The sequence below is a fragment of the Roseburia sp. AF25-13LB genome (genome assembly GCF_003478915.1).
GTDB lineage: Bacteria > Bacillota > Clostridia > Lachnospirales > Lachnospiraceae > Roseburia_C > Roseburia_C amylophila.
Genome location: NZ_QUFO01000004.1, coordinates 262993 through 320663, shown reverse-complemented (window position 1 = coordinate 320663; position 57671 = coordinate 262993). Strand labels below are relative to the sequence as shown.

Annotated in this window: 46 protein-coding genes and 1 pseudogene (2 of these 47 only partly in view); 36 read left to right on the top strand and 11 right to left on the bottom strand. The window is 41.9% G+C overall.

Going from position 1 to position 57671, the window contains the following annotated elements:
• From DWY37_RS08420 to DWY37_RS08385, 8 genes are all read left to right on the top strand, one after another.
• Nucleotides 1–1218: the 3' portion of an MFS transporter gene (locus tag DWY37_RS08420; RefSeq protein WP_117698360.1), read on the top strand. 18 nt of this gene lie to the left of the window's left edge; only the last 1218 of its 1236 coding nucleotides appear in the window; its start codon lies beyond the left edge, outside the window; it ends in the stop codon at nucleotides 1216–1218.
• Nucleotides 1219–1300: 82 nt separating this feature from the next.
• A complete protein-coding gene (locus tag DWY37_RS08415) occupies nucleotides 1301–2542 on the top strand; it encodes an MFS transporter (RefSeq protein ID WP_117698361.1) in 1242 nt (413 codons plus the stop codon).
• Between the two features lie 11 nt (nucleotides 2543–2553).
• A complete protein-coding gene (locus DWY37_RS08410; protein ID WP_117698362.1) occupies nucleotides 2554–3507 on the top strand; it encodes a phosphoglycerate dehydrogenase in 954 nt (317 codons plus the stop codon).
• Between the two features lie 15 nt (nucleotides 3508–3522).
• Nucleotides 3523–4698: a pyridoxal phosphate-dependent aminotransferase gene (locus DWY37_RS08405; RefSeq protein ID WP_117698363.1), complete on the top strand. Its 1176-nt coding sequence runs from the start codon at nucleotides 3523–3525 to the stop codon at nucleotides 4696–4698.
• 152 nt (nucleotides 4699–4850) lie between these two features.
• Entirely contained in the window at nucleotides 4851–6125 is a 1275-nt protein-coding gene (locus DWY37_RS08400) for a S1C family serine protease (protein WP_117698364.1), read from the top strand.
• A gap of 13 nt (nucleotides 6126–6138) precedes the next feature.
• The gene (locus tag DWY37_RS08395) at nucleotides 6139–7086 is read left to right on the top strand and encodes a 3'-5' exoribonuclease YhaM family protein (protein WP_022242746.1); all 948 of its coding nucleotides are present in this window, start codon (nucleotides 6139–6141) and stop codon (nucleotides 7084–7086) included.
• Between the two features lie 5 nt (nucleotides 7087–7091).
• Nucleotides 7092–8453, top strand: coding sequence for a 23S rRNA (uracil(1939)-C(5))-methyltransferase RlmD (rlmD, locus tag DWY37_RS08390; protein ID WP_118542248.1), 1362 nt, complete (start codon nucleotides 7092–7094; stop codon nucleotides 8451–8453).
• A 281-nt stretch (nucleotides 8454–8734) separates the two neighbouring features.
• Nucleotides 8735–10363 (top strand): hypothetical protein, encoded by a 1629-nt coding sequence (locus DWY37_RS08385; protein WP_118544462.1) that lies wholly within the window; start codon nucleotides 8735–8737, stop codon nucleotides 10361–10363.
• A gap of 65 nt (nucleotides 10364–10428) precedes the next feature.
• Here the strand turns inward: DWY37_RS08385 and DWY37_RS08380 are convergent, their stop codons facing one another.
• The 9 genes and pseudogenes from DWY37_RS08380 to DWY37_RS08345 all read right to left on the bottom strand — a co-directional run bounded on the left by DWY37_RS08380 (nucleotide 10429) and on the right by DWY37_RS08345 (nucleotide 17126).
• A complete protein-coding gene (locus DWY37_RS08380) occupies nucleotides 10429–11982 on the bottom strand; it encodes a recombinase family protein (protein WP_199650037.1) in 1554 nt (517 codons plus the stop codon).
• Nucleotides 11983–11993: 11 nt separating this feature from the next.
• Nucleotides 11994–12410 carry an integrase gene (locus DWY37_RS08375; RefSeq protein ID WP_118541827.1) on the bottom strand — a complete coding sequence of 139 codons (417 nt, stop codon included), beginning with the start codon at nucleotides 12408–12410 and terminating at the stop codon, nucleotides 11994–11996.
• Nucleotides 12410–13969 (bottom strand): recombinase family protein, encoded by a 1560-nt coding sequence (locus DWY37_RS08370; protein WP_118544463.1) that lies wholly within the window; start codon nucleotides 13967–13969, stop codon nucleotides 12410–12412. The genes DWY37_RS08375 and DWY37_RS08370 overlap by 1 nt, the downstream gene beginning before the upstream one ends.
• A gap of 105 nt (nucleotides 13970–14074) precedes the next feature.
• The gene (locus tag DWY37_RS08365; protein WP_243006655.1) at nucleotides 14075–14266 is read right to left on the bottom strand and encodes a hypothetical protein; all 192 of its coding nucleotides are present in this window, start codon (nucleotides 14264–14266) and stop codon (nucleotides 14075–14077) included.
• Between the two features lie 14 nt (nucleotides 14267–14280).
• Nucleotides 14281–14853, bottom strand: a complete 573-nt coding sequence (locus DWY37_RS08360; protein ID WP_118541825.1) for a DUF2815 family protein — start codon at nucleotides 14851–14853, stop codon at nucleotides 14281–14283.
• Nucleotides 14854–15984, bottom strand: a pseudogene (locus DWY37_RS08355) (DUF2800 domain-containing protein).
• Nucleotides 15974–16303, bottom strand: coding sequence for a DNA ligase (locus tag DWY37_RS08350; RefSeq protein WP_118541823.1), 330 nt, complete (start codon nucleotides 16301–16303; stop codon nucleotides 15974–15976). The pseudogene DWY37_RS08355 and the gene DWY37_RS08350 overlap by 11 nt, the downstream one beginning before the upstream one ends.
• Nucleotides 16239–16448 carry a hypothetical protein gene (locus tag DWY37_RS15710; protein ID WP_147403587.1) on the bottom strand — a complete coding sequence of 70 codons (210 nt, stop codon included), beginning with the start codon at nucleotides 16446–16448 and terminating at the stop codon, nucleotides 16239–16241. Before DWY37_RS15710 ends, DWY37_RS08350 begins: the two co-directional genes overlap by 65 nt.
• Nucleotides 16449–16619: 171 nt before the next feature.
• On the bottom strand, nucleotides 16620–17126 hold the full coding sequence (locus DWY37_RS08345) for a sigma-70 family RNA polymerase sigma factor (protein WP_118544464.1): 507 nt from the start codon (nucleotides 17124–17126) through the stop codon (nucleotides 16620–16622).
• 297 nt (nucleotides 17127–17423) lie between these two features.
• On the opposite strand from DWY37_RS08345, the gene DWY37_RS08340 reads away from it, so the two are divergent.
• The 11 genes from DWY37_RS08340 to DWY37_RS08290 all read left to right on the top strand — a co-directional run bounded on the left by DWY37_RS08340 (nucleotide 17424) and on the right by DWY37_RS08290 (nucleotide 32666).
• Nucleotides 17424–18332 (top strand): hypothetical protein, encoded by a 909-nt coding sequence (locus DWY37_RS08340; protein ID WP_118541818.1) that lies wholly within the window; start codon nucleotides 17424–17426, stop codon nucleotides 18330–18332.
• Nucleotides 18322–18966 carry a hypothetical protein gene (locus tag DWY37_RS08335; protein ID WP_118541816.1) on the top strand — a complete coding sequence of 215 codons (645 nt, stop codon included), beginning with the start codon at nucleotides 18322–18324 and terminating at the stop codon, nucleotides 18964–18966. The genes DWY37_RS08340 and DWY37_RS08335 overlap by 11 nt, the downstream gene beginning before the upstream one ends.
• Before the next feature lie 35 nt (nucleotides 18967–19001).
• A complete protein-coding gene (locus DWY37_RS08330) occupies nucleotides 19002–19202 on the top strand; it encodes a helix-turn-helix domain-containing protein (RefSeq protein WP_118541814.1) in 201 nt (66 codons plus the stop codon).
• 24 nt (nucleotides 19203–19226) lie between these two features.
• On the top strand, nucleotides 19227–21497 hold the full coding sequence (locus DWY37_RS08325) for an AAA family ATPase (protein WP_118544465.1): 2271 nt from the start codon (nucleotides 19227–19229) through the stop codon (nucleotides 21495–21497).
• Nucleotides 21498–21569: 72 nt separating this feature from the next.
• Nucleotides 21570–23660 (top strand): type I restriction-modification system subunit M, encoded by a 2091-nt coding sequence (locus DWY37_RS08320; RefSeq protein WP_118541808.1) that lies wholly within the window; start codon nucleotides 21570–21572, stop codon nucleotides 23658–23660.
• A 12-nt stretch (nucleotides 23661–23672) separates the two neighbouring features.
• Nucleotides 23673–24944 carry a restriction endonuclease subunit S gene (locus DWY37_RS08315; protein ID WP_118541806.1) on the top strand — a complete coding sequence of 424 codons (1272 nt, stop codon included), beginning with the start codon at nucleotides 23673–23675 and terminating at the stop codon, nucleotides 24942–24944.
• Nucleotides 24941–25384, top strand: coding sequence for a hypothetical protein (locus tag DWY37_RS08310; protein WP_118541804.1), 444 nt, complete (start codon nucleotides 24941–24943; stop codon nucleotides 25382–25384). The genes DWY37_RS08315 and DWY37_RS08310 overlap by 4 nt, the downstream gene beginning before the upstream one ends.
• On the top strand, nucleotides 25374–28439 hold the full coding sequence (locus tag DWY37_RS08305) for a type I restriction endonuclease subunit R (protein WP_118541802.1): 3066 nt from the start codon (nucleotides 25374–25376) through the stop codon (nucleotides 28437–28439). The genes DWY37_RS08310 and DWY37_RS08305 overlap by 11 nt, the downstream gene beginning before the upstream one ends.
• A gap of 17 nt (nucleotides 28440–28456) precedes the next feature.
• Nucleotides 28457–31291: an AAA family ATPase gene (locus DWY37_RS08300; RefSeq protein ID WP_118541800.1), complete on the top strand. Its 2835-nt coding sequence runs from the start codon at nucleotides 28457–28459 to the stop codon at nucleotides 31289–31291.
• Nucleotides 31288–32361: a 5-methylcytosine-specific restriction endonuclease system specificity protein McrC gene (mcrC, locus tag DWY37_RS08295; protein WP_117698247.1), complete on the top strand. Its 1074-nt coding sequence runs from the start codon at nucleotides 31288–31290 to the stop codon at nucleotides 32359–32361. The genes DWY37_RS08300 and mcrC overlap by 4 nt, the downstream gene beginning before the upstream one ends.
• Nucleotides 32358–32666: a DUF6508 domain-containing protein gene (locus DWY37_RS08290; RefSeq protein WP_117698246.1), complete on the top strand. Its 309-nt coding sequence runs from the start codon at nucleotides 32358–32360 to the stop codon at nucleotides 32664–32666. Before mcrC ends, DWY37_RS08290 begins: the two co-directional genes overlap by 4 nt.
• A 651-nt stretch (nucleotides 32667–33317) precedes the next feature.
• Here the strand turns inward: DWY37_RS08290 and DWY37_RS08285 are convergent.
• Complete coding sequence (locus tag DWY37_RS08285) at nucleotides 33318–34160, bottom strand: AraC family transcriptional regulator (RefSeq protein ID WP_118541798.1); 843 nt, start codon at nucleotides 34158–34160, stop codon at nucleotides 33318–33320.
• Between the two features lie 169 nt (nucleotides 34161–34329).
• Here DWY37_RS08285 and DWY37_RS08280 point away from each other — a divergent pair, with 169 nt between their 5' ends.
• The 5 genes from DWY37_RS08280 to gtfA are packed head-to-tail and all read left to right on the top strand — an operon-like array spanning nucleotide 34330 to nucleotide 41639.
• Nucleotides 34330–35631 carry an ABC transporter substrate-binding protein gene (locus DWY37_RS08280; RefSeq protein WP_117698244.1) on the top strand — a complete coding sequence of 434 codons (1302 nt, stop codon included), beginning with the start codon at nucleotides 34330–34332 and terminating at the stop codon, nucleotides 35629–35631.
• Entirely contained in the window at nucleotides 35628–36503 is an 876-nt protein-coding gene (locus DWY37_RS08275) for a carbohydrate ABC transporter permease (protein WP_118541796.1), read from the top strand. Before DWY37_RS08280 ends, DWY37_RS08275 begins: the two co-directional genes overlap by 4 nt.
• Complete coding sequence (locus DWY37_RS08270) at nucleotides 36500–37342, top strand: carbohydrate ABC transporter permease (RefSeq protein WP_330417584.1); 843 nt, start codon at nucleotides 36500–36502, stop codon at nucleotides 37340–37342. The genes DWY37_RS08275 and DWY37_RS08270 overlap by 4 nt, the downstream gene beginning before the upstream one ends.
• Nucleotides 37343–37363: 21 nt before the next feature.
• Complete coding sequence (locus DWY37_RS08265; protein ID WP_118541794.1) at nucleotides 37364–40171, top strand: alpha-galactosidase; 2808 nt, start codon at nucleotides 37364–37366, stop codon at nucleotides 40169–40171.
• Nucleotides 40161–41639: a sucrose phosphorylase gene (gtfA, locus tag DWY37_RS08260; RefSeq protein ID WP_118541792.1), complete on the top strand. Its 1479-nt coding sequence runs from the start codon at nucleotides 40161–40163 to the stop codon at nucleotides 41637–41639. Before DWY37_RS08265 ends, gtfA begins: the two co-directional genes overlap by 11 nt.
• Nucleotides 41640–41669: 30 nt before the next feature.
• On the opposite strand, the gene DWY37_RS08255 is transcribed toward gtfA, so the two are convergent.
• On the bottom strand, nucleotides 41670–42023 hold the full coding sequence (locus DWY37_RS08255; RefSeq protein ID WP_147403791.1) for a helix-turn-helix domain-containing protein: 354 nt from the start codon (nucleotides 42021–42023) through the stop codon (nucleotides 41670–41672).
• Between the two features lie 158 nt (nucleotides 42024–42181).
• Here DWY37_RS08255 and DWY37_RS08250 point away from each other — a divergent pair, with 158 nt between their 5' ends.
• The 12 genes from DWY37_RS08250 to DWY37_RS08200 all read left to right on the top strand — a co-directional run.
• The gene (locus tag DWY37_RS08250) at nucleotides 42182–42649 is read left to right on the top strand and encodes a hypothetical protein (RefSeq protein WP_118057006.1); all 468 of its coding nucleotides are present in this window, start codon (nucleotides 42182–42184) and stop codon (nucleotides 42647–42649) included.
• Between the two features lie 167 nt (nucleotides 42650–42816).
• Nucleotides 42817–44094, top strand: coding sequence for a substrate-binding domain-containing protein (locus DWY37_RS08245; RefSeq protein WP_117841545.1), 1278 nt, complete (start codon nucleotides 42817–42819; stop codon nucleotides 44092–44094).
• An 88-nt stretch (nucleotides 44095–44182) separates the two neighbouring features.
• On the top strand, nucleotides 44183–45691 hold the full coding sequence (locus DWY37_RS08240) for a sugar ABC transporter ATP-binding protein (RefSeq protein WP_117698237.1): 1509 nt from the start codon (nucleotides 44183–44185) through the stop codon (nucleotides 45689–45691).
• 19 nt (nucleotides 45692–45710) lie between these two features.
• Nucleotides 45711–47363: a galactose/methyl galactoside ABC transporter permease MglC gene (locus tag DWY37_RS08235; protein ID WP_118173430.1), complete on the top strand. Its 1653-nt coding sequence runs from the start codon at nucleotides 45711–45713 to the stop codon at nucleotides 47361–47363.
• 167 nt (nucleotides 47364–47530) lie between these two features.
• A complete protein-coding gene (locus tag DWY37_RS08230; RefSeq protein WP_117841665.1) occupies nucleotides 47531–49129 on the top strand; it encodes a response regulator in 1599 nt (532 codons plus the stop codon).
• A 14-nt stretch (nucleotides 49130–49143) separates the two neighbouring features.
• Nucleotides 49144–51024, top strand: coding sequence for a cache domain-containing sensor histidine kinase (locus DWY37_RS08225; RefSeq protein WP_330417583.1), 1881 nt, complete (start codon nucleotides 49144–49146; stop codon nucleotides 51022–51024).
• Entirely contained in the window at nucleotides 51011–51976 is a 966-nt protein-coding gene (locus tag DWY37_RS08220; RefSeq protein WP_117698236.1) for a substrate-binding domain-containing protein, read from the top strand. The genes DWY37_RS08225 and DWY37_RS08220 overlap by 14 nt, the downstream gene beginning before the upstream one ends.
• 16 nt (nucleotides 51977–51992) lie before the next feature.
• The gene (locus tag DWY37_RS08215; protein ID WP_304466322.1) at nucleotides 51993–53006 is read left to right on the top strand and encodes a galactose ABC transporter substrate-binding protein; all 1014 of its coding nucleotides are present in this window, start codon (nucleotides 51993–51995) and stop codon (nucleotides 53004–53006) included.
• Nucleotides 53007–53024: 18 nt separating this feature from the next.
• Nucleotides 53025–53600 (top strand): DUF6553 family protein, encoded by a 576-nt coding sequence (locus DWY37_RS08210; protein WP_117698234.1) that lies wholly within the window; start codon nucleotides 53025–53027, stop codon nucleotides 53598–53600.
• Nucleotides 53601–53816: 216 nt separating this feature from the next.
• On the top strand, nucleotides 53817–55748 hold the full coding sequence (locus tag DWY37_RS08205; protein WP_117698233.1) for a [Fe-Fe] hydrogenase large subunit C-terminal domain-containing protein: 1932 nt from the start codon (nucleotides 53817–53819) through the stop codon (nucleotides 55746–55748).
• Nucleotides 55749–55750: 2 nt separating this feature from the next.
• Nucleotides 55751–55894 (top strand): hypothetical protein, encoded by a 144-nt coding sequence (locus DWY37_RS15805; RefSeq protein WP_158575680.1) that lies wholly within the window; start codon nucleotides 55751–55753, stop codon nucleotides 55892–55894.
• 309 nt (nucleotides 55895–56203) lie between these two features.
• Nucleotides 56204–57671: the 5' portion of an NPXTG-anchored protein gene (locus DWY37_RS08200; protein ID WP_118541790.1), read on the top strand. The gene runs 434 nt beyond the window's last position; only the first 1468 of its 1902 coding nucleotides appear in the window; it begins with the start codon at nucleotides 56204–56206; the stop codon falls past the right edge of the window.

The window sequence follows — 57671 nt, the reverse complement described above, 5'->3', positions numbered from 1 at the left end:
CGTCAGACATCCGTATTTATATTATTAATATTAGCTGCAGGAACCGTTTATAAAGTTCCATATCTGAAGGCTGTTTTCTATGACCAGCTGGTAGCAAGCCTTGATATTACCAATACACAGCTTGGAATTCTTTCTTCCTTCTATGCAGGCGTAAAGATGTTAATTTATATTCCGTGCGGAATCATAGCAGACCGGCTGGATACCAAGAAATGCCTTGTCTTTTCCTTATTGGGAGAGGGAATTTTAACCGGTGTCTATGCACTGCTTCCTTCCTTTGGAATCTTGGAACTGATACAGGCACTGTTAGCACTGGTAAATGTATTTTTCTGGACCTCATTTATTAAGAGTATCCGAATCCTGGGTAAAAATATGGCACAGGGTAAAATCTTCGGATTAAGTGAAGGCTTTCGCGGAATTACCGGTTCCATAGCAACATTCATTGCATTAAAATGCGTGTCCATGATGGCAGAGACCGCACACTCTATCAGAGGAGCACTGCTTTTCTATGGAGCGTTGTATCTGGTGACAGGAATTCTCATTTTGTTTCTATATCCAGATGATATGGAAGAAGATGCAGACCATCATCAGACCTGGGCAGATTATGTAGCAGTCTTTAAGAAACCGGCAATCTGGATGGTATCACTTTTGATATTTACCACATACAGCATGCAGGTAGCTTTTGAATATACCACAACTTATATGACACAGGTACTGGGAATCGCCGCAGTTACCGTTGGAACCATAGCAACCATCCGGGATAATATCTGTGGAGTAATCGGAGCACCGTTAGCAGGCGCTTATGCAGACCGGGTGAAATCTTCCACAAAAGTGATTTCCTGGTTAATCGTAGTAGAAATTGTTTTATCCATTGTACTTTTCTTAAGTCCTGAGACACCAAAGATTGCATATGCTGCAATGGGATTTGTACTGGTGTTCAGCGTGGTACTCCATGGAGTCCGCGGAGTATATTATTCAACAATGTCAGAAACCGGAATACCGGTTTCCATGACAGCAACTGCAACGGCAGTAGTGGCAGTGCTTGGTTATACACCGGATATGTTTATGTCACTCTGGTGCGGACATATTTTAGATGCTTACGGCTATGAAGCAGGATTCAAAAAAATATTTGCAATTATAGTTATTTTTGGAATCATTGCATGGGGCATCAGTCTTGTGATGCGCAGTTATCAGAAACGGCTTTTAGCAAAGCAGAAATAAAATAGCTTTTACGAGATTTCCTGCTTCCCGGGATTTGCAGGAGTCTCTGTAAATAGAAATAAAAAGTAAAGGAGATTTTCTTATGAGTGATGCAAAATCAAATAAGATGACAAAGTGGATTGGTTTTATTATCCTGACACTTGCAGCAGGTTTAATTTACCGTGTCCCATATTTAAAAACAGTATTTTATGACAACATGGTATCTGACTTCGGACTTACAAATACACAGATTGGTTTATTGATGACGGTGTATTCTTTGACAAAAACAATTCTTTATATTCCGGGGGGCATTCTGGCAGATAAATTTGACAACCGGAAAATGTTACTTGGTTCCACCGGCTTGCTGGCAATTTTAACATTCTGGTATGCAACTTCACCGGGGTTTGCCGTATTGAGAGTAATTTATTTCTTCCTGGCAATTTCTAACGTATTATTCTGGGTATCCTTTGTAAAGGCGGTCCGTTTGTTTGGCTCAGAGGATGAACAGGGTTCCGTATTCGGTTACAGCGAAGGAATCCGTGCAGTAGCAGGCTTAATTATTAACTTTGCGGCACTTGGTATTTTAGGTGTATACATTTCTTCCACCTGCCCGTTACGTTATGTCTTAATTTTCTATGGCATCGTATATGTGATTATGGGAGTGTTCATGTTCTTCCTGCTTCCACATGATGATAAGAAAGAAAATGTTGCAACTTCCTTTAAGGATTACATTAACGTATTGAAAGTACCAAGCGTATGGCTGGTAGCAATCCTGGTATTATGTGCATACAGCGTACAGGTTGCAGCAGAATATACCACAACATATCTTACAACCGTATTTGGCATGGGTGCGGTAGTAGCCGGAATCGTAGCAACCATTCGTTCTTATGGAATTGGAATTTTTTCCGCACCAATTATTGGAAAGGTTTCTGATAAAGTTGGTTCTTATACCAAGACATTAATCGGTTTATTTGTGATTGAAATTATCTTTGGTATTGCATTAATCGCAATTCCTGGAAAACCAAACTTCTTAATCCTTGCAATCGTAGTAGTGCTGGCTTTAGCAACTGTTTATTATGCAGTTCGCGGTGTATACTATGCAACCATGGGGGAAGCAGGCGTTCCGGTAGCAATGACAGGAACCGCAACCGGTATTATTTCCGTTATCGGATATCTGCCGGATTCCTATGAAAATACTATTTTAGGTAACTTCCTGGACAAGTATGCAGCAGTCGGTTTTAACTATGTATTCGGAACTATCGTAGTATTTGCATTACTTGGAATCTGCGTATGCTGCATCATCCGTTTCGTTGGAAAAAGAAAAAAAGCTCAGACTGAGAAATAGAGGAAATTGATATGAAAATAGCAATTACCTGCCACTATGCATCGCTTCCGGAGGATCATCCTACCTGGAAGCGGGCAATAGAAGCAGCAGAAGTAGTATTAAGTGAAAAAGTAAATTTAAGCAAAGAAGAACTTTTAGATTTTGTTTCCGATGCAGATGCATTGATTTCCGGAACAGATTTCATCAAAGAAGATGTGATTGCAGAACTTCCGGACTGCTTAAAGGTAATATCAAGACCTGCAGTTGGTTATGACAGAGTAGATATTAAGGCAGCAAGAGCCCGTGGCATTGATGTATGCAATGCACCGGGAACCAACAGCAACGCAGTAGCAGAATTGGCAATGGGGTTAATGCTGTGCTGCGCAAGGTCACTTCCATATCATTTCGCCAATACAAAACAGAAATTATGGAAGAATGACAGAAATGGAATGGAGCTTACCGGAAAGACACTGGGAATCTTAGGATTAGGTGCAATCGGAAAAGAACTGGCAAAGAAAGCTGCCGCATTTGGCATGAAAGTATTAGGCTATAGCCGCCATATTGATGAGTCATTCTGCAAAGAATATGGAATCATACCTGCTGACCGGGAGACGATTTTGCAGGAAAGTGATGTTATTTCCCTGCATATGCCACAGACTCCGCTGACGAAAGAAAGTATCAATAAAGAAGCATTTGTACAGATGAAAAAAGGAGTCATTTTAATTAACACATCACGAGGTTATCTTGTAAACCGTGCAGATTTAATAGATGCAATAAAGACAGAAATCGTAGCATCTTATGGAACAGATGTTATGCAGGAGGAACCGCCGGAGGCAGATGATCCGCTGTTTTCACTGGATGAGGTTGTGATAACACCGCATATGGGTGCATCCACAGAGGAAGCGCATATTAAAATGATGGATGTGGCAATGACGAATGCACTGGATATTCTGGAAGGAAAGCCTTGTAAGAACATTGTAAACTAAGGGAGGAAGAGAAACATGGAGCAGACATTAAGAGATGGTCTGAATGACCAGATTTTATCAATAGAGGTATCACTGATTCGTAAATTTGATGAGCAGACCAGTGATGTGCCGGATATTTTGAAATTAACATTAGGAGAGCCGGATTTTAATACACCGGAACATATCAAACAAGCAGCTATGAAAGGTATTGAAGAAAACTTTACCCATTATACCGCCAATGCCGGAATGCCGGATTTGCTAAAAGGCGTGGCAGCGTTTATGAAGACAAAATATCATTTAAATTATGACCCTGCCAGTGAAATTTTAACAACGGTTGGAGCAGAGGAAGGCGTAGCAGCATCTATTTTAACAGCACTGAATCCGGGAGACAAAGTAATTGTGCCATCCCCAATTTATACGGCGTATGTTCCACTGATTCGTCTGGCGCGGGCAGTACCGGTTACGGTAGATACCAGTGACACCGGAATGGTGCTGACACCGGAGCGGTTGGAAGAAGCCATTGAAGAAAATGGTGGAGATATCAAAGCAATTGTATTGAATTATCCGAGTAATCCTACAGGAGTTACTTATTTAAAAGAAGAGCTTGCAGCATTGGCTGAAGTTATCAAAAAGCATCATATGCTGGCTATCTGTGATGAGATTTACAGCGAATTAACCTATGGCGATGAACCGCATCATTCCATGGCAGAATTCGCAAAGGAGAATACCATTGTAATCAATGGATTGTCCAAGTCCCATGCCATGACCGGATGGCGTGTCGGTTTTATCTTGGCAAGTGCCGACATCATTAAAGAGATTCGTAAGACACATATGTATCTGGTATCCAGCACCAGCTCCATTTCCCAGAAAGCAGCATTAGAGGCTGTAACAGCGGGTATAGATGATGCACTGGAAATGAGAAAAGAATATCAGAAACGGAGAGATTTCCTATATGAAAAATTAAGCGCATTGGGATTTGAAATTGCAAGACCAAACGGAGCTTTTTATATCTTTGCAAAGATTCCGGCAGGACAGATTCAGGATAGTATGCAGTTCTGCGTGGACCTGGCAAAAAAAGCACATCTTTCCGTGATACCGGGCATTGCCTTTGGCAAAGAGGGCGAGGGCTATATCCGTATCAGTTATGCGGCAGCCATGGAAAAATTAGAGGAAGCCATGCGCCGGATGGAAAGCTATATTCTTGGAAAATAATCTTTTATATAGAAAACATATTTATATCATTACTCTTAAAAGAGGGCAGGTACTGATTGTATCTGCTCTCTTTTTTAAAAAATGTTGCAACATAGGCAGATAGAAAGTATAATTAAAATTGGTTGTATTTACAGTAGAAAAGAGGATTCCCTATGTCAGAAAATGAAAAAGAGGAATTTGCATTTATCAAAGAGAAAATCAAGAACAAGCCGTTAAATAAGAGACGTATTATTTTAAAAACGGCATTTACGGTTGTGCTTGCGGTTGTCTTTGGACTTGTATCCTGTTTTGTATTTACATGGATGCGCCCGGTGATGGAAGAGTGGCTGAATAAGCCGGAGGATACCAGGGTGAGCATCCCGAAAGATGAAGAGGTACAGCCGGATACGGAAGAAGAGACAAATTCCACGGAGACAGGTGTAGACGAGCCGGATGTAGAAGAAGGCTTAAAAGAGCTTACACCGGAGGAATATCAGAAATTACAGAGTAAGCTTTATGCGATTGGAAGCGAAGCAAATAAGTCCATTGTTACGGTGACAGGTGTGACCAGTGATGTGGACTGGTTTAACACGCCTTATGAGAGACAGGGACAGGCAAGTGGAGTCATTATTGCGGATACCGGTCAGGAGCTTCTGATTATGACAGAGCGCAAGGTCATAAGCGGAGCAAAATCCATTCATGTGACCTTCCTTGATGACAGCACCGTAGAAGCGGAGCTTAAAAACTATGACGGAAATACCGGAATTGCGATTTTAAATGTAAAACGTTCCGACATCGAAGAAAGCACTCTGGGCAGAATTAAAGTGGCAGTGCTTGGAAATTCACTTCAGACCACACAGGGCAGCGTTGTGCTGGCACTGGGCAGTCCGCTGGGAACGAATTTCTCCATATTGACAGGAAATATTACATCGACTTCTAACAGCATTTCCACCTTTGATGCAAACTACAATGTACTGACAACAGATATTGTGGGCAGTAGTCAGGGAAGTGGTGTACTGGTCAATCTCTCTGGTGAAGTGGTTGGAATTGTTATGCAGGATTACAGCAGCGGCGATGAGAATACGCTGACCGCAATTTCCGTTTCCCAGTTGAAAGACATTATCGAGAAGCTTTCCAATGGACAGGATATTCCGTATCTTGGACTGAAACTGACTTCTGTAACATCTGACATTGAAAAGGAATATGACATACCAAAGGGCGTATATATTAAATCAGTGGGAATTGATTCCCCGGCGATGGCGGCAGGCTTGCAAAGCGGTGATGTCATCGTAAAGATTGCCGGAGAAAATGTAGAGACAGCGCAGGCATATAAGAATGTGTTATCCGGGCAGACTCCGGGAGATGTTGTAAAGATTACCATAAAACGCCAGGGGGCAGCAGGCTATGTAGAAATCGAATGTTCTGCAACCGTTGGTGTACTAAAATAGAAAGAGGAAAATTATGCATTATATTGAAACATTACGCGAAGGCGAAAGAGTAAATGAAATCTATCTTTGTAAAAATAAGCAGTCAGCGCTGACGAAGGCAGGTAAGCCTTATGAAGCATTGATTTTACAGGATAAAACAGGCACACTGGATGCAAAAATCTGGGAGCCGGGCTCTGTGGGAATTGATGATTTTGACCGCTTTGATTATATCAATGTAGTGGGAGATATCACAAGTTTTCAGGGCGCATTACAGTTAAATGTAAAGAGGGTCCGGAAAGCAACCGAGGGAGAGTATGAACCAAAGGAATATCTTCCGGTCAGTGAATATAATGTAGATGAAATGTATGAGCAGTTACTTGGATATATTAAGCAGATGGAGAATCCATATCTTAAGAAACTGGCAGGCAGTTTCTTTATCGAGGATGCAGATTTTGCAAAACGTTTTAAATTCCATTCTGCAGCAAAAAGCGTACATCACGGTTTTGTGGGCGGACTTTTAGAGCATACTTTAAGCGTAACGAAGCTTTCTGCTTATTTTGCTGACAACTATAAGATTCTCAATAAAGATTTACTGGTTTGTGCCGCCATGTTTCACGATATCGGAAAGTTAGAAGAGCTTTCTACTTTCCCGGAAAATGATTACACCGATGAGGGACAGCTTTTAGGACATATCATGATTGGAGCCATGGAAATTGCAGAGCGCATCAAGACCATCGATGGTTTCCCGGTGAAACTGGCACATGAGATGGAACACTGTATTCTGGCACATCATGGAGAGTTAGAGTATGGTTCTCCGAAGAAGCCGGCATTACCGGAAGCTGTAGCATTAAGCTATGCAGATAATATTGATGCAAAAATGGAGACCATGCGTGAGCTTTTGGCAAACGTACCGGAAGGAGATACTCAGTGGCAGGGATTCAACCGTCTGTTTGAATCGAACATCCGCAGATCGAGTATATAAGAAATATGAAAAAAGATGACATTGTTACACTGACCATTGACGATATCGGAACTAACGGCGAAGGTATCGGAAGAACGGAAGGCATCACACTTTTTATCAAGGATGCTCTGCCGGGAGACATGGTTCGTGCCAAAATCATGAAGATGAAAAAAACTTATGGCTATGCCCGCCTGATGGAAATTCTTAAGGAATCCACCATGCGGACAACCCCGCCATGCCCGGAGCATAAGCGGTGTGGTGGCTGCCAGATTCAGGCACTTTCTTATGGGAGCCAGCTTAAGTTTAAGGAAAATAAAGTACGCAACAACTTAAAACATATCGGCGGATTTGAAAATCCAAAGGTCTTACCAACACTTGGCATGCAGGAGCCTTACCGCTACCGGAACAAAGCACAGTTTCCGGTGGGTTATGATAAAGAAGGCAACCTGGTGGCAGGCTTTTTTGCGTCCAGAACCCACAACATTATTCCGGTGCAGGACTGCCTTTTGGGAAAGGAAGGCAACGGAAGAATCCTGTCCCTTATTTTAGACACCATGAAATCCTATGGCGTCAGTGCCTATGATGAGAAAACCGGAAAAGGCTGCGTCCGCCACATCTTAATCCGTTATGGCGAGAAAACCGGAGAGTGGATGGTTTGCTTTGTCATCAACGGAAAGAAGCTGCCGCATGCAGAAAGTTTTATCGAAGTATTAAAGGATTTGCCGGGGATGACAAGTATTACTGTAAATATCAATGAAACCCGGGGCAACGTGATTTTAGGGGAAGAGACTTATACCCTCTATGGACAGGGTTATATTACAGATTATATCGGAACAATTTCATTTCAGATTTCCCCACAGTCTTTTTATCAGGTAAATCCGGTGCAGACAGAGGTGCTTTATAATAAAGCTTTGGAATATGCCAAGCTCACCGGCGAAGAAACGGTCTGGGATTTATATTGCGGTATCGGAACCATTTCCTTATTTCTGGCACAGAAAGCGAAGAAGGTTTATGGTGTGGAAATTGTACCGCAGGCAATCGCAGATGCCAAAGAGAATGCCCTTCGAAATCACATTTCCAATGCAGAATTTTTCGTTGGAAAAGCAGAGGAAGTCTATCCGGCATACTGTGCCGCCCATAGCGAGGAAGCCCGTGCAGAAGTTATCGTAGTGGACCCGCCACGCAAAGGCTGCGAGGAATCCCTCCTTGCCATGATGTGTGAGATGGCACCACAGCGTATCGTCTATGTAAGCTGTGATTCCGCAACCCTGGCCCGGGATTTGAAATATCTTTGCAGCCATGGATATGACCTTGTGGAGGTGCAGCCGGTAGACCAGTTCGGCCATACGGTACATGTGGAGACGGTTGTATTGATGTCAAAAAAATAAAATCAAGTGCCAGAAAGTAGCGTATTTCCGGGCTTTTTCGGAGGCTTGGATTAGAAGCCAGACTTCTGAAAAAGCTCGGTTTTCTTATATGGAAACATATCTACTGCAAAATGTGTGTCAGGTTGTAACCTCGGATTAGATGTCACGATTTGAGACAGTGGATTAGATGTCAGGCATTTTGGGATGATTTTTGGAAAATGAAAAAGGGTGACAACCAATCCGGCAACTCGACCATTTTAGGTGTTTGTAGGCAGTGGGATAGATGTGAGGAGGATTGAAAAGTGAGTAATTCGCAAATTACAATTTTTTATTCATGGCAGTCGGATTTACCTGGAAGCGAAACAAGAAACATCATACAAGACGCAATAAAGGATGCTGTAAAACTACTAAGGGATACAGTTGATATTGAAGCAGACCGAGATACCAAGGGTGAATATGGTTCACCGGATATAGCTCAGACAATTTTTTCTAAGATAGATGATTGTGATATTTTTATTGCAGATGTTAGTGCGGTATGTCAATACGAAACAACTGATAAAGATGGAAATAAAAAGGTAAAATATATGCCCAATCCTAACGTGATGCTTGAATTAGGATATGCTACTCATGTTGTTGGTTGGGAAAATGTGATTTGTGTATTAAATGCTGATTATGGTGCGCCGGAAGAGATGCCATTTGATATTGCAAGCCGAAGACTAACGCCTTTTTCAACAAAAGATGGTAAAAGTAAGGGAGAGATAAAACGGTATATAAAGGGAGTAATTCAGGATACAGTTGAAAACTTGTTAGAAAATGGGAAGCGTGTCAAAATAGGATTCTCTGACTTGCGCATGGGTTGCTTTGTTGAGGGTACTATCTCAAAATTTCTTTATCCGATTGAGATATCTAAATCGGTAGCTTTTGTTAAGCATAGAGAGCAAATAATAGAAGAATGTTTGCAACTGATAGAGCAAATCAAGAGTATAAAAATCACAGATCCATCTGAATTATTGAGTGAAGCTGAGGAAAAAAATACAAATGCGGAAAAGAATATTGAAGAAACTTCTATTATTAGAAAAGATGGTTCAGTATTAACACCAATTAAAAATCCTTTAACACTAAACATTTTCAAATTACAGAGAGTGGTTATCAAAGACGATGACAAGAAATCAATAATAAATTTATGCAAAGATTATTTAGGTATAGATATATCCGTTGAAATAGAATTCTTCAATATCGGTAATTTGGAAAGAAAAAATGATTTATTGTCATCATACACCTACGAGGGAACAGAAGAGGAAGAACTTAAATATGATAAGATAATGGAATTAGAATATAAATTGTATCGCATACAAATGATGGATTGGTATGTAACAACTTTTGATGGGATGTTTTTTATACCACTTGCAATTGAAAATGCATCTGCAGTGTATGATGAAGATATAGATATACATATTAAGATACAAGAAAATGATGCTGAAATAATTTATCCGTCAAAGAAACTGATAAATCCGAATATGCAAGGCTTGGAAGGTTTAATTTTTGAAGAAGGCATTATAAAAGAACTTTTGTTAATGTTTGAATCATCAGACATTTCATATGATAGTGATATATCATATAGTATTGCTGATAGCTTAGCTGAGAATCAGGCATCAATAAGGGCATATTTTAATGCAAGTGGAATAAACGGAAATCCAAAGTATGGTGAAGAGGATTACGAAAGAGAAATATCAAAATATATTGCAATACCAAATTCCGGGAGTAAGAGTGAGTTTGAATTCACTATTAGTTCTCTTAGACCAAAAGAAAAAAAGTGGTTAGGTCCTGCGTTACTGATAAAGCCTTTGAAAGATAATTTTGATATTGAATATTCAATAAAATCAAAGCACTCAGACGGCAATTTATCAGGAGTAGTAAAATTCAATCAATAAAGAAAGCTCCCCATCACCGGATTGATTTGCTTCCAGTGGTGAGGAGTCTTTTTGCTTCTATGGGATTATCCTTCAATATCAATTTTCAGTCCGGACTTAAGCTCCACAGTGAAGTGGTCCTCCCAGACGATGATTCGTTCAAGCCAGCGCTTTACCAGGGCCTCGTCGAAGGCTTCCAGGTGTGCGGGCTGCTGCTTGATAAAATCCTGCAGTTCATTGATGCGGGCAATCTGTGCGTCTCTGGCGGCGGTATCAACCGTGCACTTTTCGCGCTGTTCCCGGAGCTTGAAGATCTCGTCGGCAATCTCATCATAGGCCTCTTTGCTATTAGCTTTTTTGAGAAGCTCTTTCTGAAGCTCCTGTAGTCTTTCGTTGATACCATCAGCGGTATTTTGCTGAGCGCTTCGGATCACCTTTGCAATGTTCTGCTGGAGCTGCGCCTGGTAGGTGGACTTATCGCCAAGGAGCATGTTGATAGCCTGAACTACCACATTCTCCAATACCGTCTCATTGACGGTTCTTGCGTGGCATTCCTGCCCGGTCGGCTCCAGTCTACTGATGCAGCGCCAGACGATGGATTTGCAGCCGCGATTGTTCCAGTGGATTCTGCGGAACATTTCACCGCATTCGCCGCAAATGACAATCTGTGCAAAGCAGTGGTTGCAGCTGTAGGAGCGCTTTTTGCCATTGGCACTGGTTTTGACCACTCGTCTGCGTACCAGCTCTTCCTGCACCCGTAAGAAAATATCCTTCGGAATAATTGCTTCGTGGTTGCCTTCCACATAGTATTGCGGAACAATGCCGTTGTTCTTGACTCTGGTTTTATTCAGGAAGTCTGTGGTGTAGGTTTTCTGAAGAAGAGCATCACCGATGTATTTTTCATTTCGAAGAATCTTGTTGATGGTGCTGGTCCACCATTTTGTTTTGCCTGCACCGGTGAGAATGCCGGCTGATTCCAGTCCTTTCGCAATCCGATCCATAGAATAGCCTTCCAGGTATTCCCGGTAGATGCGCTTTACCACCTCTGCCTGTTCTGGATCGATGATAAGATTTCCATCGGCATCCTTGGTGTAGCCGAGGAAGTGATTGTGATTTACCTGTACCTGGCCATTTTGGTAGCGAAACTGGAGTCCCAGCTTTACATTCTGGCTGAGGGATTGTGATTCCTGCTGAGCCAGGGAAGCCATAATCGTAATCAGGACCTCACCCTTGGCGTCCATTGTGTTGATAGCCTCCTTTTCAAAGAAGACGGGAATGTTCTTATCCTTCAGCTGGCGGATGTATTTCAGGCAGTCCAGCGTGTTTCTGGCAAATCGGCTGATGGACTTGGTGATAATCATGTCGATATTTCCGGCCTCGCAGTCGTCAATCATACGGTTAAAGTCCTCACGCTTTTTTGTGTTGGTGCCGGAAATACCATCATCGGCGTAGATACCGGCAAATTCCCATTCGGGGTTTTTCTGTATAAATTCTGTATAATGCTCGACCTGAGCATCGTAGCTTGTAGCCTGCTCATCGCTGTCAGTACTGACTCTACAATACGCTGCGACTCTAAGCTTTGGCTTTGCATTCTGCTGCCTGGCAGTGTTTCCGACCTGCCGTTTTGCAGGGATGACCATAACATTTCCTATTATTTGACCTCACTTTCTATCAGGCTGTATAGGTATTCTGCTTGCCTGACCGGATTTTCATAATTCTCTGTAATATCACCAAGTCGAAAGGCGGTAGGTGGCCTTTTTATGATTGGTGCAATATAGCGGTCGTTCCGTCCGAGCTGCGTAGAGCGCTTGCTAAGCTCCGCATTGACGGCATCGAAGGATGCCGGATCAATGATGGCCGGGTAGAAGTCATCTCCGAGGTAATGCCTGTTTAGCATCATGCGCTTGGCACCAGAATGGAGTAGGTTGAGCCAGGCTTCCTTTGCAGCATTGGTAAGGGATAGACCGCTTAAATAATTCTTGTAAAGGTCTCGAACCTGAGCGGCAGCAGCTTCATCTATCACTGCCTTGCCATTCTCGATCCGGTAACCGAAGGGTGTGTGTCCCATTAAATCATCTCCTTCAAAATAAGACCACAATGAAGTGCAAAGCCGATTTTCTGGCGGCTGTAAACCTCAATGTGATCCACGAATAATTCAAATAATTCTTCACTGTATTCCAGCTGCATTTCGCCACGTTCGCAGAAGTGTAGCAGGCGCTCCGTCTCGTATACCTTTGTGGCATCCAGTGATTGGGAGCGATTTAAGAGCTCAATTTGGTTCCTATATTCGCCAGCCTGGGAGAGAAGGATATTGTTTTCTTGGGTAAAAAGAATCTGGTCAATGTAGCCCTGTCCCATCAGCCTATGCAGGGTTTCTCGCTGTTCGGTGTTTTGCTCCAGCAGCATTTCTAATTGTTGGATATTTAGAAGCGATACATCGCCGGTGTTTTCCTGTAGTACTTTCAAATAAGGCTTCAAGACCAGCTTGTGACAGTAGACCAGCTTATTGATCATCGTGGTAAATGCCAGCTTCAAATCATCATCACGGATATAAAGCATAGAGCACCTGCTGGTGTCTTCCAGGTGAGTGTTGCACACCCAGGCTGCGTATTTCACGTAGGTGCTGGAATGGATTCTCCTACGGAAGGTATTCCTGCATTCGCTGCAGATAATCTTGCTGGAAAAGGCATAGCGCTGTTGATACTTAGCATTTCCCTTCTTGATGCCTTTCTCACTTGCCCGTTGTTCAATCAAGGCTGCTGCGGCTTCACAATCTTCGTGGCTTATAATTGCTTCGTGGTGATCTGGCACATAGTACTGATCGAGGTGGCCGTCGTTCTTGTGGCGATTAAAATTGCTGTCGGTATAGGTCTTCTGGAAAATGCAGTCACCGGTGTATTTTTCATTCCTGATGATGTCGCGAATGCTGGTAGAGGTCCAGCGGCCGCCTTTCTTGGTTGGAACCTGTTCCTGGTTTAGCTCCTTAGCGATAGCCTCCGTGCCTTTCCCGGAAAGAAGCTCTCGAAAGATGCGTTTTACGATTTCAGCCTGTGCCGGATCCACCAGGATTTCTCCATCCTTCCAGCGGTAGCCGTAAGGCACATAGCCAAGCTTATAGGTTCCATCCAGGAAGCGTTTCTTAATGCTCCACTTGTTATTTTCGGAAATCGAAGCGGATTCGCCTTCGGCCATAGAGCTTAGGATGGAAAGAAATAGCTCACTTTCCATCGAGCCGGTGCTGATATTTTCCTTCTCGAAATAGATCGGAATATCCAGTGACAGAAGCGTTCTTACTATCTTCAAGCAGTCTGTAGTATTTTGGGAGAGGCGACTGATGGACTTGGTGATTACAAAGTCAATTTTTTGTGCTTTACAATCTTCGATTAGTCGCAGGAGCATTGGCCTTTTATCAGCCTTGGTGCCGGTGATACCTTCGTCAAAATAGAGCCCTGCAAAGGTCCAGTCATCACGGGAGGTGATGTAGCTTTTGTAGTGCTCCTTCTGTGCATCCAGACTTTCGAGCTGTGCATCAGAATCCATGGAAACGCGGCAGTAAGCAGCCACATGGAGCTTCTTTTTCGAAGCCAGTGAAGGTTGGATTTTATCGATTTTGGTTACCTTCTTCATGGTGATTCACCTCCTTTGTCAGTGTAAGATTTTCATAGATTGTCCTTTCTACCAAAAAGGTGGTGAGATTGCTCCCACCACCTCCTTGGATTCTTTTTCAGTAGATTAGTTTGTCTTCTCGTAAACCTTCATGCGAGCTTCGTGATATTCAAGATCACGCTTAGCACTTTCCTGTTCGCGAATCTCACGCTTGTGGTCATTGATGAGGTTCTGGATCGCAGTGATAAGGAATACCACACTGAACAACAGCCAGATTGCAAGAAGAACAACAACGAGAATAGTCTGTAACATTTCCATAGTTGCCACCTCCATTAATTAAGGAAATCGTCATCTTCATCAGATGCGAAATCAGACTCAGCACTTGCCTTACCACCAAGAGGCTCACCGTCACGAATCTTCTGCAGATTGTTAAGTCCACAGGCGATACCCTTGTTACCGGAGCTGTTGAATGCATAGAAGCTGATGCTGGCACGACCATACACACCAGAGTAAACCTCGGAGCGAGTAAGGATCGGATTGCGATCTGCATCCACGATGCCAGGAGCAGAGGTTGCATTGGCATTTACGAAATAAGCATTGGCGTAGACCGGATCGTCCGGATGCTCCATGTCGCCATCACGAAGCGGAGTCTTGATGACAGAGAGGGCAGGTACAGACTTGCCATTGCCTTTGAGCTTGGCCTCGCCTTCCTTGTAAGCGGCCTCGATGGCAGCTTCAATCTTGGCGATGGTCTTGGTATCAGACTTCGGAATAATCAGAGATACGCTGTACTTCGGTGTACCTCCATTGATGGATTTCGGCTCCCAGACGTTGGCATAAGACCAACGAGTGTCAGGACCAGTGATTACCTTCATAGGATTGTTGATTTTTACATTCTTGTTCATTTAATTTTCCTCCATAAAATCAGTTTTTGCATTGTTCATTGCCGGACGTTTATCGCTCTCCGGTACGAGCGTCGGTTTACCTTGAGGCTTTTCAATATAGGCGGTAAGCAGCTCATCGAATCTGGATTTGCCAAGACGCTTCTGCATGGCAGTGATACCAAGGAGCTTCTTTTCATATGGATCAAACCCGGCATCTGTAACTGCCTAGATGACTGCCTCCTCATTGGAATACTTGCGGTTGGATCTACCTTCGACCAGCTTCCAGCCAGCCCATTCCTTACCGCTGATGGCCTGCTGCAGAGCATATTCCTTGATATTGGATGCCCAGGCAACTAATTCATCTGCACGAGAGAGGATGTATTCAATCTCCGAATCCTCTAAAAGAGGTGGAAGCTTGAAATCGTACTGAGCCAGTGTGAGATTGGCCTCGGCTCTGGCACGGCATTCGTGCTTGGCCTTGCAGAAACCACACCATTCGCCACAGAGAAAGTTCCCATCTCCGGCAAAGGCAAGATCTGCGGTCGGCTTCAACACTTCATTCGCCCACTTGTACAGCTCTTCCTTGGAAAGCTCGAAGGTGGAGATGTTCTGACGTCTAGGCTGATAAATGGTCATGCTGACGTTATCAATGTCGTAGATGTCATCAAAAAGCTCCAGGGCTCCAAGTGCGTAGCACTTCATTTGCGGATTATCGGTCGCATCTACGAGGACTCCAAGACCGTGCTTGTAATCGCATATTCTCAAGGTGCCATCTGCAATGATGATGCAGTCAGCGGTTCCGAAGCCCTGCTCCACCCAGCGAGAAAAATCTACACGCTGTTCAATCAGAACCTTCGGGTCAGCGCAGCTTTCCTTGGCGGCCTCTACCATTTCAAGGATGTAGGCGGCATAGCCATTGGCACAGTCCTCCATTTCCTCGTTGTACCAGGTGAGATTTTCCGTCGGATCACTGGCATCCATGCCCAGTGCCTTTTTCAGCTTGTACTCACAAAGCTCGTGAGCATTGGTGTCTTCCGCAGCATAATCGCTGCCTTTATCCTCGTAGGTCTCGCAGAGTCTTGCGGAAGGCGGACAGTGAAGCCAGCGGTCTGAAGAGGAAGCAGATAAGGTAGCGTGTCCTTTAGGTGGCATCGTCAAGCACCTCCGCATCCTTTAACAAGGCTTCATAGTGCTTCGGATCAACAGCAGATAGCTTGGAAGCACCATACTTCTGAAGTAATGTACGGATAGCAGCGGTATGCCCGGCACGGGACTTCTCTGCTAAGACAGCTCGTACATCCTCAAGTTTGAGTTCCGGTTTCTTTTCTTCCTTGGCAGCAGGCTCTTTGGCAGATGATTCATCAACAGTGCCACCAAACTGTTCTGCTAACCAGTTGGCTGCTTCGTTAATAGCAGCGGCTGCACTGCGCAGCTCTTCGATGGTCATAGCCATATCGCTCATTTTGCTCATAGCGACGTTCTCCTTTCTCTGATTGTCTTTGCTGTGCGAGGATTGTCATGTTTCTCGCCATTCTTGCGGATACGTGGGAGATTGCATTCAGTACTGCAATCAGCTCCGTGTCGTTACCGCCTGAATCGAAGTAGGACTTCTTCATGTGCTTCACCTCCGTTTCTGTGATGGTTAAGGCTTGTTGTTTCGTGCCTTACACCTTCCACTGGAGATGAGTGGCGGATTTGAGCGGAGAAATTTAAAAAAATATAAAATCCCTCCGGACATCGGTTGATGGATGCCAAGAGGGATGAATTGCTACATATGATATGTAGGATTAATAGCCACGGATTTTACGGAGCTCCGTGCGGATCTTCTTCATCTGATCAGCGAAGGTACGCTGAGGACGACCGAGCTTCTCGGCGATTGCACGATCTGAGATCTTGTAATCATCAAGCCAGCACTGAATGATGGTATCAGCCTCTGGGTCGAGCTCGCGAAGTCTGGCAAAGAGCTGCTCCAGGAGCATACGGTCGGTGATGACTTCTTCCATAGCCTTGCTACGGTCAGGTACATAGTCACCGATGGTACCATTGCCATCAGGTAGTGGCTGATCCAGAGAGGAGATGTCTCCGGCAGCGTGGTACTCACAGTCAAGACAGTCGCCATCACATCTCCATATGAAGCGATATGGGCACATGCACCTGCCGTGGTCCTGCTCCTTGTGGCGAATGCGGTCGGCTTCCTTATAAAATGAATTGTGCTGTTCCTTTGTGACAGAGATTTTCTCTCCTGTAGAGCGAAGATAGATGAATGGTGCGTTATGATTTTCATGATTTGCCATAAATTTTCCTCCTGTGATTGGCTTTGTTGAGCAATCGCAGGGGCATTTGGCTATCACGAAATTCTCATCTTCCTATCATCACAAAACGTTGCGTGCAATTGAAAAAAAGTGTGGATTGTGATATACTTTATTAAGGTTTATTAGGGTTTAATCTGATTTGCGTACCAGAGAAAATCTTGCACCAAAATAAAAAAGTCCCTGTGATTTGCTCACAAGGACATCCAATAGTTGCTTGAGTTAACGTGTCATAGTTGGCAGAGTTAGTAGAGTTGGTGTTTTGAAAAAGAGGGACAATCAATGACGAATAGAGAGAATATAAGACTCTGTGGCGGCACGTTCTTCACCTTATTGCTTGAGGATAGAAAGCCACGGGCCGGAGTAAGAGAACATTACGCGGGAGAGAAGGATGGGCTGTCTGAACCAGAAGTATTAATAGGATTATCTAAGGTTTTGGTGCCTGATTTTCGGGAGCCGCTAGAAAGTATGATGACAACCATTAAAGGGAATACGTCGGAATACAAGAGCTGTAAGAATAAAGGCGGCACTTATTTCCCGTTTAGCAATAGAGTTGCTTTGACAGAGTTTGACAAATGTGTGAAAGAAAATTATCAAGTTGCACTGAATCGAATGATTGAATTTTGCGATGAATTTCTTCACGTAAAAGACAGTACAAAAAAAGACGAGAGGCTGGTCAAGGCCCTCATCGATACGATAGATAAAGATGATTCAATAGAATCAAACCAGATATTCTACGCTTTACAGGATGGCACAGGCATGTCGAAAGCAGATATTGTCAAAAGCCAGAGCTTTTGCTTTCAGACATTTTTGCTGGGAATTCTGCACTTTTGTGTTATGCGTACTGATCCTGCAACGATTGGAAAAGAAACCTTTGATTTCTGGTGTCCGCCAAGAAACAGAGCACCCAGAACATACGAGGGAACTATGGGTGAGGATTGGAAAAAAGATGTGAAACTGACCTATGCAGAAGAAATTGGAGCAGAACTCAAAGATTCGGAAATTGTTGAAATAGTAGAGCCGGATCAGGAACAGACATATGAAGAACAGCAGTCGGATGTAGAGAGACAAGGTACAAAAGAAGCTCCGCAAATGAATTTCACTTTTAACGTTACCGGCAATAACAATAGCTTCTACAACCATGTTGACACGGTAAATAATTACTATGGAGGAAAAAAGGATGGAAAATAAGCCTCAGTTAAATAAACCTACCGTGCTTCAACAAAATAACACTCCGACGGAAATTAACCTTCCGGGCGATCATAATACGCTTATAGCTCATGCGGACAATGTGAAAAACGAATATAGGCCTACAATTCTGATCACGAATCCAATGCCGGGGATGCAGCAAGGTTACGCGATATCAGTAACACTAAACCTCGATTTCTATAATTTGATAGTAGTTGCAGGGGATGTACTCGACGGAACGTATCATGTGATGGTTGATAAAGAGAGAGCTATCACAGAGAGTACGTCAGACGAATTGAAAAAGCAGTATGCTGCACTGACACCGGAGGCTATAGCTGAAATAAAAACGTTTCCAACAATCATAGCCACTGAAAACCATAGTTATGGGAAGACCGATGAAGCGCATTATGCTCACTATGGAATTATCACCGATATAAAAGTTCAAGATAATGGAATAAAGATATACTATCAGTTTTTGAATTCGATTCCACAGCAGAAACTAAATGAGCTTTTATTTGAATTAGGTCTGCAGGGAAGTTCAAATTTTAATGAGCTTAATCGAATGCATTGGGCAATCAAAAGAATCAATATGGTAGAAGTTTTAAGAGAAAATGGAATTCAAGTTTTCTCTATGTAATACAGCTCGCAGACAGCAATGAATGGAGGTAGAAAATGAGCAAGGAATACGAAGAAATGAACATAGAAAAATGGGTAAACCTTGAGGATGTAGCAGTACATCTGAGTCTCAGCCAGGATACCGTCAGAACATGGATAAAAGAAGGAAAGCTACCTTTTTACAAAGCAGGTAAGAGATATAAGTTTAAAATTTCCGAAGTTGATGAGTGGGTTAGAACAGGGAAAATCAAGGAGTAAAAGAAAAGAGGTGCGGAATATTCTATGAAGCCAAAGATGCAATCAGCAATTGAAAGAATAACCTTAAACGATGCGACTTTTACTGGAGAAGTAATTGAGCCGACTTTCGTAAACTTTTTCTACGGAAAGAATGGTGCGGGAAAATCCACAATAGCCAGATCTCTTCGTGATAATACAGGAATAGAATGGAAAAATGGCAAGTCAGCATCAGACTATGATGTGCTTACATACAATACAGAATTTATTGATGCCAATTTCGCCAACTATGGCAATCTTGCCGGTGTATTTACCGTTTGCGAAACAAATATAGAAGTGCAAAAAAAGATAGAGGCCCTTCAAGCTGATAAGAGTGCGGTTGTGGAAGAGTATAAAAAGAAGTCCGAAGCAGCTGAATCAAAAAGAAAGGAAAAAGAAGGTGCCTTAGGAGTATTTCAGGAAGCCTGCTGGAATCAAAGCAAAACACTTAGACCAACATTCGATGCAGCTATAAAGGGTAAGAAGACGAAAGCTCTGTTTGCCGGTGAAATTCTAAAGATTACTCCGGTTCATCATGATGCAAGCGCACTTGAAGAAAGAGTAAAGACTCTCTGGGGCGGTGACGACAAGCAGTATGACAAATTCACTAAGGCTGGAAAAGTTTCTTATGCTTCGCTGCATGGATTTGATTTAATGGGGAAAGTTGTTGCTAGCAGCAGTGAAACGCCTTTTGCAAACTTTATCAAGAAATTAAATGCAACTGACTGGGTAAGACAAGGTCATACGCATTTTGCCGGACAAACGGATGGCAAGTGCCCGTACTGCCAGCAAAAATTACCGGTATCATTTGAGGATGATCTGCTTAAATGTTTCGATGCTCAGTATCAGGAGGATATTGCAGCAATCAGTAATTTTCAGTCAGTTTATGTATCTGAAATGAGCAGTTTAGTGCGCACCTTTGAAAGTAATCTTGATGATGTTCTGCCAGGACTGAACACAGATGAATATCAGGCAAAGGTAAAGAACTTCAAGGATGCGATTACCATCAATACACAGAGAATTGAAGCCAAGGTTAAAGAGCCGACTACGGTAGCATCGCTTGAGGATACAGATTCTTTACTGCTGGAAATCGGCAGCATCATTGATCAGATGAATGATCAGATAGAGGCTCACAATACTCTGGTAGGTGATAAGAAGAATCAGCAATCAAAATGCAGCAAAGAAGTGTGGGAGTATTTGGCTTTTGTACTTCAAGATGCTGTAAAAGAATACAACGATACGCTTGCTAATGCGGATAAGGAATTAAATGTACTTAAAACAGAGCTGAATAATCTGAGAACAAAGGATGGAAATATCACAACTGATATTAGCAACTTGAATAAGCAGGTTGTTAATACCGAAGCTACGATTGAGGGCATCAACAGAATATTAAAGACTTCTGGATTCCAGGGGTTTAATCTTCGTGCAAAGAAAGATGTGCAGAATACATACGAGGTTATTCGCCCAGACGGAACGATTGCTGAGAAATTATCTGAGGGCGAGCGTAATTTCATAGCTTTCTTATATTTTTATCACCTTGTAAGAGGTAGTTTCAGTGATGAGGAAGTGAAGGATAAGATTGTAGTGATTGATGATCCGGTTTCCAGCATGGATAGCAGTGCACTTCTCATCGTAAGTGCACTGGTGCGCGAAATGGTTGAAATCTGTCTGAATAACACGGATTATTTGAATCAGAAGATTGAAGGTAACTTTATTAAACAGATCTTTATTCTGACTCACAATGTCTATTTCCATAATGAGATAACGCCACGTCAGGTAAATAAATACAGAAGCACATCTTTCTATCTCATACGCAAAACAGATAATATTTCGCATATTAAGCTGTGTGTAAGACAGAGCCACACAATACCGACAGATAAAGAAAATTATAATCCGATTCAGAATTCCTATGCGGCACTATGGGATGAATACAAAGAACTGAAAACAGTTAATACACTTACGAATGTTGTGCACCACATTCTGGAATACTACTTCATTCAGATTTGCGGATATGCCGGAGCTGATTTACAGAAGATTGTCCTTGACGACAATAAAGACAAATTCGTAGACAACAGTGGTAGTAAGCCGGATTATACGAAACATGAACTGGCGTCAGCACTTCTCTCTTACATTGACAGCAGCCCGGCACTGATTGCGGACGGCTTCAACATTATAGAGACGGGATTTGATGCAGAGCAGATAAAAGAAGTGTTCAAGATGATTTTTGAGGCAATGCAGCAGGAACAGCATTACAAAATGATGATGAATACAGAGTCCTGATTATGGGACACGGTAAGAATTAAAATAGATTTAGACAGGGATATCTGATCCCGATGAACGGAGGATACAGCAATGGCTGAAAAGCAGACAATTGACGCAATGTGGGACGACTCCCCTGTTGACGTTTCTACAGAGGTGAATTTTATCTGGTCTATCGCAAACAAGCTGCGCGGTACTTACCAGAGTGACAAATACAAGGATGTCATCATTCCGATGGTTATCATCCGTAGATTTGAATGTGCATTGGCACCAACAAAGCAGAAAGTAGTAGATCAGTTCAAGGCGAATCCGGCATATCCGGCAAAGGCGATGTATCGTGTATCCGGATATCAGTTCTACAACACCAGTGAGTTTGATCTTGCAGAGTTGGTAAATGATGCGGATCATCTTGCAGCGAACTTCAAATCCTATATTCAGGGTTTTTCTGCAAATATTCAGGACATTATTAAGAGTCTGGATTTTGATAAGCAGATTGACAAAATGGACAAGAACAATCGTCTGCTCAGTGTGGTAAAGGCTTTCTCAGAGTTGGATCTGAATCCGGTGACAATCGATAACGTAAAGATGGGATACATCTTTGAAGATTTGATCAGAAGATTTTCAGAAAATGCGGAGGCTGGTGATCACTATACTGGAAGAGACATCATCAAGCTGATGGTCAATATTCTGCTGGCAGAAGGCTGTGATGATATCTTTGACGATGGAAAGGTCATCACTGTATTGGATCAGGCGTGTGGAACCGGCGGTATGCTTTCCACCAGCTACAACTTCATCAAGCGTTACAATCCATCTGCGGATGTGCGTCTGTTTGGCCAGGAAATCAATCCAGAATCATATGCGATCTGCTTGGCTGAGATGATGATTAAAGGCCAGAACGCAGAGAATATTTGCTATCAGGACACGATGAAAGCTGACCGATTCAAGGGAACCAAGATGCGTTTCGTCATTGAAAACCCACCATTCGGTACACCGTGGGGAGGCAAAGATGCAGCAGAAGGTGTGGAGCAGGCAGTTAATGATGAATACACAAAGGGCTTCGACGGTCGCTGGGGTGCGGGTCTTCCTGGCTCTGGCGATATGCAGATGTTGTTCTTGCAGTCTGCTATAGATAAGATGGACGACAATTTTGGCCGTGCTGCGATTATTGAAAATGGTAGTCCACTGTTCTCTGGTGGAACTGCTTCCGGTGAAAGCCAGATTCGTCGTTGGATGTTGGAAAACGATCTGATTGAAGCAATTATTGCACTGCCTACAGATCTTTTCTATAACACAGGTATCGCTACATACATCTGGTTACTTTCTAAGAATAAGAGGCGCGAGAGAAAAGGCAAGATTCAGCTGATAGATGCGTCAGGATTTTATAACAAGCTACGTAAAGCTCTCGGTGATAAGAAAAATGAAATCTCGCCGGAGAATCGATCCGAGATTACGAAGCTTTATGCAGATTTTGCTGAAAATGAGTATTGCAAGATTTATAAAAACGAGGAGTTTATCTATCGTGAGTACACTGTGATGCAGCCACTCCAGAGAAGCTATGCCATCACAGGAGAGAGAATTGAAGCAATGCTGTCAAAGGGATCGCTTTCTTCTCTTTACGATCAGGCTAAGGTGGATGAACTGGAGAATATGGAAGAACTGTCCGGTAAGGATTTAAAGAAGCTGGAAAATTACCAGAATAACCAGCCGGTTTATGAATCAATCATTACGGCGCTGCAGGCGGCAGTATCTGAGCAGGTTTATAATTCACCAAAAGTATTTATGCCGGTGCTGACAAAGGCCCTTGCTAATGCAACAGCAGATAAAAAGCTGCTTGATAAGATTGCAGATGGTTTGTCTGTCATGGATAAGGATGCCGAAATTCAGAAAGATAAAAAAGGCAATATTCTCTATGACAAGGAAACCAAAGATACAGAACTGGTGAAATGGGAAGAAAACATCGACGATTATATGGAGAGAGAAGTACTGCCGCATGTCCCGGATGCTAAGGCATTCTTTGAAGAGGATCTGGGCAAAAAGAAACCAGTCATAAAGACCGGTGCAGAGATTCCGTTTACACGCTACTTCTACAAGTATCAGCAGCCGACACAAAGCGAAGAACTGGAAGTGAAGTTCATGGATCTGGAGCTTTCCGTTTCTGAACGCGTGTCAAAGCTGTTCGAGTAAGGCGGTGATGATATGCGAGAGATGAAAGATAGTGGAATATCGTGGATAAATGAAATTCCTAGGAATTGGAATGTAGAGCCAATTAAATACAGTTATCGTCTTATTGCTGGAGCTACGCCTGAAAGTACAAATGTTGATTTTTGGGATGGAGATATAAAGTGGATAACGCCAGCAGATTTTAAGACAAAAGATGTTTTTGTAACGGGAGGAAGCAGAAATCTTACTATTGAAGGATATAAATCCTGCAGTACAAGTATGCTTCCAATTGGAAGTATTGTGTTTTCTAAGCGAGCACCAATCGGAACGGTAGCAATAACGGCGGATAAGCTCTGTACAAATCAAGGCTGTTTAGGTCTCGTAGAAAAGAGTGGCAGAGTCCTGAATAAGTTTTATTTTTATGTAATTAGTATCTACGGAGAAGTATTTAACCTTTATGGATCAGGAACAACCTTTAAGGAAATATCTGCAAATACATTTGCAAACATCAAGCTTCCAATGCCTCCAATACAAGAACAAAAGAGTATTGTGGGTTTCCTTGATGCCAAGTGTGCCGAGATTGATGCTCTCTCAGCTGATATCCAAACTCAGATTGACACCTTAGAGCAATATAAACGTTCCGTCATTACTGAAGCGGTAACCAAGGGGCTGAATCCAGATGTTGAAATGAAGGACAGCGGATTGAAGTGGATTGGTAAAATACCCTCCTCATGGAATGTGATGCCTAACAAGTATCTCATGAAAAAGAAAAAAGTTATTTGCCCAGTATATAATGGTGAAGATATTCTCTCTTTAACAATGAAAGGAGTTATAGTCCGAGATTTAGATGCAGGTGGAAAGATGCCTACGTCGTTTGATGGCTATCAGCGATTAGAACCAGGGAATTTGTTGATGTGTTTGTTTGATATTGATGTTACACCGCGCTGTATAGGCTTGATAAAACAGGAGGGGTTATCAAGTCCAGCATATAGTCAGTTTGAGCTCAATGATATGGGGAATGCAAAATATTATTGCTATTACTATACGATGCTTGATAACGATAAGACGTTGTTGCATTTAGCTAAAAATCTTAGGCATTCACTGACAGAAGATCAACTTGGAGCAATTTCAGTGATTGTTCCGCCTGTTCAAGAACAAAAGCGCATTGCGAAATTTCTCGATGCCAAGTGTGAAGAAATTGATAAAGTGATTGCTGCCAAAATCGAACAATTGGCGCTCATTGATGAATACAAAAAGTCCTTGATTTACGAATACGTCACGGGAAAGAAGGAGGTGTCAGCTATATGATAAGACAAGGCGGATGGTACTGGTATCTTTCCGGTGACGAGGCCAAGTTCGAAAAGCACAAATGCGGCAAGTGGATGTACTTTTTTGAAGATCAGTCCTTTGCACAGCAGATATGCGAGAAGGCCATTGCGGAGCACGCATGCTATGAGTGCAAGTGTACCGACATGGAAGTGCAGCTTGCTCCGACGGGAGTGATTTGCTTTTACTTGAATGGTGATGACATTGAGAATCATAAGCGTGTGATTCAGTTTATGATGGGCAATGACCTGATTCGTAAAACCAAGACAGGTAGATATTACAACATAAGCTTCAAATTTGATGACCAGACTCGTGCCGGTGAGTATGGCGCCGATTTTGAAGGGAAAATTAAACTGGATCAATTTATTGATCTGAAGACAGGAAAATGGATTAGAGGGGAGGTAGAAACGGATGGAAAATAATGATAGAGATAACATTATATTAGAACAAAGCAAATCCGAAGATACTGTCCGGAGAGCCAAGATATATCATGAAAAATTGATCCATCAGGCATCCATCCTCTCTGAGAAGGAATACCAGAAGTTCTTGTTAGAGCGACTGGAAAAGGACAATGGTTTTGTAGTCCGTAAAGCTACGAATTTTGACCGCTATTATGCCGTGGATCGTGAGATGCTCTTTATATTCTTGAACGATACACAGCCTGATACAATGAATTATCTGCGTAAAATTTACAAAGATGATCTGGAAGAGACGATTGTTAGCTTCATCAATGCGGAGACTACGAAAATACGAGGCAGTCTGATTGAGGTGCTGAAGCATGGCATTGAGCTTTCGAATCAGAAGATTGAGCTCATGTATACCAAGCCCGCGACTACCTTTAATCCGGAATTGACAAAGAAATACAGCCAGAATATTTTCTCTGTGATGGAGGAGGTCTGGGCCAGCGATAAGGAAAGAATCGATGTAGTTATTTTCCTGAATGGTCTGGCGATTATGGCTTTTGAACTGAAATGTAATGCAGCAGGTCAGTCCTATCAGGATGCCATCTATCAGTTCCGTACTGACCGAAATCCGAAGACGAGACTCTTCCGCTTCAAAGCCGGAACACTTGTAAACTTCGCTATGGATTTAGAAGAAGTGTATATGACCACTAAACTCGATGGTCAGGCCACATTCTTTTTGCCTTTTAACATGGGTAATGGTCATGGTGTTACTGCAGGAGCTGGGAATCCGGCATTTAAAGATAAATACAGTGTGTCCTATATGTGGGAGGATATCCTTACCAAGGATACGATTCTCGATCTGATCAGCAAGTTTATCTTTGTGGAAGTAAAAGAAAAGGTCGATGAAGAAACCGGAAAAGTAAAGCGTTCGGAGAATTTGATTTTCCCGCGCTACCATCAGCTTGATGTTATCCGCAAGGTACTGGCTGATGTTCGTGAGAATGGCACAGCCCAGAATTATCTGATTCAGCATAGCGCAGGATCCGGAAAGACTAACTCTATTGCATGGCTGGCACACCGGTTAACTTCACTGCATGATGCCAACAACAAGATTATCTTTGACAATGTTGTTATTGTTACAGACCGAGTTGTTGTAGATAGGCAGCTGCAGAAAGCCATCATGGGTATGGAACACAAGGCGGGACTCATCCGTGTGATGGATGATAAGTGTGTGTCCGCAGACCTGGCGATTGCGCTGAATGGCAATACAAAGATTATTGCAACAACGATTCAGAAATTCCCATATATCGTTGATAGTGTAGCTAATCTGAAGAACAAGCGGTTTGCCGTCATCATTGACGAGGCGCATTCTTCAACCGCCGGAAAGGATATGGCTGCTATCACGATGACGCTTGGATCCGGAGAAGATACGGAAGCGGATGTGGAAGATATGATTTCCAGCGAAATCAAGCGGAATGGCAAGCAGGCCAATGTGTCTATGTTTGCTTTTACAGCAACACCGAAGCCTACCACGATTCAGCTTTTTGGGCATCAGAACACAAAGGGACAGAAGGAAGCATTTCATGTATATTCCATGAAGCAGGCGATTGAAGAGGGATTTATCCTGGATGTACTGCAGAACTATACGGAGTATTCAACGTTCTATCAGATTAACAAAGAAATTGAGGATGATCCGCGCTGTAAAACCAATGATGCGAAACGCCAGATTGCACGTTTCATAGAATTGCATGATACCAATATTGCGCAGCGTGTAGAAGTGATTGTAGAACATTTCCGCACCACGGTTATGCAGGAATTAGGCGGTCAGGCCAAGGCAATGGTGATTACCGCTTCTCGTCAGAGTGCAGTAAAGTATCGTCAGGCATTTGAAGATTACATTGCGAAGAAAGGATACGAGGGCATTCATGCATTGGTGGCTTTCTCCGGAAAAGTAAAGCTTCCGGATGATGAGCAGGAGTATACGGAAAGCTCTTTGAATGGATTTCCAGAGGATCGTCTTACAAAGGAATTTGATACGGATAAATATCAGGTTCTCCTGGTAGCAAATAAATATCAGACCGGATTTGACCAGCCGAAACTCTGTGCCATGTATGTTCTGAAAAAGCTGAAAGGTGTTAATGCGGTACAGACTTTGTCCCGGTTAAATCGTATTTGTGCACCTTATGATAAAAAGACGTTCGTGCTGGATTTTGTAAATAGTTATGAAGATATCAAATCTGCTTTCGCACCATATTATACAACGACATTACTGGCTAATTCTGTAACACCGAGTGCGGTATATGATCTGGAAGCTAAGATTGATGCTTATGGCATATTAGATCCGGCTGATATCGAAGCAGCTAATGACATCCTGTATGCCGACAAAGTGAATGGTAAGCAGAAACAGCGATTAACCTTTTTCCTTCAGAAGAGCAAAAAGCTGATTGAACATTATGAATACAATACGCAGCGCCAGTGCGTAGCTGATATGAGAAGCTTTGTTCGCTTCTACGAATTTCTGCTGCAGGTGTCCAGCTTTGAAGATACTGATTTACATAAGAAATATAATTTTGTATCTTATCTGCTGGCTTATATCAATATCAAACATCCAGGCGGTGGTTTTAATCTGGATGGAAAGATTAAGGCTACTAATTTCGTACAGAAGAAGGGCGAAGAACATAAGTCGGCTGATCTCGTTGCCGATCCGGTTATGAAGCTTCCGACAGCAGAGCACTTTGGACTGACAGAAGATAAGGAAAAAAGACTATCTGAGATCATCGATGAAATTAACAGCCGCACTGGTAAGAATTATGACAACGATGTTGTGGTCAAAGCTATGCTACAGATTCGAGATATTCTGATGAAGTCAGACAAACTGAAGACCAGCGCGCGTAATAATACGCAGCAGGATTTTGAGTTCTCCTATTTTGATGATATTGACGATGCTTTGATTGAGGGATTGTCACAGAATCAGGACTTCTTCTCTATGCTTCTATCCAATGATGAGATGAAGCGGCAGGTTCTTGGTATTTTCTCAGATGAGATATACAAGAGTCTTCGTAATGCAAAATGATAAGGTGGTGATTTGCAATGTTCAATAAAATGCGATTAAAGTCAGCGCTTGTTGAATACAAGAAACGATTTATACAGACACAGTGGCTGGACGAAAAATATAAGTGGGAAGCTGTAAAATGCTTTCAGGTGAACTGGGATGTTAATGCGGATGATTTTGCGGCAATGCTTACAAAGGCGTTATCGCAGACGGGCAATCTGCTGGCTTCAGTAAATAACTTTCCAGCCAAAATGATTATCAAGTTTGCGGAGATAGCACAGGAAGAAGTCAGAGCAATGTTCATCGAGCTCTTTGATGAAGGCAAAGATGTGTATGAACGTATTGACTCTTTCAAGCAGAAATCAAATAGCCTTCTTGAAAGATATGGCAATGGTGCGGCACAGCATTATCAGTATGAGAATGCAATATGCACCTATTTGTGGTTGCGTTATCCGGATAAATATTACATTTATAAACTTACAGAGATCAAGGCAGTTTCCAATGAGCTGGAAAGCGATTATACGTTCAAAAAGGGTGCGTATGCAGATAACATTCGTAATTTTTTTGCTTTCTATAATGAAATCTGTGACGAGTTGAAGCAAGATGAAGAACTCAAAAATATGCTTGCATCACAAATAACGGGGACTTGCTATCCGGATCCGGAATTAAAAACACTGACGATTGATGTTGGATTCTTTATAAGTCGATACCTAAATAAAGATGAATCAGCACCGACATCAGATGAATGGTGGCCGACAGATTATACTCCTGCATTATCAGTCGATGATTGGGAAGTATTGCTTAATGATGCGGATATATTTACAGACAGTAGCCTTGAAATAATGAAGCGTATTCTTGATTATGGAGGGAAGGCTACCTGCACTCAGCTTGCAATAAAATACGGTGAAAGTAAGAATTTCTATAATTCAGGATCATCAGCGTTGGCCAGAAGGATTGTAAATAAAACAAACTGCCCAATCATGTCGCGGGACAACGATGAAAGTAAATGGTGGCCAGTCCTTTATGTTGGCAAGGCTGCCAAGAAGGATGAAGAAGGATCTTATGTTTGGAAGCTTAGAGATGAGCTTGCAGAAGCACTTGGACGAGTTGATTTGTCTAAGGTGAATTTGTATGCAAATTTAGAGCCTAATTTCTGGAAGATAAGCCATGGTAATGACTGTATTTCTGATGTAGAGGCAGCGGCATTTGAAAAAAGACAAGTAATTGTGGTACATAAGGATACAGTTGCAAAGGGTAAATCAAAAGTATCTCAGGGCGAAGATTTTATGGCTACAATGAAGAAAGGCGATTTCTTCTATTTGTGCCGTGGAAACAGCATACGGCTTTTGGGACGTATTGATTCGGATGAAGTAAATGAAAATCCAGAAAAGCAGGATGGCTGGTATGAGAGAAGTTATACGGTTATTACGGAGTCTCGTGATACAAGTGCCTATTCTGGAAATAAAAAGTGGTGGACGCCAAACGAGAACTCGACTTGCATTGTTGTTCCCAAAAGTGAAACACAGCTCTTTGAAGACTATATCTTAAAGCCTTATTTTGACATTACAAAAGAAGAACTTCTGAAGAATGATGCATCAGGTTTGCGCTACTGGTTTTTAAATGCAAATCCTAAAATATGGAGTATGTCCAGTATGCCAATTGGTGAGGTTCAGGACTATACCCTTTATAACGATAATGGAAATAAACGCAGGATTTTTCAGAACTTCTTAGACGCTAAGGCTGGCGATATGGTAATTGGTTATGAATCAACACCAGTAAAGCAGATCGTTGCAATTCTGCGCGTTAGTGCGGAGCAAGATGGGCAAAAAATCTATTTTGAGAAAGTAGAAGGCCTTTCCTCTCCTATTGATTTTTCGACGTTGAAAGAATGCTCAGAGCTTGAGAAGATGGAATATTTCTCTATGACACAGGGCAGCTTGTTTAAGCTTACACGCGGAGAATATGATTTTATCATAGACATGATCCGAGAGGAAAATCCGGCTCCGTCAGGGAAAGGCAATACCGAATATACGAAAACAGATTTTTTAAGAGAAGTCTATATGACAGAAGCCAAATACGATAGGCTTGCTGCGGTTCTGAAAAAGAAAAAGAACATTATTCTGCAAGGAGCACCAGGAGTTGGAAAGACATTTGCAGCTAAAAGATTAGCCTACTCTGTGATGGGTGAAAAAGATGATGACCGTATCGAATTTGTTCAGTTCCATCAGAATTATTCTTATGAAGATTTCATGATGGGCTATAAGCCTGTGGAAAATGGATTTGAACTAAAATATGGTATTTTCTATCGCTTTTGTCAGAAGGCTGCAAACCATCCAGATAAAGACTATTTCTTTATCATAGATGAAATCAACCGTGGAAACATGAGCAAGATTTTCGGAGAACTGCTGATGCTGATAGAGGCAGATTATCGAGATAAAAAAGCAACGCTTGCATATAATGGCTTGAGCTTTTCGGTTCCTAAGAGATTACATATTATCGGAATGATGAATACCGCAGATCGAAGTCTGGCAATGATTGATTATGCATTAAGACGTAGATTCAGCTTTTTCGATATGGAACCAGGCTTTGATTCGGAGGGATTTATCAATTATCAGAATAGCTTTGCAAATGAAACATTCAACACTCTCATTGAGCGTATTAAGGAACTCAACAAGGAAATAGATCAGGATAAGTCACTTGGTAAAGGCTTCTGCATAGGGCATAGCTATTTCTGTAATGCGGATGACTGCACAGAAGAATGGATGAAGGACGTTGTTGATTTTGATATTTTACCGATGCTCAGTGAATACTGGTTTGATGAAAATTCAAAATTACAGCGGTGGGAGAACATCTTGCACGGTGTGTTTCAATGACAAGAGATAAGAGCATACTAATCAAAAACATATATTATATGCTGTCATACGCTTTTCAAACATTGAATCAGGAAAACTATGATGATGTAGCAGTTGAATCGTTTGATGAGATGTATGATCTATTGGCTGCGATTCTTGCAAGAGGGATTGGAATTCAGCTGAAACAAGGTCTCTACCGGGAGTATATAAACCGTCAGGAGGAGTTCTCGGTGATGCGCGGGAAGATTAACCTGCCGGGAACAATTAAGAATCGACTGGCGCGTAAGCAGCTACTGACATGTGATTACGATGAGTTGTCTGAGAATAATCTTCTCAATCAAATAATCAAGACGGTGGTTATGCTGTTACTGCGAAATGCAAAGGTTAAGGCGGAGTACAAGGATGATTTGAAAAAGAAGATGCTATTCTTTTCCGACGTTGATACGCTTGAGCCAACCTCTATACGGTGGTCATCAATTAGATTTCAGCGAAATAATCAGACTTACAGGATGCTTATAAGTATTTGTCAGCTGATAATTGAGGGGATGCTTATCACAACAGATGCTGGAGAGTATAGGCTTGCATCATTTGTGGATGAGCAACGTATGTGTAGACTGTATGAGAAATTTATTCTTGAATATTACTATAAGCATTTTCCGGAGCTGTCAGTCAGTGCTTCTCAGATACCTTGGTCTGTGGACGACGGAATCAGAACGATGCTGCCGGTAATGCAGAGTGATATTCATCTGCAAAAAGGTAATACCGTACTGATTATTGATGCGAAATATTATAGTCATACAATTCAAACGCAGTATGACAAACATACGCTCCATTCGAATAATATGTACCAGATATTCACGTATGTGAAGAATCGCGATTATGAATTTGGAGATGAAGCTCACAAGGTTTCCGGGATGTTGCTGTATGCAAAAACGGAAGAAGAGATTCAACCGGACAACGTGTATCAAATGCATGGTAACCAGATTACCGTCAGAACATTGGACTTAAATTTGCCATTTTCGGATATTGCTAAGCAACTGAATACCATTGCAGAAACACACTTTGATTTACCGGAGAGGAGCAAGGAATGACAAACGAAGAAAAGATAATAAAGTTTAGGCAGTTGCTCTCAAATATAAATGTTACTAATAGCTATGAGGTGCTTGAAGAGACTGGTGATCTAAAAACAAACTACAGGGATTATATGACCACAGGACCTATAAATTGTAACGAAGAGTTAAAACGCCTGGAATGCGCTGATTATGATTTATGTTCAGCTTTGTTGACGATGCTATTGCGCGAAGATCATTTTTGTAATGGTGCTTTTGATCAGAGAGTGGAATCCGGACAGGTTGAACGTATTGTTCAGCGAATGATAAAATTGCTTGAAAAATAAGGAAAGGTTTATTTATAGCATTTATCTGCAACAGGATTCAGGCATTCGAAAAATTCGAATAGCTCATAATTACAAGAATGGTCAGTTATCCGATAATTTTGGATAACTGCTGGTAGCGGTTATTCACAGGGTGAAATTGGAAAAACAGTATTTACCCAATTCGCAAATCAGTTTAAATGAACTATTCGGAATTTCCGGATAGTTCAAATCTAATGGAAGCTAGGGCATATGTGATACCGATAAAATGATGATCAGATACCAGGTCGAGACGGTGAAATCCGGCAACTCAACTCCCTGCGAGTGAATGGCCAACTTGTGCTCAGAGCGGATGAATTGTGTAGAAGTTGAGTGGCTTTCACTGTCTCAACTGTCGAGACAGTGGCAGGGAGCGGCAGTGTAAAATTGCCTTGCATTATATAGGTAGAAAAGACCTTATGCTGATTTGTTCCCATAGACTTCAACGGTCAAGACCGTGATATGAATGTCAATTTTGCCACAGATTGCATCTGTTTGCATCTGTGAATGTGCGGTTTCAGAAGGTATGGACATGTTTCCGTTTTGATCGGATATGTTTCCGCGAACGGGCACAATACCTGACATCAATCAGAAGGTATCTAAAACTGATAGGAATGATATCTATCTTATCTATTGTTACTTGTTCTGATTTCTCCATTCCCGTGGGGAGACACCATAAATATTTTTAAATGCACGGGAAAAATGAAGCTGATTTTCGTATCCGACAGCAGAGCCGACATCTGCAATGGATAAGGAAGTCAGCTTTAATAATTCCGTAGCCTTTACCATGCGGTAGTTCATAAGAAATTCCTGCGGGGAGCGGCCGATCGAGTTGCGGAAGATTTTTCCGAAATAACTCCGGTTGATGCCGCATACCGCAGCGATATCTTCAATCGAAATATTATTCTGAAAATTCTGTTCCATATAATTGATCGCTTCTTTTATATAATAATCACTCATGCGTCCGCTGGAGACCAGCTTTGTCGATTTTGCCGACTGTAGCAGATAATCCAAAAACAGATACAGATGCCCAATCAGATGGAAGGAGGATTCCTGCGGATGATTGACGATATAAAGCATTTCATCGGCAAGCTTTTCCCGTAATTCTTTGGAGTGTGAATGATAAATGGGCGCGTCTTTGCACAAATCTGTGACACTTAAAGCCTCTTTTACACGTAAGCCGTCAAATTCGATCCACACATATTCCCATGGAAGCTGTTCATCGGAAATGTAAGTATTGATCTGCCCCGGGAAAATCATAAATCCCTGTCCGCTTTTTACGGAATAGGTCTGTGTATCCCCGTTTGCATTGTCTGCCATGAGAGTTCCGGTTCCGGAAAGAATGTAGTGAAACAGGTAGTGGTTGCGTGTTGCAGGCCCGAATGAATGGCCGGGATCACACTGTTCATATCCAAACTGATACATGCACAGATCGATAAAATTTTCATTTGGAAAAATATTAAAAAATGTATTACTCATAAAACACTCCGTATATACCAAAATGCGATATTTGTATCTATTATAGCACAAAATATTGCATTTGGGTATAAAATTTAAAAAAAACGGGTATTTAAGGATGCATAAAGGTATGTTATAATCAGATTATCAAAAAGGTAAGCGGATATATTTAAGAAAAGGAGAGAAGAATATGGCAAAAAGAAGTATTTTCCGCAGTGTTGCGGTGGTGCTCGCACTTGGCATGTGTATGACGGATCTTGCCGGATGCGGAAGTGAAAAAAGGGCAGACGGGAAAACCGAAATCGAAGTGGTTTCCTACAAACCGGAAGCAGTTAAGGCATTTGAAAAGATTGAAAAGCAGTTCAATGAAACACATGATGACATCCATCTGACGATTTCATCTCCAAACGAAGCAATGACCATTTTAAAGACACGTTTTATCCGGGAGGATTATCCGGATATCATCGCAATCGGAGGAGACATCAACTATTCCAACTTTTTAGATGCAGATCTGTTTGATGATATTTCCGATCTGGATGAAGTCCAGACCGTAAAACAGGCATATCTGGATATGGATAAGGAACTGGAGTTTATTCCAAAGGATGGCACGTATGCACTTCCATATGCGGCAAACGCGGCAGGAATTTTATATAACAAAGATATGTTTGAGGAAAATGGCTGGAAAGTTCCGACCACCTGGCAGGAATTTACCACACTGTGTGATGAAATAAAACAGAGCGGAACACTTCCGCTGTATCTGGGCTTTAAAGATACCTGGACCTGTCTGGCTCCGTGGAATGCGCTGGCAGTCGGACTTACCGATTCGGATACCTGCAATCAGGTAAATATGGGAAATACCACATTTTCCGATACGTATGGACCGGTAGCAGAAAAGATGCGTGCGCTTTTGGATTACGCAGAAAAAAATCCGTATGCATATGGTTATAACGATGCATGTACAGCATTTGCCCGCGGGGAAGCTGCCATGTATCCGATTGGAAGCTATGCGATCCCGCAGATCAAATCGGTCAATCCGGATATGAATATCGGCTCTTTTACATTTCCTGCAAATGATGAGGAATCAGACAATGTATTAAATTCAGGAATTGATCTGCAGTTTTCCGTAATGAAATCATGCAAAAATAAAGAGGCTGCATATGAAGTTTTAAAATATCTGTATGACGATGAGACCATTCAGATTTATCTGGATGATCAGGGCGGAATTGCCTGCAAAGACGGGGATTTTGCAATTCCGGAAACACTCGAGGATATGCGTCCTTATATTGAAAACAACCGCATGGCAGATTATCAGGATCACCATTATCCGAGTGAGATGAGTGTGGATGCCATGATCCAGACGTTCCTGCTGGATACAAGCGACAATGCACAGGAAAAGTTTTTGAAAAAATTTGATTCCGACTGGAAGCGCTACAACCGGGATCTGATTCGGAAAGTACAGGATTATCAGAAAGAACAGGGGGATGCACAATGAAAAAGAAAATGTCAAACAGGGACAAAACATTCTGGGCAGTTATCATACCGGTTGTAATCTTATTTTTTGCATTCAATACACTTCCAATGATCAAAGGTGTGATTTACAGTTTTACCAATTATAAAGGATACGGAACTTACGATTATGTCGGGTTCCGGAACTATGCAGAGCTGTTTACGGATTCCCGCGTGGGAAAAAGCTATTTGTTTACGTTTAAATATGCACTGGCCGGAACGATACTGGTAAATGTGCTAAGTCTGATCATGGCAGTTGGATTAAACAGTGCAATCCGTTTTAAAAGTGCACTGCGCGGTATTTATTTTGTACCGAATATTTTAGGAGGACTTGTCATCGGCTATATTTTCAGTTTTATTTTTACTTACATTCTTCCAACTGTGGGAAATGTGTTCCATATTGGATTTTTACAGAACAGTATTCTTGCAAGTGAAAAATACGCATGGATTGGTGTGCTGATTGTTGGTGTATGGCAGGCAGTTGCCATGAATACCATCATCTATATTTCCGGTCTGCAGACTGTACCGGAGGAAATCTACGAGGCGAGCATGCTTGACGGAGCCAGTAAATGGAAGCAGTTCTGGAAAGTAACATTTCCACTGGTGATGCCGTTTGTGACGATCAATCTGGTACTGAGCACAAAGAATTTCCTCATGGTATTCGACCAGATCATGTCATTGACCAAGGGAGGTCCGGCACAGAGCACCGAATCCATCTCTTACCTGATTTATAAAAATGGTATGGATGGCGGACAGTTTGGATTCCAGAGTGCAAATGCAGTCATTTTCTTTATTGTGATCGTGGCGATTTCACTTTTCCAGATGACAGTCATGAATAAGAAGGAGGAGCAGCTATGATGAAAGTAAAACAGAAAACAAACTGGGTACTTACGATGGTTCTGATTTTGGGGACGGTTACGGTATTTTTCCCGCTGTATATGGCAGTGATCATTGCGTTTAAGAAACCGAGTGAGATGACAAACGATGTGGCGGGTGCACTTTCTTTCCCGAAACAGTGGAGTTTTGAAAATTTCCGTCAGGCAATGGAAGTGACCGATTTCTGGCACTCTCTTGGAAACAGTTTACTGATCACACTGGTAACAATCGTACTGGCAATCCTGATCCACTCAATTGCAGGCTATGTGATCGGACGCGGCATGGCAAGAAGAAAAAGTTTCCGATTTATCTATCTGTATATTGTCAGCGGAATGTTTGTTCCGTTTTCCATCTTAATGATGCCTCTGGTAAAGCAGACGGCGCATATGGGACTTGGAAACCGCGCGGGTGTCATTCTGTTGTATCTGGTATTTTATATGCCAATGAACGTCCTTCTTTACAGTGGGTACTTAAAAAATATTCCGATAGCGCTGGAAGAGGCGGCAGATATTGACGGAGCAAGCACATGGACTACTTACTGGAAAGTGGTCTTTCCAATGATGATGCCAATGCATGCAACAGTTGCAATCCTGACAGCTCTTGGAACGTGGAATGATGTTATGACACCGCTTGTGATCATGTCTGGAACCGGACAGAATACGCTGCCGCTTGCACAGCTTAATTTCCAGACACAGTTTGGAACCAATTACAATCTGGCATTTGCTTCCTATATTATGGCACTGATTCCAATCCTTATTTTCTATGTGATTTGTCAGAAACAGATTTTAAACGGTGTGGCAAACGGTGCAGTCAAAGGATAAAAATAAAACGAGGTGACTTCTATGGCAATTATATACAATCCAAATAAAAAAATATTTAACCTGCATACGTTGCATACAACTTATCAGATGCAGGTCGATTCACTGGGATATCTGCTGCATCTGTACTATGGAGATAAAACAAACAGCCCCATGGATTATGTTTTAACCTATGCAGACCGTGGATTTTCCGGAAATCCTTATGCAGCGGGCATGGACCGCGCCTATTCGCTGGATGCGCTGCCACAGGAGTATCCTTCCATTGGAACTGGGGATTACCGCAATATTGCGCTGAATATCAAAAATGAAAAAGGGGTGGAAAGCGCAGATCTGCTTTTTAAAAGTTATGAGATCCGAAGCGGCAAATACCAGTTACAGGGACTTCCGGCTGTCTGGGCAGACAAAGAGGAAGCACAGACACTGGAAATTGTCCTTGCAGACGAAAACGCACAGGTTGAAGTTCATCTGTTGTATGGTGTTTTGGAAGAAAATGATGTCATTACAAGGAGCGTCCAGATTAAAAATATGGGAACTGGACAGATTACGATCGAAAAGGCAGCGGCAGCCTGTCTGGATTTTGTACAGGGAGATTTTGATGTCCTGCGGTTTTATGGAAAGCATGCCATGGAGCGCAATCTGGAGCGTACGCCGCTGGGGCATGGAACCATTGCGTTTGGCAGCCGCAGGGGAACGTCCAGTCATCAGTATAATCCGGCAGTGATTTTGGCAGAAAAAGGAACAACAGAGACCGCAGGCAGCTGCTATGGAATGCTGTTTGTATACAGCGGAAATTTCTCCTGTGAGGCAGAAAAAGATCAGTTCAACCAGACGCGCCTGCTTCTCGGATTAAATGAAGAACTGTTTTCCTATCCGCTTGCGGAAGGAGAAACCTTTACGGTACCGGAAGTCATTTTGTCTTATTCGGCAGACGGATTGTCTGCACTGTCGCAGCAATATCATAACTGCATCCGCAACCATGTGTGCCGCAGCAAATATGTCCATATGCAGCGCCCGGTGCTGATTAACAGCTGGGAGGCAGCATATTTCGATTTTACGGGAGATACGATCGTGGATCTGGCAAAAGAAGCTGCTTCCCTTGGAATTGATATGGTAGTGATGGATGACGGCTGGTTTGGGAAAAGAAACGATGATAATTCTTCCCTTGGGGACTGGCAGGTCAATGAAAAGAAACTGGGGGGAAGCCTGGCAGAGCTTATTACCCGTGTGCATAATCAGGGGGTGAAATTTGGCATTTGGATTGAGCCGGAGATGGTCAATGAAGACAGCGACCTTTACCGGGCACATCCAGACTGGGCAATTCAGATTCCGGGGAAAAAGCCGGTGCGCTCGAGAAACCAGTTACTGCTTGATTTTTCCAGAAAAGAAGTGCGCGACTGTGTATTTGATCAGATTTGTGCCGTGCTGGATCAGGGAAAAATTGATTATGTCAAGTGGGATATGAACCGCAGTATGGCAGATGTCTATGCCGGAAATCTTTCCTATGATTACGTGCTTGGTGTCTATGATTTTATGGAGCGCCTGTGCAGCCGGTATCCGGATCTTCTGCTTGAGGGATGCAGCGGTGGCGGTGGCAGATTTGACGCAGGAATGCTTTATTATTCCCCACAGATCTGGTGTAGTGACAATACCGATGCAATCAACCGCACAAGGATCCAGTACGGAACGTCGTTTTTCTATCCGGTTTCCGTAATGGGGGCGCACGTTTCAGCGGTGCCGAACCACCAGACCGGACGGGTAACAAATTTCCACACCCGAGGGGTGACGGCGATGGCTGGAACCTTCGGTTACGAATTAAACCCGGCGCTTTTATCCGATGAGGAAAAACAGCAGATCCGGGAGCAGATTAAAACATACAAGAAGTATGAAACACTCATTAACGAGGGAACCTACTGGCGGCTGTCCGATCCGTTTATGGATGAAATTGCGGCATGGATGACGGTGTCAGAGGAACAGGATCATGCATTAGTCAGCGCAGTGCGTCTTAGGGCAGAGGCAAATCAGGCAGCCGTTTATGTCCGCCTGCGTGGGTTAAAACCGGATGCCGTGTATCTGGAAGAACAGAGCGGCAGACAGTATTCCGGTGCAGCACTGATGCATGCGGGAATTCCGCTTCCGCCGTTTACCAGAGAATATGAGGCGTATCAGTTTGTTTTTACAGAGCTGAAAGAGGCTGGAGCATTATACGAAAAAGTACAGAAATGGTGTGAGAGGAATACCAAAAATCGCATGGTCATCAGCATTTACGGTGGCTCCGGTTCCGGAAAAACAACACTTGCCACGGCATTGCAGCAGTATTTTTTAAATGACGGCAGGGGCTGTTACCTGCTCTCGGGCGATGATTATCCACGACGGGTTCCAAAACGCAACGATGAAGAACGGCTGCGTGTGTATAAAGAAGCCGGGGAAGACGGACTGCGTGGATATCTCGGGACAAAGAAAGAGATTGACTTCGACCGGATCAATGAAGTGCTTGCGGCATTTCATGAGGGAAAAGATTCAATCACATTGCGGCATATGGGACAGGAAGATGGCGAGATTTCATCGGAAGAAACCGATTTTTCCGGAATATCCGTATTACTTCTGGAGTGGACACACGGAGGCAGTGACGATTTACATGGTGTGGATCTGCCCGTCTTTCTGGAAAGTTCCCCGGAGGAGACCAGGGAGCGGCGCATCCGCAGAAACCGCGATGAGAATGCCGCAAGCCCGTTTATCTGCCGCGTGGTAGAACTGGAACAGGAAAAACTTGAAGTGCAGCGCAAAAATGCAGGATTAATCGTGGGAAAGGACGGAAGAGTTTATGAACAGTAAACCGATGCTCAATGCATATCCCGACAGCCTTGGAGGAAATCTGGGAGATATCGTAACATTGCTGAAAACTGAGGCTTTGCAGGATGTATTTTCTTCTTTTTACATTCTGCCGAGCCTGTACCATTCCGATCTCGACCGGGGATTTTCCGTGATCGACTATGACCTGAATGAGCAGCTTGCCGACCGGGAAGACCTTGACCAGTTAAAGAATATGGGAATTGATTTGAAACTCGATTTTATTTTAAACCATGCTTCCGCACAGTCCCCGCAGTTTCGGGATCTTGTGGAAAAAGGGGAGGCTTCTGCGTACCGCGATTTTTTCATCGATTGGAACCATTTCTGGGAAGGGCATGGAACCATGACGAAGGAAGGCTATATCCAGCCGGATGAAAGCTGCCTGAAGCAGATGTTTTTCCGCAAACCCGGGCTGCCGATCCTGATGGTGGAATTTCCGGATGGAAAAAAAGTGCCGTACTGGAATACCTTTTATCAGGAAGTGCATGGCAGACAGTATCTCGGACAGATGGATGTAAACATCCAGTCACCAAAAGTGTGGAAGTTTTATCGTGAAACACTGGAAAAAATAGCCTCTTACGGCGCAGCGATTGTGCGGCTGGATGCCTTTGCCTATGCGCCGAAGACACCGGGAAAGAAAAACTTCCTCAATGATCCGGAAACGTGGGAACTTTTACAGAAGATCCATGCGCTGGCAGAACCTTTGGGACTTACGCTTTTGCCGGAGATCCACGCAGCGTATGATGAAAAAATATATGAGACACTTGCAGAAAAAGGCTATGCAACCTATGACTTTTTCTTGCCGGGACTGGTCATTGATGCGATTGAGAACCGGCGGGGAACGTACCTTGCGGCATGGGCGAAGGAGATTGTGGAAAAGAAGATCTCCACGGTCAACATGCTCGGCTGTCACGATGGCATCCCGCTTCTGGACTTAAAGGGGTTGCTTCCTGAAGAGGAGATCCAGTCGTTAATTGACCGGATTGTATCCCGCGGAGGCATGGTCAAAAATTTACATGGACAAAAGAATCTGTATTATCAGGTAAATGCCACGTACTACAGTGCATTGGGAGAGTCGGATGAAAAAATGCTTCTGGCGCGGGCAATCCAGATGTTTATGCCGGGCAAACCGCAGATCTGGTATCTGGATCTGTTTGCCGGAAAAAATGACCATGAAGCGGTGCAGCGCGCGGGAGAATCCGGACATAAGGAAATCAACCGGACAAATCTTTCCACTGATCAGATCACGGAAGGGTTGAAAAAAGATGTGGTTCAAAAACAGCTTGCGTTAATCCGCATGCGAAATACCCATAAGGCATTTTCGGAAGGCGCAGAGGTAGCAATCTCCGGAGGGGAGAGGTCTCTGGAAATCCGCTGGGAATATAATAGTGCATTTGCAACATTATATGTAAATTTTGAATCAGGAACATATACAATAGTAGAAAGCAGATAGTTAAGTTGGGCTGTCGATTGTACATGAAACCTAAACTTTATAATGGAAGCTTTCATGAGAGAGTAATTCTGATAATAACCGTGGATTATATTTTTCATCAGTCAGTATTTGAACTGCATCATCATTGAGATGCAGAGCGGATACTGACTTATTTGTATGTTCACGTAGTTCGGTTCGGCAAAGAAAATAATCGGTGCTTACTTGATAAAAGTCTGCAAGCGTCAGTAGATTGCCAAGCGACATATCTACATTTTCATCTTTCTCATAGTTGTCGAGTGTGGAACTTGGGATGCCGGTAGCATCAGACAATTCCTGTAATGACATTCTTTTTTCTGCGACTCTCAAATCTTTCAGCCGTTCCGGTATGGTAAGCCTTGTGTGCATAGTACAAAGGAAGTGTGGGAAGCAGGTAATCGGAAGAAAGCAATAAGGACTTGTCAAAAAAATTTTAAAAAAATAAAACCTGCCATAATATTATTCCGTCATATAAGTGAAAACAATAATAAAAACCGGTGGAACATCGGAGAAAAGAGGAAAATATTATGGCAAAAGAAAAAAGAAATCTTTATGAAGAAGTAGAATTTGGTAACGATTATGGTTATGCAATGCAGGTAAAACGGGAAGCGGAGACACAGTTATATGAGATTCAGAAAATCTGGGGACTGGCAATTGCCGGAACGGTCTGTGGAGGTATCGGAATGGTGCTGGCATTCCATCCGATTTTTATTATGATAGGATTTGTTATGGGCTGTGTTTGTTACAGCAAAGTGGGTGGTTTTGGAATAGCGGCAAAATGGGCTTGGAACATTGCAAAATTTGGCTGGTTTGTAGTCCCGTATTTTCCGATTGATTTATTAGTCGGTGCTATCGCATTGTGTTTAGGTTTCCTTTCCTTATTTTTCCTGCCTTTTTTCGTGGTTAATCATATCAGAAAACAGGCACAGCAGAACCAGCAGCTGGCAGAGGCATTCCTGCATACATGCCAACAGAATGATGGTGCAGCCGCATAGTTATTCGTCAAAATATATATAAAAATTATCAAATATCAAAATATTTTGATATTTCATCCAAAAAAATTCTATTCTTTCAAGATTGGTTTGTGATTATAATGAATTTAGTCGATGAGACAGGTTGGGAGAAACCAAATCAACAAATTGCAAATCAGGAGGAAAAAAGAATGAGAAGGAAAAAATTATTAACTGTATTGGTGGCAGCAACACTTGCATTATCCATGGTTGGATGTGGCTCTTCCGGAGGAAGCGGCTCTGGTGACTCAGGAAGCACCAGCAGCGTAGCAAACAAGGATAAACCACTTTGCTGGTTTAACCGTCAGCCATCCAACAGCTCCACAGGAGAACTTGACATGGATGCATTAAATTACAACAAAGATACCTATTATGTAGGCTTCGATGCAAATCAGGGTGCTGAACTGCAGGGACAGATGGTTCTTGACTATATCAAAGAAAATGCAGCGACCATTGACCGTAACGGAGACGGAGTAATTGGTTATGTACTTGCAATCGGAGACATCGGACATAACGATTCTATTGCACGTACCCGTGGTGTCCGTTCTGCACTTGGAACCGGAGTAGATGCAAATGGAGCAATTGATTCAACACCGGCTGGTACAAACGTAGACGGTTCTGCAAAAGTTGTTCAGGATGCAACACTGGATGTAGATGGAAAGACTTATACAATTCGTGAACTTGCTTCACAGGAGATGAAGAACTCTGCTGGTGCAACATGGGATGCAGCTACAGCAGGAAATGCAATCGGAACATGGACCGCATCTTTTGGTGACCAGATTGATGTAGTTGTTTCTAATAATGATGGTATGGGAATGTCAATGTTTAATGCATGGGCAAAAGATAACAAAGTACCAACCTTTGGATACGATGCAAACAGTGATGCTGTTGCAGCTATCGCAGAGGGATATGGCGGAACAATTTCACAGCATGCAGATGTTCAGGCTTACCTGACATTAAGAGTGCTTCGTAATGCATTAGATGGAGTAGACATTGATACCGGTATCGGTACTCCGGATGATGCAGGAAACTGCTTAACAGAAGGAGAAGATTACAGATATAGTGAAGAAGAAAGATCCTACTATGCATTAAATATAGCTGTTACAGCTGATAATTATCAGGATTTCACAGACTCAACCAAGGTTTATGACAAAGTATCCAATCAGCTGGATGAAAGCAAGAGCCCAAGCAAGAAGGTATGGCTTGATATTTACAATGCTTCCGATAACTTCCTTAGCTCAACCTATCAGCCACTTCTTCAGAACTATGACAAACTTTTGAATCTTGAAGTAGATTATATCGGTGGTGATGGACAGACAGAGTCTAACATTACAAACCGTCTTGGCAACCCGGGTGAGTATGATGCATTTGCAATCAACATGGTTAAAACAGACAATGCATCATCTTATACATCACTTCTTTCAAAATAAGGTTATTGCCTGGAAGAAAACAGCATAGATACAGAAGGGCATCAGATAAAAATGGTGTCCTTCTTTTCAAAGAAAAGGAAGTAGAATTATGGCAGAGGATAAGAATAAATATGTCTTATCGATTAACGGCATGAGCAAATCGTTCGGAAGAAATAAGGTTCTGAATCATATCAATCTGAATGTCAGACCTGGAACAATCATGGGACTTATGGGTGAAAATGGTGCCGGTAAATCGACAATGATGAAATGTCTCTTCGGAACTTATCAAAAGGACGAAGGAACAATAATATTAGATGGAAAAGAAGTTAATTTTTCTGGCCCAAAGGATGCACTTGAAAATGGTGTCGCAATGGTTCATCAGGAATTAAATCAGTGTCTGGAGCGCAGTGTCATTGACAATATGTTCTTAGGACGCTATCCGAAGAATTCATTGGGAATGATTGACGAAGGAAGAATGAGAAAGGAAACTTCCGATTTATTCCGTAAACTTGGTATTACTGTTAATCTGACACAGCCAATGAAAAAAATGTCTGTATCACAGCGCCAGATGTGTGAAATTGCAAAAGCAATTTCTTATCATTCCAAAGTAATCGTATTAGACGAGCCGACTTCATCACTGACAGCACCGGAGGTTGCAAAACTTTTCAAGATGATGCGGCAGTTAAAAGAACAGGGAATTTCATTGATTTATATTTCACATAAAATGGATGAAATTTTTGAAATTTGTGATGAAATATCAGTTCTTCGGGATGGCAGCCTTGTTATGACAAAGGCAAGTAAAGATACCAATATGAATGAACTGATTTCTGCAATGGTTGGCCGTTCTTTGGATAACCGTTTTCCACCGGTAGATAACCAGCCTGGTGAAACGGTTCTTTCTATACAGAATCTTTCAACTAAGTATGCACCAAAATTACAGAATATTTCTTTTGATATTAAAGAAGGAGAAATTTTTGGACTGTATGGTCTGGTTGGAGCCGGTCGTACGGAACTATTGGAAACTATTTTTGGTATGCGTACCAGAGCGGCAGGAAATGTAATTTATAATGGAAAAGTAATGAATTTTACATCCCCGAAAGATGCAATGGATCATGGATTTGCTTTAATTACAGAAGAACGAAAAGCAAATGGACTTTTCCTGAAAGCAGATATTACATTTAATACTACAATCGCCAATATGAATCATTATAAAAATGGATTCGCACTTTCCAATGATGATATGGTTCGTGCGACGGCAGAAGAAATTAAAGTCATGCATACAAAATGTATGGGACCAGATGATATGATTTCCAGTTTGTCCGGAGGAAATCAGCAGAAGGCAATATTTGGTAAATGGCTGGAGCGCTCACCAAATATATTTATGATGGACGATCCTACAAGAGGAATTGATGTAGGTGCCAAATACGAAATATATGAATTAATTATCAATATGGCAAAACAGGGAAAAACAATCATTGTTGTATCCTCTGAGATGCCGGAAATCCTTGGAATCACAAACCGGATTGGTGTTATGTCAAATGGACATCTTGCCGGAATTGTTAATACTAAGGAAACAAGTCAGGAAGAGTTATTAAGACTCAGTGCGAAATATTTATAATCAGGAAGGAGCATTGGATATGGCAGACAGTAGTATTATTCTTTCATCCGCTGCAGAGGCAGAGCTTTTGAAGCCGATTGATGAATATGTAGGAAAAATACAGGCACAGATTGATGAACTTCGTAAGGATGGTTCAGATAAGGTGCGCAGCTTAAAAAATCACATTGCAATCGTAAAGGAAAATAAGAATTTAACAAAAGAAGAAAAGAGCAGAATGATTGCAAAGGACAAGGAAGCCTTAGAACAGGCAAAAGCGGTAGAGTCTTCGAATAAAGACAAAGTATCAAAACTTATCGCAGATGCAGAAGGTTATCTTGCAAAACATTATAAAAATGATTACTATCAGAAAGTTGCTGATAGCTGCAAAGCTGAGAAAGAAGCTGAAAATGCAGAATACAAAAAGATATGTGCTTCCATCAAAGCAGAGCATGAGCAGAATATGAGCAGACTCAGCGATGCAGATGAGAAAAAAGACGAGAAGTATGTTTATAAGAATAAATTATTTGATGCCCAGATGGCACATGAGTCCAGACTTCAGGAGATTAAGGACAGAAAGCATGATGCATATGCACATAAGTATCATCTGATTGACTTACTCCGTATGTCAAGATATACATTTGCACAGAAGAGAGCACAGAAATTTGAAAATTACAAATATACCTTTAATACCACACAGTTCCTTTATAAAAATGGATTGTATATTGTCATTATTTTAATCTTCATTGCTTTATGTATTATTACACCGGTTGTAAAGAATACACAGTTGCTGACAACGACAAACATCTTAAATATTCTGCAGCAGGCTTCACCAAGAATGTTCTTGGCATTAGGTGTTGCAGGACTGATTCTTTTAACAGGTACTGACCTTTCTGTTGGACGTATGGTTGGTATGGGTATGGTAACAGCAACCATCATCATGCATAACGGAATTAATACAGGTGGTGTATTTGGCCATATCTTTGACTTTACCGGTATCCCGGTTGCTGCAAGAGCAATTCTTGCATTGGCAGTCTGTATTGTACTTACAACAGCATTTTCTATGCTGGCAGGCTTCTTTATGGCGAAGTTCAAGATGCATCCGTTTATTTCAACCATGGCAAACATGCTGATTATTTTCGGACTTGTAACATATGCAACAAAAGGTGTTTCCTTCGGAGCTATTGATTCTGCAATCCCGGCTATGTTTATTCCGCAGATTGGAAAATTCCCGACAATTATCCTTTGGGCTGTTGTTGCAGTTATCGTAGTATGGTTCATCTGGAATAAAACAACATTTGGTAAGAATCTGTATGCGGTTGGTGGAAATCCTGAAGCAGCAGCAGTTTCCGGTATATCAGTATTTAAAGTAACATTAGGAGCATTTATTCTGGCAGGTATCCTGTATGGATTTGGTTCCTGGCTGGAATGTAACAGAATGGTTGGTTCCGGTAGTGCAGCATATGGACAAGGATGGGATATGGATGCTATTGCAGCCTGCGTAGTTGGTGGTGTATCCTTTACCGGTGGTATTGGTAAGATTTCCGGAGTTGTAACTGGTGTACTTATCTTTACATCCCTTACATATTCCCTTACCATTCTGGGTATTGATACAAATCTTCAGTTTATTTTCGAAGGAATCATCATTTTGGCAGCAGTAACACTTGACTGTCTGAAATATGTACAGAAAAAATAAGTAATTCGTAATCAGAATCATTCACATATAATCACCATAGGCCGCCCGCTCATCGCTAGAGATGAATGGACGGCCTAAACAATATCAGGTATTCAGAAAAAGACATTTGTCTGATATAATAAGAGCAGGAGAAGAAAGAGCTGAACATGCTGAAAGAGGAACGTCATATGGAAAAGTATAAAGTGATTTTAGTTGATGATGAAATAGAAGCAATCCAGGCAATGGAACATAAGATGGACTGGGATGGACTGGGCTTTGAGGTGTCGGGCAGTGCAACCAATGGAGTGAAAGCCCTGGAACTGGTAGAAAATATACAGCCGGATGTTGTGATAACCGATATAAAAATGCCTTATATGAATGGCCTGGAACTGGCGCAGAAGTTAAATAATGATTATCCAAATATACATATTATTATTTTTACAGGATTTGATGAATTTGAATATGCCAAAGAGGCAGTACATCTGGAAATTGAAGAATATATGTTAAAGCCGGTAAATGCAGTTGAATTATCTGACTGCATGGAAAGATTGAAAGAGACTTTAAACAGGGAAAGAGAAGAAAAATTAAATGTTAAAAAACTGCAAAATTATTTCCAGGATGCACTTCCGGTGCTAAGGACGAATTTTTTTGTTTCGTTAATTGAAGGCAGGGTAAATGAGACAGAATATGAGAAATTTTTATCTGCCTATCAGATTCCACTGGAGGGACCCTATTATTGCAGCGTGGTATTTCATACTTCAGAGCACCATGTGCCGGAAGGAATGAATCCATTGTTGTTATCCATGTCTGTCGAGCATGAAATAAAGGAAAGGATTGCATCAGAACTCAACTGTCAGGAATTTATGTATCTTGGGAATACAGTTTTGATAGTATCGCTTGATTCAGAAGATAAGGCAACAGAACTGACAGATTTTTGCGATAGATTCTGCAGATGGGCGAACCGTGTGATTGGTGCAGTTGTAACGGCCGGTGTTGGAAGATATTGCGATAGTCTTTTGAATATCAGTAATTCTTATGAAGGTGCAAGAAAAGCAGTATCCTACCGGGTTCTTTATGGAACTGCAAGGGCTATAAATATTGCGGAAGTAGTTCCACGGGAGCAGACGGTAGCCGTACAGTCAGAAGATACGAAAATGCATGAGTTGTTTAAAACGATTTATCTTGGAAATGTAAAAGACATTGAGTCAGCAGTAGAGAGGGAAGTGGAAAAACTTCATAAAAGTGCTGCCACAGTAAATCAGTATCATTTATCAGTTATGGAGATGGTAGGTGCTTTTTACCGGTTCTGCGCCAATAATTTTATGGACTTTAATGATTTCTTTGAAGAAAAAGAAAATCTCTATGAAAAGGTGCCGGAACTGGATAAAGCAACTCTGATGAAGTGGATGAAAAAAGCAGCAGTGGCAATTAGTGAAAAGTTGAAAAGTGCAAGAAATAATACTTCAAGGCGGCTGATTACAGATGCAAAGAATGTTGTGGCAGAGCGTTATATGGAACCTGATTTTTCCCTGGATACGGTATGCTCAGTGCTTGGTGTATCCAATTCGTATTTTTCAACTATATTTAAAAAAGAAACCGGGAAATCCTTTATTACATATCTGACGGATTACCGGATGGATGTCGCAGTCAGGCTTATTGTAGAAACCAATGATAAAAGTTATGAAATTGGAGAAAAAGTAGGGTATCTGGACGCAAATTACTTCAGTTATGTGTTTAAAAAGAAATTTGGAGTATCTCCGTCAAAATACAGAAAATCACCAGAATAGGAACATGGAGAGGTATGGATCAGAAAAAAAACAGAAAGAAAAAGCACGAAAAAAGGAATACAATTCAAAATATGATGCAGAATATTTCAGCCTGGATGGATATACAGTCACTGCTTATGACAGTTCTTTCTGCCATGACCATTGTTACAACAATAGTTATGGGATTACTGATTTATAGCCGTTTTAAAATGTCAGTAAAAGAAACCGCAATTTCCAATGCAGAAAGCCGGATAGAGAGTACAGTGGATCAGGTAAATAATGAATTGCGGAATATGAGACAGATTTGTAATGCTGTTAATTATAATATCGTACAGGAATATGATATTTCTGACCAGGAATTCAGCAGGCAGTTCAGTCTGTTGTATGAAGTAAATAATGATAAGCTGCAGAGTATGGCCCTTTATGACAGTGATGGGAAAATTATTGCAGCAGAACCAGTAGCTACCAGAGAAAAGAATCAGAAAGTAACAGAGCAGGACTGGTATAAAAGCGCTATAGATGAGATAGAAAATATACATATATCAACACCCCATATACAGGATTTGTTTGAGAATGAGACATATCAATATAACTGGGTGGTGTCTTTAAGCAGTCTTGTGGATATGAATCATGGTGACACTCCGGATAGTGGAGTATTGCTGGTTGATATGAAGTATTCCATGATAGAAGAGGTTTTAGATAACCTGAATGAAGCAGCGGGAGAGACGTATTATTATTTATGTACAGATGATGGGGAAATTCTTTATCACCCAAGAAAAGCAGAAATAGACAGGGGATTTTTTACAGAAGATAGCAGTACGGCTGCCGGTTATGCAGATGGTACATATGAGATTTCTGTGAATGGGGAAAAAAGTAATATAGTTGTGAACAGTCTATCTTATACCGGATGGAAACTGGTAGGAGTTGTACCGGAGGGGGTACAGACGGCAAGCATTAATAAGTTCCGGTATTATATAATTGCCACGGCAATTATTCTTCTGATGATGCTTTTTGTTGTGAATAAAATTATGGCAAGAAAGATTTCGAAACCGATTTTGAAATTGGATGAATCCGTAAAGTCTTATGAAACAGGAGAAAAGACTGAAATATATATAGGGGGTGCTTCAGAGATAAGGCATCTGGCATATTCTGTCCAAAATTCATATAAGCAGATAGAACAATTGATGGAAGAAATTATCCGGCAGCAGAATAAGCGGAGAAAAAGTGAAATGGATGCACTGCAAAGCCAGATTAATCCACATTTTCTTTATAATACACTGGAATCCATCACCTGGATGGTAGAGGCAAATAAGAATGAAGAAGCTGTTTTTATGATTTCGGAACTGGCAAAACTGCTTCGCATCAGTCTTTCAAAAGGAAAGACAGTGATAAGGATTTCGGAAGAATTACAACATAGCAAAAGTTATATGAACATACAGCAGATTCGTTATAAAGACCGTTTTCAGGTGGAATTTCTGATTGATAAAAACGTAGAGGAATGCTGTACTGTAAAACTGGTAGTACAGCCATTGCTTGAAAATGCAATTTATTATGGAGTAGGAAATATGGATGAAGATGAGGGTGGCAAAATTATTGTCCGCGGTGAGCAGAAAGGGAATGATATTTTCCTGTCAGTAGAGGACAATGGAATGGGCATGAGCCAGGAAGTGGTTGATAATCTTCTGACAAATAGTGAAAAAGTTCCAAAGCATGGTTCGGGAGTTGGGCTTATCAATGTGCATACCAGAATACAACTGATGTTTGGCAAAGAATATGGATTAAAAATTTACAGTGAGCCGGATGAAGGAACAAAGGCTGTAATACATATCCCGGCAATTCCTTATTCAGAGGAAAAACGTGGAGAACTTGAAAATCAGAACAGAAAAAGAGAGAGGGTAGAAGATGAAAAAAAATAAGATTACCTTTATCCTCACAGAACTGATGCTTATTGTACTGGCTGCATTTTTTATAATCAGGATTTTTTCAGATAATGAGTCTATGAAAAGAGTTGCGGTTATTGTGGAAGATTCCGGAGATAAGAGATGGGATGCATTGCTGAATGGGTTAAAACAGTCTGCGGAAAATAATAATCTGCATCTGATCATTTGTAATACAGATTTAATTGAAAGCATGGAGGATGAAGAAGAACTGATTAATGAACAACTGCAGAATAATGTAGATGCATTTGTAATCTGTCCGGCTCCGGGAAAAGAAACAAAGACTATGCTAAACCGGCTGCAGGGGGAGAAACCGTTTATACTGATTAATGAGGATACCTACGCAGAAGAGCCATCTGGTTATGCAACGGTAAAACCGGATAATTATAAGATTGGTCAGATGCTTGCGGAGCGGTTAATACAGGATGATGAAGAACAACTGGAGAATAAAAAAATCGGTGTCATTCTTGGAAAGGCAGAGACAGAGGAAAATGTGAACAGAATTGCAGGGTTAAAAGATGGACTGGAGGGAAGTGGTTGTGAAATTTCCTGGGAGTACAATTATGCCAGGGGAAACCAGAACACCAGTGAGATTATTGCATCTAAGAAACAGGTAGATTATCTGGTAATACTGGACAATTGGGCATTAGAAGAAGTGGGTGAGGCTGCAGAAGAAAATAAGTATCACGGTGCAAAGATTTATGGAGTTGGAAGCAGTGAAAAAGCAATTGTGTTATTAGATAATCAGAATATAGAATGTCTTGTCGTACCAGATGATTATGAGACGGGGTATAAGAGTATGAATGAGATTGCAAAAAAGCTAAGGCATTCCTTTTACAAAATGAACAGTTGTGAAACAGAAGTCAGAATAATCAATAAAGAAGATTTGTATTCAAAAGATCTGGAAAGGTTTTTGTATTCATATGAGTAGAACAAGAAGAAGGACAATGGCGGTTACGGTAACACTGATAATACTGATACTGGTGCTGCCCGGATGCAATCAGAAGACAAAGCGGATAGAAAATACACTGAGGGTGAGTGTAGTTACCTATACGCATGATGACCCGTTTATCAACGCCACGGTGGATGAACTGAAGGAAGAGTTAAAGAAGCGGGAAACAGAAGAACGGAAGATTATAACATCTGTCAGAAGTGCAGATAATGATCAGAAAGCCCAGAATGAAATTGTCGAAGAAATGATAGATGCCGGGTGTGATATTTTATGTGTAAATCTGGTTGACCGGACGGATCCGACAACCGTTATCAGACTGGCAAGACAGAATGATATCCCTGTCATTTTCTTTAACAGAGAACCGGTTCCGGAGGATTTGTCGCAGTGGAATCAACTATACTATGTAGGATGTGAGGCAAAACAGTCCGGCGAGATGCAGGGAGAAATTGCAGCAGATTACATAAAGAATCATCCTGAGGTTGACAGGAATCAGGATGGGAGAATTCAGTATATTTTACTGGAGGGAGAGGCTGGACATCAGGATGCCATCAGCCGTACAGACAGTTCGGTAAAGACACTGATAGAACAGGGAATCAATCTGGAAAAACTGAGCTACCTGTTTGCAGACTGGAACAGGGGACAGGCGGAAAATAGAATGAATCAGATTATCAGTCAGTATGGGACCGAAGTGGAGATGGTTATTTCCAACAATGATGAAATGGCATTAGGGGCAATTGAAGCTTATAAAGATGCCGGTTATAACCGGCAGGAGTGGCCGATTATATTTGGTATTGACGGATTGGAAGATGCATTAGAGGCAATACAGAATGGAACCATGCAGGGAACCGTATATAATGACAAGGAAGACCAGGCTGGAGAAATGGCAAGGCTTGCAGTGGACATTTATGATGGAAAGAATCAGGAAGTACAAAGCCTGCAGGAAGAAAAATACTATGTATCCCAGTATCGTAAAGTTGACATCAGTAATGTTGAAGATTTTATAAAATAGTGACGAAGAGGAAATATTATGCAGGAAGATTCAAAGTGGCTGAATGATTTTTATCAGGAAGTTAATGCTGGAAAAAGAATGGAACTATGGCAGAAGCACGGGTGTACGGAACAAGCAGAAGGAGATACTTTCCGGGAGCAGCTTTTATATGCTCGATATGGAAAGAAGAAAAAGAAAGAGGATACCTTTATTGGTTATCTGATGCAGATGAAATATCTTTCGGAAAGTACCGGAGTAGATTTTTCGGGACAGCGGAAGAAACAGGCAGTTGAAATCATAAATGGGTTATATCTTCTGGATGCAGAGAACCGAAGCCGGGTGGAACAGGAGATACTTCAGGCAGAATTAAAGAATACGTTTCTTACATTTATGGATGTGAGTAAAAAGGGAAGAGGTTTCACCTCTTTCGTATTTGGAATGGGACAGCTGTCAGAGGAAGGAATTGCTAAAAAAATAGCAGAGCAGATAAGTGCAATTGCATTTACAATGCCACATAAATTTCATATGGACAGGGAATTTGCAGTTTTGCAGAAAGCTGCGTTGGAAGCATTCCGGCAGCAATACCCTGAGCGGGAGCATTTTCTGATGAAATAGCAACAGACTTCTGTTGGACAATAGAGGCAAGGGCTATTTCTTGTTCAAAAAGTGTCGAAAATTGCGGGAAATCGTAAGAATATATCATATAAAAACATGAAAATTTGACAATTTTATTAAGAAATAATATTATTAACGAATAGACAAATATGAGATATTATTTGTTGAAATTGAAAAAAGGTAGCTTATGAATATAAGTAAAGGGTGGTGCTTGAAATGAGTCTGGTTTTTACCAATGACAACTGTATTGGGTGTAACAAATGTATTCGCGTGTGTCCTTGTCCGGGGGCATGTGTGGCAGTAACAGAAGAAGATGGAACAGAGCGGATTCAGGTAGATCCGGCAAGGTGTATTGGCTGTGGTGCATGTATGGATGCCTGCAAGCATGGTGCAAGAGAGTTTGAAGATGATACGGAGCAATTCTTTGCAGACCTTGCAAAAGGTGAGAAAATATCCATACTATTAGCTCCGGCGTTCAAGGCAAACTATCCTGAAGATTATGAGAGGGTATTGGGAGGATTAAAGAATCTTGGAGTGAACCGTATAATCAGTGTATCTTTCGGTGCAGACATTACAACCTGGGGATATCTTAATTATGTAAAGAAATACAACTTTACCGGTGGGATTTCCCAGCCATGTCCGGCAATTGTGGGATATATTGAACACTACTTACCGGAGCTTCTTCCAAAGTTATTCCCGGTACACAGTCCGATGATGTGCAGCGCAATTTATGCAAAGCAGGAGATGGGAATTACAGATAAACTGGCATTTATCAGTCCGTGTGTTGCAAAATGGTCAGAGATTCATAACCCGGATACAGAAGGCTATGTATCGTATAATGTGACATTTGACCATTTGATGAAATATGTAAGAGAACATAATATATCAGGCACATTTGCCAGTGATGAAATTGAATATGGACTTGGTTCCATCTATCCGATGCCGGGTGGCTTGAAGGAAAATGTATACTGGTTCTTAGGGGACGATGTATATATACGCCAGATAGAAGGAGAGAAACACACATATCGTTATTTAGAGGAGCATAAGGAAGAAATTGCAAAGGGCATGAATAAAGAATTATTCATTGACGCATTAAACTGTGGAATGGGTTGTATTTACGGAACCGGTGTTGAAGAGGAAATTGCAGGAACAGATAAAGCTTTATATAATATCCATCAGATACAGGAGAACTGTAAGAAGAATACGAAGAACAGTGCATGGTCAAGGAAACTGACTCCGGCACAGCGGCTTGCAAAATTAAATAAGCAGTTCTCAAAATTAAAACTGGAGAATTATCTTAGAAAATATACAGACTGCTCCGAAGAGTGTAATTATAAACTTCCGTCTACAGAGGAACTGAATCAGATTTATGATGAGATGGGCAAGAAGACTAAGGAAGCAAGATGCATTGACTGTGAATGCTGTGGCTATGAAAGCTGTGAAAAGATGGCATTGGCTATTTATAATGGCTTCAATAAGAAGGAAAATTGTATTCATTTTGTAAAGGATACCGTAGAGGAAGAGAAGAAGAGAGCATTAGAACTTGCTGATGAAATCAAGGCAGAAAAAGATGCAGTGGAGAAACAGCAGGAGAATATTAAAACAACGGTGGAGACAGTCAATGACTTGTTTGTATCACTCTATGATTCTGTGGATGATATGGTGAATGGAAACGAAAGTAATGCGACGGAATGCAGTGCAGTATCAGAGGAAATTGGTAATGTGTCTGAATTCTGTGAGAAGCTGACTGGCAGAATGCAGGAGATTGATATGCTGTTGGAATCTATGGCAGAGAATAATCAGGAAGTAGTCTCCATTGCTGCACAGACTAACCTTCTGGCATTGAATGCCAATATCGAAGCAGCCCGTGCAGGAGAGGCGGGAAGAGGTTTTGCAGTAGTTGCAGATGAGATAAATAAACTGGCCATGAATTCCAAGGATACGGCATCCCGGAGTACAGAGAGCCAGGCAAAGGTAAAAGAATCCATTGTGGAGATTATCAAAGATGCAGATGAGCTGGCAAATGTTGTAAATGATACCGGTAACCGGATTCAGAATCTTGCCGCAGCAACGGAGGAGATTGCAGCATCGTCCAATGTGATTTTAAGTGCCGCAAATAGTGTAAAGAGCACACTGGAACAATTATAAAAATGGTTTACAGAATCGCAGATGAGAAATCATCCGGTTGCATTCTAACCTCACTGACTCAGGTAGTTACCGCACTGATTGGTGGAGTGTATGCATTTATTATTGCGGCAGCATTAAGAAAGACTTCATTAGGCAAGCAGGATTAGTAGAATACGAACAGAATAAAAATAAAAATGGAATCCCCCGGAGCAGGCGGTTAATAATAACCCAAATCTGTTTCGGGGGATTTTTGGTTATGCGATAATTGGAAAAACTTGCAAAGCGTGTTTCTCGTAGTTGCCGGGTACCCGTAAAAAGCTGCCGGCAGCTATTGGTGCGGGTTTTGTAGATTGAAATTCTGCCCCAAAAAGCCGGGTGAGATAAATTTCTCATATTTTGAAACGGATGTAGACTGCACAGAATCTATCGTTTTCCTTATAGTGTTTTTATAATACGAAGAAAGGAAGGATAGATTTATGAAAATGAAACGTGCTTTAAAATGTATTGGTGCAGTGGCACTGGCAGCATCCCTGATGATGGTTCCGTCCATGATTCCGGTGCAGGCATCAAATGGACCATGCATGGAAGGAGAGTTTGCATTTGCCAATATTCAATTGAATGATACGGTTGTATTTTCCACCAATGAGAAAAATACAGTGGACGGAGCGTCTTATGACCAGGCAAGCAATACGCTGACCTTAACCAATTATGACCATCCGGATGTTGCACTTTATACCAACATGATGGGAGACGATTTTAAATTGAATCTGGTAGGCAGTAATAAGCTGCAGAATCTTGGAATCTGGCATGGCGGCTGGGGCGGCTCCCTGACAATCTGCGGTTCCGGAAGCCTTACTGTCAATGAAAACAGAAAGAATCCGGATGGTATTGAATTATTTGCAGAAGGCGGCAAGTCGCTGCTGACGGTTTCCGGGGACAGTACAGTAACGGTATATCGTGGAACTGACGGATGTCCGTTTGGTTCATCCTGGAATTATACGTCATCACCGATTGTAGCAAAGGGACAGGTTAATGACATGAAGATGCAGGCAGAGCATCCTTTTGAAATGATTCAGGTATATGGTGGTTATTTTGGAACTGATATCAGTCCGGTCCAGAGTGATGTGTATACAAAAACCGGAGAAGAAGGCCGGTTTGTTATAACAGAAGTAACCGATATGTCCGGAAATAAGACCTACCGGATTGAAAAATTGCAGGAATGCACTACGCTGGGTGCAGAGGTAGCAATAACTGTAGAAGATAAGCTTACGGATATTTCGGCATATACAGCAAATGGAGAGATAGCAGCTTATTATTCCACTACGATGGCAAGTGGAGGAAGTGATGCCTGTCTGGTAAAGAAACAGGATACGGGAGACACCTTTATTTATAGAGGAACCTATTATGAGGCTGGTAATTCTTACCGGATTCTTTGTCCGATTCTTATGAGTTATACGGATTATAATACACAGGAAACCAGATATCTTATGGACGCAGCACATCCGGTTATGAAAGAGCTTGTAGAAAACATGGCGCTTGCGGAAGATACCTTACCGGCTGGTTATGAATTTGAAGGAAAAGAAGTAGAGAATGTTTACAATGTATATTCCGGGGCGGATGTGATTTCCTTTACACCGAAGCAGGTTGTAGTGAATGGCGTAGTGGATGTAACAGATGGAGATACCGCTATTTCCGACAATGGATTCCGGCAGATATTGGCAGAGAATCAGACAAAGGACATTGTTATCAAATCCAATGATGAGCTTTCCTTTACCTTTGGAAAAGGAACCATGTCAGCCGTTGATAATGTTTCCAGCTATGATTTTGGAGTAAAGATTGTAAAAGATTACAGTGAGCTGGGCACGCTTCCAAATGCAGTAAATAAGAATATTTTCATTGAACAGATTAAGTATAATTATTCCGGTCAGCTTCCGGCAGAAGCAC

Excerpts from the sequence above, each read along its gene's own strand:
- DWY37_RS08415 (WP_117698361.1), top strand. The coding sequence starts at position 1,301 with ATGAGTGATGCAAAATCAAATAAGATGACAAAGTGGATTGGTTTTATT.
- DWY37_RS08410 (WP_117698362.1), top strand. The coding sequence starts at position 2,554 with ATGAAAATAGCAATTACCTGCCACTATGCATCGCTTCCGGAGGATCAT.
- DWY37_RS08405 (WP_117698363.1), top strand. The coding sequence starts at position 3,523 with ATGGAGCAGACATTAAGAGATGGTCTGAATGACCAGATTTTATCAATA.
- DWY37_RS08400 (WP_117698364.1), top strand. The coding sequence starts at position 4,851 with ATGTCAGAAAATGAAAAAGAGGAATTTGCATTTATCAAAGAGAAAATC.
- DWY37_RS08395 (WP_022242746.1), top strand. The coding sequence starts at position 6,139 with ATGCATTATATTGAAACATTACGCGAAGGCGAAAGAGTAAATGAAATC.
- rlmD (WP_118542248.1), top strand. The coding sequence starts at position 7,092 with ATGAAAAAAGATGACATTGTTACACTGACCATTGACGATATCGGAACT.
- DWY37_RS08380 (WP_199650037.1), bottom strand. The coding sequence starts at position 11,982 with ATGGTCATCCCTGCAAAACGGCAGGTCGGAAACACTGCCAGGCAGCAG.
- DWY37_RS08375 (WP_118541827.1), bottom strand. The coding sequence starts at position 12,410 with ATGGGACACACACCCTTCGGTTACCGGATCGAGAATGGCAAGGCAGTG.
- DWY37_RS08370 (WP_118544463.1), bottom strand. The coding sequence starts at position 13,969 with ATGAAGAAGGTAACCAAAATCGATAAAATCCAACCTTCACTGGCTTCG.
- DWY37_RS08365 (WP_243006655.1), bottom strand. The coding sequence starts at position 14,266 with ATGGAAATGTTACAGACTATTCTCGTTGTTGTTCTTCTTGCAATCTGG.
- DWY37_RS08360 (WP_118541825.1), bottom strand. The coding sequence starts at position 14,853 with ATGAACAAGAATGTAAAAATCAACAATCCTATGAAGGTAATCACTGGT.
- DWY37_RS08350 (WP_118541823.1), bottom strand. The coding sequence starts at position 16,303 with ATGAGCAAAATGAGCGATATGGCTATGACCATCGAAGAGCTGCGCAGT.
- DWY37_RS15710 (WP_147403587.1), bottom strand. The coding sequence starts at position 16,448 with ATGAAGAAGTCCTACTTCGATTCAGGCGGTAACGACACGGAGCTGATT.
- DWY37_RS08345 (WP_118544464.1), bottom strand. The coding sequence starts at position 17,126 with ATGGCAAATCATGAAAATCATAACGCACCATTCATCTATCTTCGCTCT.
- DWY37_RS08340 (WP_118541818.1), top strand. The coding sequence starts at position 17,424 with ATGACGAATAGAGAGAATATAAGACTCTGTGGCGGCACGTTCTTCACC.
- DWY37_RS08335 (WP_118541816.1), top strand. The coding sequence starts at position 18,322 with ATGGAAAATAAGCCTCAGTTAAATAAACCTACCGTGCTTCAACAAAAT.
- DWY37_RS08330 (WP_118541814.1), top strand. The coding sequence starts at position 19,002 with ATGAGCAAGGAATACGAAGAAATGAACATAGAAAAATGGGTAAACCTT.
- DWY37_RS08325 (WP_118544465.1), top strand. The coding sequence starts at position 19,227 with ATGAAGCCAAAGATGCAATCAGCAATTGAAAGAATAACCTTAAACGAT.
- DWY37_RS08320 (WP_118541808.1), top strand. The coding sequence starts at position 21,570 with ATGGCTGAAAAGCAGACAATTGACGCAATGTGGGACGACTCCCCTGTT.
- DWY37_RS08315 (WP_118541806.1), top strand. The coding sequence starts at position 23,673 with ATGCGAGAGATGAAAGATAGTGGAATATCGTGGATAAATGAAATTCCT.
- DWY37_RS08310 (WP_118541804.1), top strand. The coding sequence starts at position 24,941 with ATGATAAGACAAGGCGGATGGTACTGGTATCTTTCCGGTGACGAGGCC.
- DWY37_RS08305 (WP_118541802.1), top strand. The coding sequence starts at position 25,374 with ATGGAAAATAATGATAGAGATAACATTATATTAGAACAAAGCAAATCC.
- DWY37_RS08300 (WP_118541800.1), top strand. The coding sequence starts at position 28,457 with ATGTTCAATAAAATGCGATTAAAGTCAGCGCTTGTTGAATACAAGAAA.
- mcrC (WP_117698247.1), top strand. The coding sequence starts at position 31,288 with ATGACAAGAGATAAGAGCATACTAATCAAAAACATATATTATATGCTG.
- DWY37_RS08290 (WP_117698246.1), top strand. The coding sequence starts at position 32,358 with ATGACAAACGAAGAAAAGATAATAAAGTTTAGGCAGTTGCTCTCAAAT.
- DWY37_RS08285 (WP_118541798.1), bottom strand. The coding sequence starts at position 34,160 with ATGAGTAATACATTTTTTAATATTTTTCCAAATGAAAATTTTATCGAT.
- DWY37_RS08280 (WP_117698244.1), top strand. The coding sequence starts at position 34,330 with ATGGCAAAAAGAAGTATTTTCCGCAGTGTTGCGGTGGTGCTCGCACTT.
- DWY37_RS08275 (WP_118541796.1), top strand. The coding sequence starts at position 35,628 with ATGAAAAAGAAAATGTCAAACAGGGACAAAACATTCTGGGCAGTTATC.
- DWY37_RS08270 (WP_330417584.1), top strand. The coding sequence starts at position 36,500 with ATGATGAAAGTAAAACAGAAAACAAACTGGGTACTTACGATGGTTCTG.
- DWY37_RS08265 (WP_118541794.1), top strand. The coding sequence starts at position 37,364 with ATGGCAATTATATACAATCCAAATAAAAAAATATTTAACCTGCATACG.
- gtfA (WP_118541792.1), top strand. The coding sequence starts at position 40,161 with ATGAACAGTAAACCGATGCTCAATGCATATCCCGACAGCCTTGGAGGA.
- DWY37_RS08255 (WP_147403791.1), bottom strand. The coding sequence starts at position 42,023 with ATGCACACAAGGCTTACCATACCGGAACGGCTGAAAGATTTGAGAGTC.
- DWY37_RS08250 (WP_118057006.1), top strand. The coding sequence starts at position 42,182 with ATGGCAAAAGAAAAAAGAAATCTTTATGAAGAAGTAGAATTTGGTAAC.
- DWY37_RS08245 (WP_117841545.1), top strand. The coding sequence starts at position 42,817 with ATGAGAAGGAAAAAATTATTAACTGTATTGGTGGCAGCAACACTTGCA.
- DWY37_RS08240 (WP_117698237.1), top strand. The coding sequence starts at position 44,183 with ATGGCAGAGGATAAGAATAAATATGTCTTATCGATTAACGGCATGAGC.
- DWY37_RS08235 (WP_118173430.1), top strand. The coding sequence starts at position 45,711 with ATGGCAGACAGTAGTATTATTCTTTCATCCGCTGCAGAGGCAGAGCTT.
- DWY37_RS08230 (WP_117841665.1), top strand. The coding sequence starts at position 47,531 with ATGGAAAAGTATAAAGTGATTTTAGTTGATGATGAAATAGAAGCAATC.
- DWY37_RS08225 (WP_330417583.1), top strand. The coding sequence starts at position 49,144 with ATGGATCAGAAAAAAAACAGAAAGAAAAAGCACGAAAAAAGGAATACA.
- DWY37_RS08220 (WP_117698236.1), top strand. The coding sequence starts at position 51,011 with ATGAAAAAAAATAAGATTACCTTTATCCTCACAGAACTGATGCTTATT.
- DWY37_RS08215 (WP_304466322.1), top strand. The coding sequence starts at position 51,993 with ATGGCGGTTACGGTAACACTGATAATACTGATACTGGTGCTGCCCGGA.
- DWY37_RS08210 (WP_117698234.1), top strand. The coding sequence starts at position 53,025 with ATGCAGGAAGATTCAAAGTGGCTGAATGATTTTTATCAGGAAGTTAAT.
- DWY37_RS08205 (WP_117698233.1), top strand. The coding sequence starts at position 53,817 with ATGAGTCTGGTTTTTACCAATGACAACTGTATTGGGTGTAACAAATGT.
- DWY37_RS15805 (WP_158575680.1), top strand. The coding sequence starts at position 55,751 with ATGGTTTACAGAATCGCAGATGAGAAATCATCCGGTTGCATTCTAACC.